We start from the raw sequence: 57,671 nt of genomic DNA, 5'->3' as shown, positions 1-57,671 counted from the left end.
TCGTTTGGTAAATAATAAATTTCAAATACATCTTTTTTCAAATACGACCTTATTTTCCATCCATCATTTGTAATTAATGTTGGCCCCGTATAAGAAGAATAAACAACAAAATCGTGTTGTTTTGTTGCTTGATTTCCTAAAAGTTCGTTGTAAAATGAAATTCCATCTGTATTAACAGGCTTATCAAAACCTGTAATATCTGCAATGGTAGAAAGAATATCATAATTAGCCACCAATCGATTGCTAATAGAACCTGGTTTAATTTTATTAGGCCAATTAAAAATTAAAGGAATATTAATACCTCCTTGTAAATTACTTCTTTTTAAACCTGCTCTACCCCCATTACCATCAAAAACATCGCCACCTAGGTCGCTATAATATTTATCGTTTAAATCATCAAATCGTTTTCCCGTTTTCATATTGGTATACGGTTTTTGAACTCTTCCTTTTTGTCCGTAATAAATTTCGTGACCATTATCAGACATAAATATTACAATGGTATTGTCTGCAATATTTTCTTCTTTTAATTTGTGCATAATCTCTCCAACATTATCATCTAACATTTTTACCATTGATGCATATTCTTTTTCAATTGGAGTTAACCTCTCATCATTTACAAAATCTGGATGCACTTTTGGTATAGAAACGGGTCCATGAGGTAATTGTGTTGGGAAATATAGAAAAAACGGATTGCCTTTATTTTCAGTTATAAAGTTTAGCGTTTTCTCCATAAATAAGTTTTGAGAATACACTTTTTTACCAGTCATATCATGTCTTTCTCTATAACTTTCTGCTGTTTCAGGTTCGTGAGATTTCCCTGAATTTGCTAGTGTATTTCCCGGAATATCAACTTTTTGTCCGTTTTCAAATAAAAATGAAGGATAAAAACCATGCGCTCTCGCATGGTCTAAATAACCATAATAATAATCCCAACCATGACGTTTCATTTGCGCATCTGTTGCAGAAAAACCCCATTCTAACTTACCAACTTGTGCTGTTTTATATCCAGCTTCCTTAGCAACTGTTCCTAAAAAAACAGCATTCTCATCAACAGGTTTTAGTACTTTATTAATTCCTTTTTCAATTTCACTTAACGTAGCTTTTCCGGTACTTAATTTCTTATAAACTGCACCAGAAGTTATGTCAAACTTATTTTCATGACAATCATGCAACCCAGAAATTAAAGAGGCTCTTGACGGCGCACACAACATATTAGAATATGCATTATTAAAACGAATACCTTCGTTTGCTAATTTATCAATGTTAGGAGTCTTTATTATTTTTTGTCCATTTTGACCTAATAACCCAATCCCTAAATCATCGGCAAAAATTAAAATAATATTAGGTTTTTTATGTATAGATTTTTCTACAGCTGACGATACTTGAGCAACTTCCGTTAGTTTTTTAGACTTACAAGCTCCAACCACAAAAACAAGTAACAGTATTATTGATATTTTTTTCATTTGTTTATTTTTAATATTTGTTGGCTAAATATTTGATTCTATTTTTTACATCTTGATTATTGGTAACCTTCTTAGAAAGAAGCTGGAAATTGTAATTTTCACTATAACCAAAATCATTATCCGTTAATAAAACCATGGTATTTAAGATTAATAAAGCCTCACCAACATTATCCGATTTATAAAGAACTTGTGCTATTTTACCCAATGTATTTTCTTTGTTAAACAAGCCCAAATACTCTAAAGCCCTTACTTTATTAATTGCTTCTGCATCATTTTTAGCTATTTCTTTAATTTTTAAGGTAAATTCATTGGCTTCTTCTCCAAAACTACTACAAACAATCACAGCCCAATAGCGTTCCCAAGCATCATTTGAGTTTAAGGCTTCTTCGATTTTCTGTTTTACATCATTAAAATTCGACAAACTTAAATTAGCAATTTTTATATATCTTGAAATAGCTTCTTGATGTTCTTGACCAAATTTAACAGGATTTTTAAAAGCGTTCTTAATTAAAAAATGCTCAGGATAAAAGGATAAATCTGGCATTTTTAAAAGGCGGTTGTTTAAGTTATTTCTCAACTCAAGTACAACTTGTTGAAAGTCTTTATTTTCTGCCAAATTATTAGTTTCAAAAGGGTCTTTTTCCACATCAAAAAGCATCTCTACTTTTTTCGATTTAAAAAACTGCGATTGTACTGCATTCAGTTTTCCTTCCTTAAACAAAGCCGCCCATTCTTTATACGCCAATTGTTTATAACGATAAGCATTCATTAAACCATCATAATTAAAAGGTTGGTAATTTCTTATGTATTTGTATTTCCCTTTTCTAACAGCCCGAACCATATCATATTTTTCATCAAACCGATCAGCATAACTAAATGTTTCATTTCTTTTATTAATTTCTTCTGCCGTAACATTTTCTCCTAAAAATGGTTTTCCATCAAACTCCTTAGGAATTTCAATTCCTGCAAGGTTTAATACCGTTGGCGCTAAATCTACAAAACTAACAAACCCTTCTACTTTTTCTCCTAATTTATTATTTACAAGATGTTTATACTTTTCAGGCACATGAACTACCATTGGAACATGCAAACCCGTTTCATACAAATATCCCTTGCTTCCTGGCAATACACCACCATGATCTCCGTAATAAAAAATAAAAGTACTGCTATACAAACCATCTTCTTTTAGTTGATGAATTACTTCTCCCATACGAGTATCCATTTTAATCATTTTATCTCTATACAAGGCATTTGTATATTTAAATAATTTTGTATTTGGATGGTTTGGCTGTACTTTAAAGGATTCTAAACTTGTCTTTGTTTTTTTATTTTCAAAAGTTTTCTGATTAAAATGAACAGCTCCTTCATGAGTGATTCCACTATTGTATACATGGAAAAAAGGTTGTCCATCCTCTCTATTTCTCCAACTTGCTTTTTTTGAAGAATCGTCCCAAACATCATTCGTTTTTATAATATTGTAATCTTCTTTACTATTATTTGAAGTATAATACCCCGCTTCTTTTAAATAAGCAGGAAACATTTTTGCTCCTAAAGGCATCGTTACCTTTTCTACCTTTCTATGATAGTGAGCTCCTAAACGCGGGCCATAAGCTCCGGAGATTATAGTAGATCGTGCTGCACTACAAACTGCAGCATTTGAAAAAGCATGTGTATACACCAAACCTTGATTGGCCAAACTTTCAATATTTGGAGTTTTAACACCATTTTTATTAAACATTTTAAGATAATGCATCGAATTATCTTCTGAAACTAACCAAACAATATTAGGTGGTGGTAATTTTACTACTTCTGCTTTACAAGAAAAAAATAGTATCACCATTGGAGATACTATTAAATAATTTACACATTGTTCTATTTGACTTCTTATTTTCATTTGAATACTATAAGTAAAGTTCCATTATTTAATAAATAACGAATTTACTATAGATAGGAGGAAATATATTACCAAATATACCCTCTAGATGTTGCAAGAGCAGCCAGTAACAATAAAATAAGAAAACGCAACATTATTAGCCATTATAATAGATTTTTAGAATCAATAACAACTTTAAAAACTGGTTAAACCGGCTAATAATGTATGCGCTTTATTTTTAATTTACCGTTTCAAGCTCTTCTATTTTTTTTTCAGTCATCAATCTAAATTGATAAATATCTTCAATGGTAACAACTGTCATATCATGCTTGCTCGCAAAAGCACAAATTTCAGGTAGTCGAGACATTGTACCATCTACATTTGTTAATTCACACAAAACAGCAGCATCTCTTAAACCTGATAACCTCATTAAATCGATACTTCCTTCTGTATGACCTCGTCTTGTAAAAACACCTTCTTTTTGCGCCAATAAAGGAAATACGTGTCCGGGATGTGATAAATCTTCTGGTTTGGCATTTACCGAAATAGCCGTTTTTATTGTTTGCAATCTATCTTTTGCAGACACACCTGTAGTAACGCCTTCTTTTGCTTCTATTGATACCGTAAATGCTGTCTTATTTTTACTTGTATTATCAATAACCATTGGTCTTAACTCAAGACTTTCACACCTTTCTTCTGTTAAACAAAGACAGACAATCCCGCTACATTCACGGATCATTAAAGCCATATCTTTTTCCGTCATTTTCTCTGCTGAAAAAATGATATCACCTTCATTTTCTCTGCTCTCATCATCTACCAATAAAATTCCGAAACCTTTTTGTAATTTTTCAACAGCATTATTAACTCTTTCTACGCTGTCTTTTCCAAATGCATTTAAACTATTCATCTTTGCTACTTTTAAGTATTTATATTAATTCTTCTGAGCAAAGTGTACAACAATACAATACACAACTGATGCAAATCAACTGTATAGTTAAGTAATAAACCTTTCTTCTCTCATCCAGACTTTAACTGTCGGTATTGGAGTTCCACCAAATCAGTCCTTTTGCAAGGAGTCGCGGACTATCACCGCCGGTAGAGAATTACACTCTGCCCTGAAGAAATTGACTACAAATTTAACTAATATTTTTTTTTATTTTGATGAACTTCTTAAATATTTAAGACTATTTTTTCTCTCAGTATTCAATACAAGACAGATGTAATTACATAAACTTTCTTAATACAAATTTTATGTTCTTATATAACTTATACTCCACTCTAAATTACTATCTCAAAAAATACGAACCCCCTATTTCAGTCTAATAAAAAAATTAAAGAGTTTAAAATGTACTTTTAAAATATAGAACTCAACAAAGCTCCAAATGTTTTTAATATTTTAAGCAACTTTATAAAGTTTTCTTTGCAGATCCTTCATAATAGCCAAAAAACGCAAAAATAAGCGCTTGTTTAAAGTCCATTACTTTACTACCTATTATCGTAAATTTACGACAACAATAAAACTCTATCCTTACATTTTAAAACAAAAAACACAAAGAAAATAAGGTTTACCTTTAAAAACCATTCCTATTCATAAAAATTAATTGTAAACTCTTTTCTTAAACCAAAATTAAAGAAAATATAAGAGTCACCTCAACAAAGACACCAAAGATAGAATCCACTTAAAACAAAGGCCAAAAGTACAAACTGCATGTAAAGTAAACGTAGATTTTTCTTACCTAAACATAATAGATGTAAAAACCAAACAACTTTTAGACTTAACCTCTTAAAAGTTAATATTTTTACCTACAAAATAAAAAAGAGTCTTATCAATTAAGATAAGACTCTTTTTGCTCCCCCTCTAGGACTCGAACCTAGGACCCTCTGATTAACAGTCAGATGCTCTAACCAACTGAGCTAAGGAGGAGTTTGCTTCGCTCTATTTGCGATTAGCGAGTGCAAATATACATCTTTTTTAAACTTTTGCAACAATTTTGAAAAAAAATATTTTTATTTTACGCTACAAAAAAAATACAAAGAACACTCCTTACAAAAGTTAAAAATAAAAATTAACTACCCTGAGCTAACTTATACTTTTATTTATACTCTACACTTCTTTAAATTGACAGCCACATACATTGTTGCAATAAAACTAAAACAAAAAAAGCACTTCATAAATGAAGTGCTTTTCGCGGTCTGGACGGGACTCGAACCTTACTCTTTCAGCCCATATAGAATCAGACACTTGCTAATTTTCACTAAGCATGTTGACGATTTGTGAACTTATATATGATTTTAATTTTGTCAAAATAACTTTCAGCAAGCAAATATATAATTAATGAATTTACTGACCAACACATATATCAATTAATTTAAACTGGAGTATAAAAGTAAATTGAGTTATAAATTAAAGCGGATAATTGTTATTAATGGGTCGCTCAACTCAGTATAAACAATCCTAATTTTAATGTTCCATAAGGTCTTTTGTGGATAAAGCAATACTTCGCACAAAATTTAAGTAAGGTCTAATATTACTGACCGTATTTCTGGTCTCTTTTTTTGTTCAGGTTATCTACAAAGCCAGAAAATGGACTAACCTGCTTTTGTTGGTTTATTTTAAACCCGTTTTGAACAAAATTTTTAGCAATCTCTTGCCAGTTTTTGATATTTTGACTTTCATTTATTTCCCAATGTTTTGACCTGTAATATGCATAAAACTTTTTTCCTTCTATCTCCGGCCAATTATTAGTTTTAAAAAAAAGAAGAACTTCTAATTCATTAAAAATTTTATTATGCTGTTTATTAAAGTTTTCTTTTGTTTTATGTTTATAAAAAGGTACCAAATTTTGGCGTGGTTCTGGGTCGCTGACGGCCAAGTTTTGAACCTCCAGTGTACCAGTACTTGTACTAAATTTGATCATGTTAATCTTTGAACCTATAGCTGGATGGTAAGAAGGATAATACCTCAAATATTCCCAATTATGTAAATCCCTGAGATAATTGTGATAGGTTGTTTTGGATTTTATTTTTGCTCTTTCCATAATGAGCTCCCTATTGATGGTTAAGGTCTTTTGGAAAAACTTTCGATTCCATTTATGAAAGAATGCCAAGTAGAGCGTTATGTGCCCCTGTTTAATCCTTTGGTCATTATGAAACCGTTCAAAAACGTTATTGAGCTGTGTAATATAATTTACATTTTCCATAATTCATCTTTTTTAATTTCATCTATGTTATTTTCACAACTGCGAACTGTATTTTGCTGACTTGGATTATCTTTTTCTAGTATCAATTTCTATTTATTTCGTTCAACCGATTCTAAAAGAGCTTGCAACATCGCTACGGTTGATTTGGTTTGTTGATACCCACTAATGCTTGTCCAAGGCGTCCTACTGCTTGTCTCAATTTTGTTACGACACAGGTACACTGCTTGTATTTATTTTGGTCATGTTCGTTTAATTTCCATTTTTCTATTTTGAACCCTTTTGACATGTTAAACATTGTTGCTTTTTCTAAAATTATCGAAATCGATTTTGTCCAGATTTAGTTTCAAGTAGTCTTTTCCAAAACTTCGTTTTTCAACATTAACCTGGTCCAATAATTTTGTCATTTTATTTTTGAAACCCATATTTTCTTCTTGTATTAGTTTATATTGTTTTTTATAGAATGCCAACTCCTCATTTTCTGTAATCAACACTGGAGACCCAAAATCAAAATCTTCCTCTTTTTCAATGTTGGCCGTTTCGTACAAAAGGCTCTGCAATATTTCGGCGGTGGGCTTGGTCTGGTGCTTTTCTATATTCTTTAAAATGGCGATCACGGCATTGATGCGCTTGTTGGTCCGGTTGTTATGGATCCCCAAATCGTCATCTGGTGCCAGATCGTTCCGTTCAAAAAAATGGAGCATGGCTTCCAGGGCCTGTGTGTGGGATACAGAGATCTGTCTTGAGAATTTTCTAAATTTTATGGCAACCTCTTTCTTTACATTGATCCCAGAAAAGCTATATTTTGAATATTCTGCCATTTTTTTGCTGCAAATAAATGCCTGTTTTCAGGGGCTTTACAGCGTTTTGCTGCAAAGCCTTTATTTTAATTATTTTTTGCCCTTTTTAACAAATTGATTATCAATTGTTTAAATAATAATATCAACTGTAACACCGGCTTGCCGTGTTACCCTCTTGCTTCTCCATATTTTGTCCCATAGGGACCAAAATTTTCAAACAACCTGATTTAAAAATCAGTTGCTTTTCTTTGCATGACGGCTCTTTTAAAGTTATGGGATTAGGTTGTAAAATGGAAACTTGGAATGTTCCCAATTGGTTCGTTTTGAAAGCAAATTTTATGATTAGTGGTGAAATCAAGTTTTTGGACGTCAGATATCATACAAGGGACGAATAATTAGGTCTCTGAAATTATAGATTTATATGTGCCTATCTGAACCCTTCAGAAAGGCTTTAAAATTGATTTACTTATTATATCCAGAGCGTTTTCCTTTTTTTTATTTTCCTGCCTGCCAAAAGGAAGGTTTAACTTTTGTTCCGCTTCCTTTTTATTGATTTTGTAAGATTTTATAAAATTCGTTTGAGATTTACTTCCTATAGTGCCGACGCTGTTACCTTCTTTTTGTTGCTTGGTGCTGTTCAATATTCAGCTTTGTTAAGACATATAAAAAGTGCGAGCGAGTTTATCCTGAGCGTAGACGAAGGGAGCCTGGTTATGCTGTCGTTCAAATCTGAATGTTGTTATTTTGCTGTCAAAAAAAGGTATAGCGGTGTTGGCTCGGGATGTGGGTCTAAATTCTTTGTGAAATGCAAAAGCATAGTAAGTGGAACAAAATGCAAATACATTTTCCTATTAAGCGGACGCTATTTCAAAGTTTTATATTGGGAACGGAGCGTTCCAGCCTCCTTCGGCAGGAAAAGCAAAGTGAAAATCTAAAACTTTGGAATTGTGTCCAAGATTTTTTAAGGAAGCTCTTTTCCCGAAATGTAGCTTTTCGCGAAATGCAGGGGAATGTGCTGAATATTTAAAAGAAATTTTAGACTATTAAGAAACTATTTTTCCATATAATCCTGCCACTGAATTAAAATGTATTTTTCAATAGTATTCTCCGTTCTTTTTATAAATCCATATTCATAAACAAATAAATAAACATCTCCTTTAGTGTTTTTCCAATAATGCGTAAAATAATTGGGATTAAACCCTTCTGAATTGAGTTGGTCTGTTCTGATCGTAGCTTTTCCTGCCTTATTAAAATTCTTCAATAATCTTCTATTCAGCTTCAATTGGTTGTCTACCCTATTATAAAATCGCTCTGGTTGCTCCTGTGCTTGCTGGTATTGGAACGCGCTTTTACAGTGCAGATTGCAGTATTTTTTATCTGTCCTACCATGGAGTTCTTTGTTACAATGCTTACAATATTGTTGTATTCTCATTTCAAAAAATATTAAGTGAATGTCTATGCGAACATTATTCGAATAAGGTACGACTAAATCATTTATATACTTTAATTTAGTCAATAAAAAAATTATGGAACTACAGAAAAGCATCACCTTGAAGCATTTACTTATTGAGCAAAAAAAATGTATTGGACTTCAATTCACCACAAACAAGGTTATACAAGCGCTTGTTGATACACTTCCAAATATTTCTTGGAGTCAAGAATTCGGGATGTTCTATGTTCCCAATAATAAAAGTAATTTAGAACTAATATTTAAAACGTTTCATGGGGTAGCTTGGGTAAATGGTAACTATTTCTTTACCGAAAAAGTAATAAATGAAGATAATCCTATTCTTAATTTAGAACGTTATAGAAACAGAAAAACAAAAGATGGCTTTAAACCTTGCCCTGAAGAATACTTACTTAAACTAGAACTAAAAAGATATTCGGACAATACCGTTCGTAGCTATGTAGCATGCTTCGAATCATTTATCAACCATTATTACGCCATTGACCCGATAAATTTAAATGAAATTGATGTTAGAAAATATTTGCAAAAACTTATTCAAGAAGGAAAGTCAAATTCTTATGTTAATTTGACTGTTAACAGTATTAAATTCTTTTATGAAATTGTTCACGGCATGCCAAATAGGTTTTATTCTATAGAAAGGCCAAGAAAAGAAAAACAATTACCTGAAGTTATATCCAAAGAAGAAATTGTTCAGATTATAAACAACACCAATAACATAAAGCATAAATGCATAGTGGGACTACTTTATTCATCTGGTCTTCGAAGAAGTGAGTTATTGAATCTAAATGTTACCGATATAGACAGTAAAAGAATGGTTGTAATAATTAAAAATGCAAAAGGAAATAAAGACCGCATATCTGTTTTAAGTCCAAGTATTTTAAAAGACCTCCAAGAATACTACAAAGAATACCGGCCAAAAAAGTATCTTTTTGAAGGTCAAAAGGGCGACAAATATAGTGTTACAAGTGTTTTAAACATTATTTCGACAGCAGCAAAAAAAGCTGGAATACATAAAAAAGTTACACCTCACATGTTGAGACATAGTTTTGCTACTCACTTACTGGAAAACGGAACCGATATTAGACATATTCAACTATTACTTGGACATAGTTCTACCAAAACGACAGAAATTTACACACATGTTGCAAATAGATCGTTTATGGAAATAAAAGATTTACTATCTTAGAGCTATATAGTGTGGATAAAGACAATTGTCTATATCCCATTGTTACCTGCAAGCTGAAAAACTATGACGCAAACTGAATTTAGAAAAATATTATCGGAAACAAAAAACACAAAATGGTTCAATTCAGTTGAAATCAACTTGAGGTATACTCATCTTAATTTGAGTTTTGATTTTAAAGGTTTCGGACATATACACCGATTTGTAAGTCAACAAATCAAAGGTTGGGAAAAATTATCTGAAAACTTACCAAATGAATTACTTGCATCAAAAAAGCATTTTGAATTTATAGAAAACCAACTAATAAGTTTTATAAATTCTTACGGAAGTCAAGAAAATGAGTCGAATTTAGACAGTCATTTTAGAAATCCAAAAAATCAAATTCAAAGCCATACAGGAATTCACTTCACTTATGATTGCCCAGAGACAGAATTTTTAATTGACGTCTATAAGAATCATACCCAATCATTTATTGGAGCATATACATATCTTACTGGAAATCTAAACCAAAACATAGCTGTTAAAGATAATTTTAATGGTTATTTATTAGCGTATGAGTTTACATTAAAAGACTCAACGTTAATTACTGAAAGAAGAAACAAAGAAAAATCATCTCTGTCTAAATTAAGAAATGATTTTCAAAATAGTCTACCAAAATTAGATAGTGAACTTGTCGAACACCTAAAAAACAGTACAGAGAAGTATGAGGAATTTGGTACTTCTTTAGATGAATTTAAAGAAGATAAAGAAAAAACATACTCTGATTGGTTTATAAATACGAAAGGAGAATTTGAAGAATTTAGCAACAAATCTGATGAACGATTAAAAGAACTCGAAGATACTTATAAAGAAAAGCTAAAGCTTGAAGAACCTGCTTTATACTGGTCAAAAAGAGGCGAAAAATTAAAGAAACAAGGTTGGATTGCTTTAGGAGTTTTAGTTGGACTTGTTCTAATTGTTGTTTTCTCTTTAGGCAAGTTGCTTTGGACAACACCAGAGCAAATTTATGAATCGTTCTTTAATGGAGATAAAAGTGCAGCAATTAGATGGTCAATAATCTATATCACCTTTATATCGTTTATGGCATTTGCAATAAGAGCGGTTACAAAAGTTATGTTCAGTTCTTTTCATTTGGCTCGTGATTGTGAGGAAAGACATACTTTGACTTATTTCTACCTATCGCTGTTAAAAGATTCTAAAGTAGAAAAAGAGGAAAAACAACTGATTATGCAAGCATTATTTAGTCGAGCCGAAACTGGGCTTTTAAAAGATGATTCGTCACCAACTATGCCGAATGATATTATTGGGAAATTTATGAGCAAATAAAAAGCCAGCAGGTAACACCGTGTATAATTCATTGCTTGGTTCTCGCCTACTTACGAAAATCCTCGCAGATTTTCTATTCGGTTTGTATTTGCTAAATTAGTTGCTGAAACGCGCAACGAAATCATACACAAGACCGTTGGCAACAAGCTGAATGACTGTACTTTCCTGAAATAGGTTGACAAAAAAATTTATCAAAAAACTATGATTAAAGAATACTTATCTTCTCTTAATATATTTAAAAATTCAGAAATAGATGAAGTAATCCAATTTGGGAGTTATCATAAATATAAAAAAGGAGATTTTTTTATTAAGGAAGGACAAATAAGTAAGAATATGGCGTTTATAAATTCAGGGATTTTGCGTTCATATTACTATTCTAATTCAGGAAACGAAATAACTTATTGTTTATCATTTCCTGAATCATTCATTACAGCATTCTCTTCATATATTTCACAAGAAAAATCAAGTATCAATATACAAGCATTAAGTGATACGGAGCTATTTGTAATACAAAAAAATCAAATGGATAAGCTAATTAAAGAAAACACAAATTGGCTTCTATTTCAAAAACAAACAGCAGAAAAATATTTCATGACACTTGAAAAAAGAGTATTTGAACATCAAAAAGAAAAAGCAGAAAATAGATATACCAATTTGATTGAAAGACACCCCGAATATATTAAACAAATTCCTCTTCAGTATATAGCTTCCTATCTTGGCATTACACAAAGACATCTTAGCCGAATAAGAGCCAAAACTAATTTTTAGACAATTGTCTAATAGCTAATGTAGCTTCAGAATTAAATTTGTATATAAATAAATACATAAAATTTAATTTTCATGAATACATTGACTTCAAAAACAGTAACTATTAATAGAACAGTAAAAGAAGTATATAAATTTACAACTAACATGGAAAACTTCAAATCGTGGTTTCCAAAAGTTATAAAAATAGAATCTAATAATTCATTGAATCATGCAATTGTTGGAAAAAAATACATTGAAACCGTTATAGTACCTTTTAAAGGAGAGAGTGAAATTTCTTTAAATGTAGTAAAAGCAGAAGAAAATAAAATCTTCATTACTGAAGGTGATTTTTCACCATTATTCCATAAGATGACTATAAAATTTCATGAAAATTCTTCTAATACCACAACTTTAACTTGGTGTATGCAAAGCAGAAATACTAATTTGATATTTACATCTCTATTGTTGCCAATATTTAAAAAAATCATGAATAAAAGAGCTAAAATTGGTGTGCAAAATTTAAAGACTATATTAGAAAAATAAAAATTGATGTAAAAATTCAGCTAACACAGGCTAAAATTAATACTGCTTTTGGTGCTTGCTCAAAGTTTAGTGCATATTTACTAAGTCGCCAAATCTTGTTGATTTGGCTTTGTGATAACCAAAGAAACAAAACCAAACAAAAAGCTTCGGCTTAGTTGCGTGTTCGAAAATCTTGTCGATTTTCTGTCCACACAAAGCCTAGCCAAAACCGTTGGCAACAAGCAGAAAATCGAACTACAAACAAAATTTAATCAATGAATTCAACCGAAGTTATTTTATTAAACTTTTCCGAAATTAGAAGACGGAGTATAAAGTTATGGAGCGGAATTCCTAATGAATACCTGAATTGGAAACCTGACGAAAATGCGTTCACAATTATCGAAATGATAAGACACATTTTAGAGGGTGAACATCTTTTCCATAAAATTATAGAAAATCGTGGGAATTTAGGAAATTACAAATCACCTTGGAAAGAACTAAAATATTCAGACTTGAAAAACGAACTGGATTTTGCCGAAAATTATCGAGCGGATTTTTTGAGTATGATAAATAGACTGAACGAATTGGATTTAGAGAATGTAAAGATTGAGAGAAAGGAAGTGGGACAAAGCAAAAAACTTGGAGATTATCTGAATCGAATTGCATATCACGAATCTGTTCACACAGGACAAATGTTGAGTTATTTAAGAACAATTGGAATTGACCGACCTCAAATATGGGATTAACTGAAATGAAAAGCCAGTTGCCAACAAAGAACTGAGCTAAAAAACAACTCTTTTCTTCATTAAATTTACGCACTATTATTTTAGGCTCATAATGCTATGAATTCGTATTTTGAGCTTTTATTTTTTATGTAAATACTACTTATTTTGATAAAACAGAAACGTACGTTTCGTCATATGGTAAACCTGATTTTGCAATAGCAAAACTCTGTTTTATCAGTTTATTTGAAACCGCTATTAAAGCCAATTTCTTACTCTTACCCTTGTTAACAATTCGCTCATAAATCTCGCGACATCCTTTATTATGCTTGCAAGCTGTAAAAGCACAGAGAAACAAGAGGTTGCGTAACTTCCTATTTCCAACCTTACTTATTCTACTTCTTCCACGTACACTACTCCCAGATACTCTTATCGTTGGAGTAATTCCTACATAACTACATAATTGTGAAGCTGTTTCAAATTTCTTAAATCCATCAGTAATTACAATTAAAAACAATGCCGTTTTCAATCCTATTCCTGGAATACTAGTTAGCAATGTTAACTGTGCTTGTTGGTCTTGTTTTACTAATGATAGTACTTTTGTTTCGATTCCTAAAATCTCTTTGTCTAAATGTTTTTTAGTCCGTTTTAATGAACCATAAACCCACTTAGAGGGAATCCCTAAAACTTCTTCTCCGTGGATTTTATTCTTAACCGCTGTGCGTTTTTTAATATCACTATCTAATAACCTAAACAACTGTAAACACTCACTCTGAACATTAGTAAGAGCCGTATACAATGGAACTTCATTGATACTTCCATATTCACAGATAGCCTTTGCATCACTTTTATCCGTCTTTACTTTAGATAATTTCATTTGGATAAAACGCTTTACAGACAAAGGATTTACCACCGATACAAAAATGCTTTGTTTGTATAAAAACTGAGCTAATCTGTAATGGTAATAACCTGTTGCTTCCATAATAACTAATGAGTTTTTAGGTAAACTTTTTAAAAAGGTTTTAAACCCTAATTCATCATTTTTAAATTGATCATGACCATTTGTACTTCCATAAACATCAAAAACGTCTTTACTGATGTCAACTCCAAAAATTTCCTTATATTTATTCATAAGAACTGATTTATGAAAGAATAACCTACTTTTACTCACAACAACTTGAAATCGAGATCTAGGTCTCACAGAACTGAACGTGATTGTTAGTAGAAAAGAGAGAGGATTATCAATGTTGTCGAAGTCTTGGCTTCACCGTGTATATTAACCTTAATTCTCTCTTTTATTCTTTCTGATTTATATACTTAAATTTAGTCTTTTATTATAAAATGCTAACTTAAGCCGTATATAATCCATTGCTAGTGAGAGCCTACTTACGAAAATCCTCGCGGATTTTCTATTCGGTTTTTATTTGCTAAATTACGTGCTAAACCACGCAACGTATCATATACAAAACCGTTGTGAAGCAATATGACCCGTCCTGAAATAAGGCTACATAATTTTAAACATTATGTATAGAAATGACAAAGTAATCAGACGGTATTCAGAACCTTTCAAACTGAAAATTTTAGACGAAATTACAACGGGTAAACTAAACAAAAACCAATTAGGTAAACTCTATGGTATTGCACCCACTACCATTAATGAATGGATTAGAAAGTACAACCGTAAAGACCTAATGAACACCAGAGTAAAAGTGGAAACAAAAGACGAGATAACACGAATTAAAGAACTACAAAAAGAGATTGAACAGCTTAAAAAGCTACTCTTAAAAAAGGATTTGGATGCCATGGTATTGGATTCATACCTGGAAGTAGCTGCAGAAGATCTAGGCTATAAATCTGTTGCCGAACTAAAAAAAAAGTTAAGTATAAAGCCCTGATTAAAGCCAAGGAAAAAGCTAAGGGATTTGCTTCTTTAACGACCATAACCCATTGTTTCGGACATAAACGCAATGCTTATTATAAGTATAAAAACAGAGCTGATAAGCGTTTAAAAATAGAACAGCAGATTATTGAGATAATAAAGAAAAGACGCAAATCCCTACCTAGAGAAGGCGTGCGTAAACTTGTAAAATCATTAGATAATGAGTTTACCAAGGCCTACCTTAAAGTCGGTAGAGACACACTGTTTAACGTCCTTAGGAAACATCAAATGCTTACACTCAGAAAGAAATATAGTTCCAGAACTACAAACTCTTTGCACAGGTTCTACAAGTATAAAAACATCATTAAAGATGTTCAAGTTACAAGGCCTAACCAAGTTTGGGTATCTGACATAACATATATCCGAACGGTAAAAGGCTTTTGTTACCTAGCACTCATTACGGACATGCATTCCAGAAAGATTGTTGGTTATGACCTGAGTGATAGCTTAGAACTAAACGGATGCGTGAGAGCGCTTAATAAAGCTATTTATCAAGCTAAAAGCATTAATGGACTCATACATCATTCCGATAGGGGTATACAATATTGTAGCAATGTATACACGCAAATCCTGAAAAGAAATAAGATAGATATTAGTATGACAGAAGAAAATCATTGCTATGAAAACGCAATGGCAGAAAGGGTTAACGGGATTCTTAAAGATGAATTTTATCTCGATCAAACCTTTACAAATATAGCGCACGCGAAAAGAGCCACAAAAAATGCAATTAATTTATACAACGAAATAAGATTACATTTATCTTTAGACTTTAAAACACCAAATATGGTATACAAATTAACAGCGTAAATTCAATTTTAACCTGTAGCCATATTTCAGGACAAGACAGGCTGGGAGACCGACTATCATAGTAATTACCTGAATATAAATTTTGAAAAAACGAATAGAAATTATTAGCTCATTGATTGAAGTTTGGTTCAAAGAAAAAATAGTTTTTGCCTGCGCGCTTCTGCCCTTCGGGACAGTTGGAGAAGCCACACACACATTGCACACATTTGCAAATCGCACAAGCTTACGCACAGACCAAAATTTGCAAAAGAGTGCATTTTTCACCAAGCGTTTTCATCATTCTTTTGAACAAAAAAATGGCAAAATATATGAAAATTGATTTATATAACTTTTGATGCAAATATTTGAGTTTATACACTTTCAGATTCTATCTAACTCCGGCAATTAATGCTGCGAGAGTTCTTATGAACGCAAATGACAATCCTAGTAATAAAAAAGCGAAACAAACCTGCAAGAAAAAAACTAGCAATAAGTACGGATACATCTCATTCAGTATGGTTCCAAAATTCCTGAAAAACACTTGCACACAACTATCATTTTACTTTAAAACCCTTTTTCTATATGCCAAAGGAGTAATTCCATACTCTTCCTTAAAGTTTACACGAAATTGAGTTAAGCTATTAAAACCTGAGCGAAGGCAAACCTCTGCAATATCTAACCGGTCATCGTAAAGTAACCCTGTAGCTTTTCTTAACCTAAATTTACGCAAATAATTCGAGGTACTCTGACCTGTTAGCCCCGTAAACTTGCGATAGAAAGTTGACTTGCTCATGTTTAATAATCGGCCTAACTCATCAACATTGAATTCTACATTCGAATAGTTGTCTTCAAGTATCTGATTTAAATTTTCCCAGAACTCTTTATCTCTTTTTGAGTAGGAACTTTGCGCTGTGATTTCAATTATTGGAGCCTCAATAATTTGTGATTTCAACTGTTCTCTTCTGGTAAGAATAGCATTTATTCTTGCAAGTAAAATATCGGGGTTAAATGGTTTTTCAATGTAGTCGTCAATACCTTTTCTAAAACCCTCAATTTGAGTTTCTGAATCAGTTTTAGCAGTCAAAAGAATAATAGGAATATGCGAGGTTAATATTTTAGATTTCAATTTTTCGCAGAATTCCATACCATTCATTACTGGCATCATAACATCGGAAATAATCAGATCGGGTATGTATTCTTCTAGAATATCTAATGCCATTTTTCCATTTGTTGCGGTTTTAATTGCAAAATGTGGTTTTAACAAATTAGTAATATATTCAGTAAGCTCAATATTATCTTCAACCAATAGAAGCTTCTGTCCAACTTCGAAATTCGCTTCATTAGTATTTGATACCTTTGGATATATAGGCAGTTGTTGGGCAATTTCATTTTCTCCAAAATCCTCTTCTGAAAACTGCTCTTTTCCCAAGCCAAAATTAAGAATAAACGATGTTAATTCTTTGCCGTCACTTTGAGCCGTAATTTCGCCCTTTTGCAATTCAACTAATCCCTTTACTAGGGCAAGGCCAATACCGTCTCCGATTGCCTTGTGATTCTTTAATCTATAAAATCTGTCAAATATCTTATCTAGTTGATCTGTTGGTATTCCAACGCCGTAGTTTTCAACTTTAATTACTAATTTTTTTTCCTCGGTTTTAATCTCAATAATTATATTTTGCCCATTTGGAGTATATTTAATGGCATTGGAGATAAGGTTGTATAATATTTGTTCTGTTTTGTTTTTGTCTAGCCACACCTTCTGCTTTTTAAGTGAAGTGTAAAAGTCAAGATTAAGCTCTTTTTGTTGAGCTAAAACATTAAAGTTGGCTGTTATGTCTTTTGTAAACTCAACAATATCAAATAGGCTTACGTTTAATTTTAATTTCCCTTGATCCATTTTCCGAACCTCAATAAGTTGATTTACCATCTTTAGAAGTTTATTAACATTGTTTTTAATGATTGCCACTTCTTTACTATTAGAGAGCTTTGCAACATTATCAAGATGCCCAAGAATAAGCGTAATTGGAGTGCGGAACTCATGCGATATATTTGTAAAAAACTGGAGCTTTGCTTGATCTGATTCGTGTAGCTTTTTAGAGATTTCTACTATTTGGACATTCTGTTCTTTAAGTTCTTTTGTTTGATACTTTACCCTTTTCTCTAAAATTAATTTGCTCCGTTTTATTCGAGCTAAACGCACTCGAAAAAACACCGCGAATAATAATAGAATAGTCAATACAAATAGTACCTTAAACCAAATGGTTTGCCAAAATGGAGGTTTAATTACAATTTTTACTTGAGCGGCATCACTCCATTCGTTTTCAATAGATGATACTTGAATTTGAAAGATATATTGCCCAGGACTAATGGTTGTATAGTAGGCAGTTCTGATTCCGACTTTAGGATAAATCCAGTCATTCTCTATTCCTACTAAGCGATATCTAAACTTATTGTTATTGGGTATTTCAAAAGGGTAGGCATTAAAAGAGAAGGAAAATGTATTCTGTTTATAATTTAAAGAAATGTAATCAATAGATTCAAAATTATCTTTTAGTATAACTTCACTATTAATAGTATCTCCAACATTAATGGTTTGGTTAAAGAGTGAGAAATTGTCAATTGCAGGTTTTGTGTGAATATCATATTCGCTGATCTCTTTTGGGTTAAACCATGTTATCCCTGAATATTCACTATAATATATTGTATTATCATGATTGTAAAAATAAGCATCGTCGGAGTAAAACTCATTATGAAGATATGAAGTAATTTTATCAGTTTTAGTATTAAGCCTACAAACACCTTTTTTGGTACTCATCCATATATTGTCTGTTTCATCAAGATGAACTGTGTAAACAACATTACTGCTTAATCCATCTTTTTGAGAATAGCTTTTGAAAACTGAATCGGTTTTAATATTAAGCAGATCAACACCTGCAACGGTAGCTAACCATAAAGAGTCTCCTTGAGTTTCCATTGAAAAAACTTTATTATCACTTAACCCTCCATTCGATTTCAAAATACGCTTAAAGCACAAAGGGTTGTGTGAAATTTTCACCAACCCATAATTATTTTGAGCAACCCATAAATTATTGTACTTGTCACGTTTAATATCTCTAATTGCTGACCAAAGTGTAATCCCATTATGATTGTTTGGCAAAAAAATCAATTTACCAGTATTTAAATTACAAGTTGCAATCTTATTGTCTCCGGTAATAGTTACTTCTCCGTCATTAAACTCCTTAATAACATAGCACTGATACGGCCAGTCCCAAACATATTTATAATTCAATGTTTCTATCCTGTCTAAGTTCTTATTATAGCGACAGACATTATTTAAAGTCCCCAACCAAATATTATTTTGGGAATCTTCAAAAATACAACGTACCGATTTTAATGTTTGAGACCTTCCATTTTTGTCCGTATAATGAGTATAAAATTTGGTACTACCATCTTGCTTTAAAACCGTTAAGCCATTTTCATCTTTACTAATCCATAAATCTCCTGAACGGGTTTTGCACAAAGAGAAGATTGCGCCTTTGTCATAATCTCCTATAGTCTCTTTCTCAAAATCAATCCTATTGAAAAGGTTTTTCTGCTTGTTGTAAACGGCAATTCCTTTTTTTGCAGTTCCTATCCACAGATTTCCAGCTTTATCAAATTTTAGCCTCGATATATAATCATCATTTATAAAGTGCTTATTTTCCAAGGTATTCTGCTTCATTAAGGCCTCATCTTGAATCTCTTTTAGAGGAAACTTATATAAACCAACGGTTGTTCCTATCCATATATTGGTTTTAGAAATAGCCACAGCCCTTATTTGATTTGCATCAAAATATTTTTCAATTTGTTTAAAGGGAAATATTGTATCTACAACTTGAAAAGATGAATCAAGTTGTATAATCCCCTCTTTTAGCACTACGTAATAAAACCCATCTATGTTTTCCATCCAAAATACAGGTTCAGATATCATCCGTTTCAAAACATGCACATTGGCATCTGAATACATAAGTTCCTCTACTCCTTGATCGCCATAGCTTAAAACCCCATTCTGTTTATAAGGACACAAACCTCGCAAAACAGATTTTGGCTGATAGTTGCAAAAGGTATTTGCTGTTTTATTATATACTCCTATTTTATCATAACTCTGAACCCAGACATAGTTGTTACCTGTTACAGTAATATTATTATAACCTTCGGTTGAATAATTAATTACTGAAGAATCGTAAAAATGATGAAATGTCTTACGTTTTGAATCAAACTTATTGAGCCCCCCATTACTGGTAGAAATCCAAATATCACCGTTGGCATCGGTATGCAAGGCGGTTACAATATTCCCCATAATACTAGCCGAAGTATTAGCTGAAGGGTAAAATATTTTAAAGTCATACCCGTCAAACCGATTCAGTCCATCTAAAGTGCCAGCCCATATATTTCCTTGTTTGTCAATATCTAAACTGAATACATAATTTTGTGATAAGCCATTAGAGATATCGAAATAATCTAACCTTGGTGTTTGAGCATATAATGCCATTACAAACATTAAAAAATGTGATATGAGAAGAAGTTGTTTCAGATTAGGATGCTTTAAATTAACCACAACAAATTAATAAAAATTTGGGTTCTTTTACTAATTATTCTCTACTCAATAAAATTTAATTTTATATTCTGTTTTTACCAATAAGTATTTATCTACTTAATCTAGTGTGAATTAGTGGGTTATTTGTTGGTGTTGCAAAAGTCATTTTGGTCTATATCCATTTTTAAATGAATCATATCCATCTTCGATAAAAAGCGAATTGCTGTAATTTTGAATTATGAGTTTAAATAAGGGAAATAAATTATTAAAAACAATAGGAACATGATAATACTAAGAAGTAAAGTAGGAAGAGTTTTGAACCAGTTAATTATTGCATTTCTATTCTGCAATAATTTACAAGCTCAAAAAAATATAAATGAAGAAAAAACAGTCTATTTTGAACCAACTTGGGAGTCTCTCTCTCAATATGAGTCTCCTGAGTGGTTTCGGGATGCCAAATTCGGAATATGGGCACATTGGGGTGCGCAATGTGAGCCAGAAGCAGACGATTGGTATGCCCGTAATATGTATATAGAGAAAACAGCGGGTTACCGTTTTTCTGATAGTACAGGGAGCGTTGGTACCGAAACAAATAGACAATATCGTTATCACTTAGACCACTATGGGCATCCTTCTGAATTTGGTTTTAAAGATGTAATCAATGAGTGGAAAGCAGAAAAATTTAATGCCGATTCACTACTAACTCTCTATAAGGACTGTGGTGCTCGCTATTTTATGGCGATGGCTAATCATCATGATAATTTCGATAACTACAACTCGAAATATCAGCCTTGGAACTCTGTAAATATGGGACCAAAGAAAGACCTTATTGGCGAATGGTCCAAAGCTGCCCGTAAACTCGATTTGCGTTTTGGTGTAAGTGTACATTCGGCGCATGCATGGGCGTGGTACGAAACAGCCCAGGGTGCTGATACAGAAGGTCCGTATAAAGGTATTCCTTACGATGGGAAATTAACAAAAGCCGATGGGAAAGGAAAATGGTGGGAAGGTTACGATCCGCAAGATTTGTACGCACAAAACCACAAACCGAATCCGAGTAACATTGTAGAATGGAGCTGGGATCCTAATTTAGGCGTTGCTACGCCCGATTCAGCCTATATCGCAAAATACATAAACAGAGTGAAACAACTATGGGATGATTATAAACCTGACCAAATTTACTTCGATGACTTTATTCTTCCTTTTTACGAAATAGACCAAACCATAGGTCTAGAACTAGCTTCCCACTTTTACAATACAAATACACACTGGAATGGAAAAAACGAAGCTGTAATGAATACCAAAATGTTGAATGAAGAACAACGTGATGCCATTATGCTCGATATTGAAAAAAGCAATGCACCCGATATATTACCTGATGCATGGCAAACGGACGAATGTATTGGCACATGGCATTATAACAGACAAATGTATTATCATCATAGGTACAAGCAGGCGTCAGAAATAATTCCAATGCTTGCCGATATTGTAAGTAAAAACGGGAATCTTATGCTTAACCTTCCTCTTAGAGGTGATGGTACTTTAGACTCCGATGAACTGAAAATTATTAAAGAAATTGGTGCTTGGTTAAAAATTAATGGGGAAGCAATTTATGCAACCCGCCCTTGGAAAATAAGTGGTGAAGGTCCTTCTACAAAAAAAGCACCACGTCATCAAACTTTTGGTAGTAGCAAAACTGAATACAGTAGTCAAGATATGCGTTTTACACGTTCAAAAAATAACAAAACACTATATGCCATAGTATTTGTCTGGCCTGAAGATAAAAAAGTGACAATTAAATCACTTGGAATAAAAGCTTCTACAGCAGAGATGATAACAGCCGTTTCTCTTATCGGGTACAAAGGTAAAGTTGAATGGAAAATTGATAACGAAGGCTTACAAGTTGAATTGCCTGAACAAGCTCCATCTGATCATGGATTTGCCCTAAAAATAAGTAAAAAGTAGTTGTGGATTAAATACAGCTTAGTTATGAAGAATCCTTCTATTTTTAATCTATTTGCAACAACAAATCGCATTATATAACCAATAAAACACAGTAATAAATAAAAAATGAAAACTATAAAACTTCTTATTGTATTGAGTCTGGCTTGTATTCATCCATTAATAAAGTTAAGCCCCCAAAAACCCAACCATTTCCACGCGACCAAAATAGATGGATTGTGATTGGAGAGAATACGTAGTTACTAAAACTAAAAAACTTAAAACTGTGATTTTAAAAATATTCATTTGCAATTATGGATTTCATTAATATGAATCAAAAATAGCCACATTAAGCTAATCTTTTTTTAATGTTTGGTTTAAACTCTATATCATATGTTTTTTATTGCATTTTTAATCACAACTATGTTTTTTTTTATTTAGATATCTTTTATATTTATAAAGTTAATAATTATAAGCACAAAAATGACAAAACAATCATTCCTTTTAGTATTCGCATTTGTAGTATTTTTCATCAATCACAACACCCTATCTGCTCAAGAATTTAAGCCAGATTGGGAAAACTTAAAGCAACACAAAGCTGCCCCAGAATGGTTTGCGGATGCTAAATTAGGTATCTATTTTCATTGGGGAGTATACTCTGTTCCTGCCGAAGGAGGTGAATGGTATCCTCGTTGGATGTATGTGCCTAATAGAGTTGGTTGGGGAAGTGAAATTTATAAAAACCATAAAGCAAATTATGGTAAAAATTTTAATTACCACGATTTTATTCCCTTGTGGAAAGCTCCTCAATTCAGTGCAAAAGAATGGGTTGATATGTTTGAAGGTATGGGAGCAAAATTTATTGGTTCAATTGCTGAACATCACGATGGGTTTTCATTATGGGACAGTAAAGTAAATGAATGGAATTCGGTTGATATGGGACCAGGAATTAATATAGTAAAAGCTATTAATGATGAAACTAAAAAAAGAGGTTTAAAATTTATGGCTACTTTTCATCATGGGTTTAACAATGTGTTTTATCCAAAACAAGAAAATACTTTTTTAAGACCAGTTAGTAAGTATAATATAGTACAGGATTCTGTTGAAGTTCCTCAAGATGAGAAATACAGAAAATTGTATAGTAATATGGATTATGATGAGGCCAATGATTTATGGTTGGCTAAATTAGATGAAGTTATTAACGAATTTTGTCCAGATTATATTTGGATGGATTTTGGGCAACGTTTTATAAAAGAATCGCACCGAAAACAGTTTTTAGCAAATTATTTTAACAAAGCAAAGGAACTTAATAAAGAGGTTGTTGTAAATACAAAAGGAACTTTTTTTCCTACTGAATTATCTGTAGTAAATGTTGAAAGAGCCACAATGGAAGATATTACTCCAGACGTATGGATAACCGATTTTATATTAGGAAGTGCATGGTGTTTCGATAAAAATAAACGTACTGCAATTGACCCCAAAATAGCCATTAGAATGTTAGCTGAAGTTGTAAGTAAAAATGGGGTCATGTTACTTTCAGCAGGGCCTATGGCAGATGGAACAATGCCTATGGAACAAATTGAAGCTATGAAAGGAATTGGTGCTTGGATGAAATTATATGGTGAATCCATTTATAACACAAGACCATTTGTTGCTTATGGTGAAGGTACCACGGTTTTAAAGCGTGACCCTAAGGACGTATGGAACGAATACGGTGCTATTAAAGAAGGATTAGGTGATTTAAATGCTGAAGATGTAAGATATACACAAAATGGAAATATTGTATATGCCATACAACTTGGTTGGAATGATAAAAAATCACAACTCACATTAACAACGTTCTCAAATAAAGCAAAACATTTAAAAATTAAAAAGGTTGAAGTTTTAGGAAGTATTGAAAAAATTAATTGGAAAAATACCAAAGTAGGTTTAGTTGTAAATCAACCAAAAGACAAGCCAGCAGAAGCAGATGCAGCAATTGTTTATAAAATTACACTAAAATAATTGAATAAAAGTAACTTCAAATTCATCAAAAAAGTATTTCTTGAATTTGAAGGCGTGTATCAGGTAACAAATCTCTGCGGGTCAATGGAAAAACTTATTGGAAACTTGATAAAAAAACTTGGATTTTGAACTTACTTGACAAGGCATCAAGCGAACATGGTTTTACATTAAAATTATCAAAGAATTAAAATAATAATTAAAAGAATTTACATGAAAGCATTAAGTCTATATTTTTTATTTATAATACTAATTTCGACAACTTTAAACTCCCAAAATGAGAATAAAATTGGAGAAACCGATTCAACAAACAGTAACTGTCCTCCCTTAAATCTTGCGCCAATTGCCGATGGACCTTTCAAAGCAAATTGGGAGTCATTAAAGAATTATGAAACGCCTGAATGGTTTCGAGATGCCAAATTTGGTATTTGGGCACATTGGGGGCCACAAAGTGAACCTGAAGTTGCTGATTGGTACGCCCGGGGAATGTATGAACCCAATCAAACTTATGCCCCCGATAATATTTCAATGTATTATCCTCATATTGAGAAATATGGTCATCCTTCTGTTTTTGGTTTTAAGGATGTCATTAATTTATGGAAAGCAAAAAACTTTGATCCAGATAAACTATTGGCTTTTTATAAAGACAACGGAGCAAAATATTTTATGGCATTGGCAAACCATCATGATAACTTTGACAACTACAACTCGAAATACCAACCATGGAATTCGGTAAATATGGGGCCAAAGAAAGATTTGATAGGTATGTGGAGCGCTGCGGCACACAAACATGATTTGCATTTTGGAGTGAGTGTGCATGCCTCTCATGCATGGACATGGTATGAACCCGCGCAAGGTGCCGACAGTACAGGTCCATATGCTGGTGTGCCATACGATGGAAATATGACAAAGGAAGATGGCAAAGGTCTCTGGTGGGAAGGTTATGATCCGCAGGATCTGTATGCGCAAAGGCATGAGAGAAGCATTGTGAAGAAGAAAATATACGAGATATGGGAATGGGAAGTGCCAAATTGCAATATTCCTGACGCTGCATATTTGGAGAAGTTTTATAACCGAACCAAACAACTTTGGGACGACTATAATCCTGATCTGATTTATTTTGATGATCACGTTTTACCTTTTCATGGTCTTACAGATGAGATCGGGTTAAATCTTGCTGCACACTTTTATAATTCCAGCATAAAACTAAATGGCAGTAACGAAGCTGTAATGAATACAAAAAAGTTAAATGAGGAGCAACGCAAGGCGTTGGTTTATGATATTGAACGAGGTAAAGCCTCTTCTATTTTACCTTTTGAATGGCAAACAGATACTGATTTGGGAAATTGGCATTATTCTCCGAGTCATTTTATCAATAAAACATATAAATCTTCTGACCAAGTGATACACATGCTTGCAGATATAGTAAGCAAAAACGGAAATTTAATGCTTGGTGTACCATTACAAAGAGATGGCACCCCTGATTCTGAAGAAATAAGAATCATGAACGAAATTGGTGCGTGGTTAAAAGTTAATGGAGAAGCTATCTATGCAACTCGGCCCTGGAAAGTTTTTGGAGAAGGCCCAGCCCCCGTAAAGAAGAAAATTGGAAATTCATTTAATGATCGGGAAAAAACTTTTTTCACAGCAGAAAACATCCGTTTTACACAATCTAAAGACGGGCAAATTCTTTATGCAATTTGTTTAGGAACTCCTAAAGATAAAACCAGTATTAAATCACTTGGATCAAATGCGAAAATTACCCAGAGAACTATAAAGTCTGTTCAATTAATTGGGAGTTCCGAAAAAATTAGTTGGAAGCAACAAGATGATGCTTTGGTAATCAATCTACCTAAGAAAATAGCAGAGAATCAGGCTACTAGTTTTAAAATAATCTTTAACAAATAAACGAAGAAGATTTAGTTTTCGAAAGTTAAGAAATGAAATCTTGTAAAATTTAAAATTGTGTATATGAAAACTATATATCTTTTAGCTCTTCCTTTTTTCCTTAATTTAGGAATGATTTGTACAGCTCAACCTCCAGCTCCAACCGAACATGGATTTGCCTTGAGAATAAGTAAAAAATAGTTATGGATCAAGGTATTGTGTTAATTATAATTTTGAATTGAAGATAGTTTAATTATGAAAAATAGTTTAAAAATTTATTTATTGGGAATTTTGTCTATCTGTTTTGTAGCAAAAGGGATAGCACAAATTCAAGTTGACGTTAATTTAAGAATGGCTCATGACGTTGGCGGAGTTGACAGTTTTGAACGCTCTAAATACATTACGCTCCATTCATCACAAAGCGAAAATGATTTCTTGGATCATTTGGAATTAATGGATTTCGTAATAAATGGTTTGGATGTATACATGGGACGTGAAGTAGGTGCTCAATCAAACAACCTCAATCAAACAAATCAGGATCCTTTGCGACCGGGCTTTGCTGATATTGCACAAATGAAATCTTTAGGAACCAGCTATAAAAGTGCTTATGCAGCGAAGACATATATACATCAATATGAAAATAAAAATATGCTGAATATTTCTACACATGGTGTGAATTTCCCTTTTTATCCTAGTGGAATAAACAATGAAAACGGATGGGCTTTTGCGAATTCTTCAGCAACAGCTGAATGGCTAGCATATTACATCAAATATTTTTATGGTGAAGGTGGACAACCTACTCCAAAATACTTTTCAATAATAAACGAACCAGAATTTATAAATATTACTCCTTTCAGTAATCTTGCCGATTACCACAATGTGATAGCAAATAAGGTTCGTTCATTAAATCCTGATATTAAACTAGGTGGGTTTACTTCTGCTGGTCCACAATTCGAAGGTAAACCACAAGCACAAGACCCCGAAACTATTAGTAATCCAGGTTTCTCCGATTGGGACAAATATTGGAAACCATTTATAGATATTGCAGGTGCAAATATGGATTATTTTGATGTGCATTGGTATGACTCACCCTTCACAGGTTATCAGTACCTGAGGGAAGGAGCTAATTTAGAAGCGAGTTTTGATATGCTAGAGCAATATAGTAAACTTAAATTGGGGGTAGTAAAGCCCTTTTTAGTCTCTGAATACGGATCTTTTATTGAAAATTATGAGGATGAGCCTTATACTAAAAAAAGAGACTGGACGAATCTCAAAGCATTTTCTGCCATGCTCATGAATTATCTGGATCGCCCAAACCTGATTATCAAATCGGTTCCATTTATGGTTGTTAAGGGGGCATGGGGAACAAATCCCGTTACTGGTTACCCGCATCCTTACCGATTGTTACGTCAAGAAAATGGGAAATGGGTATTTACCGAGTTTGTGAAATTTTTTCAGTTATGGTCTGATGTCAAGGGGACTCGTGTAGTAAGTAAACCTTCTGATTTGGATATTCAAACGGAAACTTATGTTGACGGAAATAAGGCATATGTAATTTTAAATAATTTAAATTTTTCGACAAAGACAATCAATATTAACTTAACAAACCAGAACAACAATCCGGTACAAAATGTTAAAATCAAACATTTATATCTTGGTATAGATACGCCGGTATTGGAAGAAACAAACTCTTCTACTATGGTCAGTTCTGTAGATATTCATAGTGAAAGTACTATGGTGCTTGAATACACCTTTACTAAGGCTATAGAAATCGATCAAAAATTATATGAAACTAAATATTATGCGGATAGTTATCTTAAGCCAATTTTAGCAAATCAGGTGGTTTCCTTTGATATAAACCAAGTAATTACTAATGATGCTTATGGAGAGGCTGTTTTACGAGTAAGTTTTGGCCGTGATCATGATAAATCAGTAAAACCAAAAGTGAAATTTAATGGCACGGATCTTTTTGTTCCAACAAATTACAGAGGATACAATATGAAACCGAGATTTAGATGGTTTGGCACATTGGAAATACCTATTGATTATAGTTTGCTTCAAAATAACAATACTATTACTATAGAGTTCCCTGATAATGGTGGGCATATAAGCACTGTAACGATGCAGGTCTATGAGTCGAGTAATGAAATTCTTAATTCTATAGAAGCAATTAGTATTGAGACTAAAAAAATAAATATTTTCCCAAACCCAGCCAAAAAAACTGTAAATATTAACGGAGCTTCTGAGAACAATTCAGTGTTTATATATAATATTAACGGGGAAATTGTTTTGAAAGGAAAAGTTACAAATTCAGGCATCAATATTAGTAAACTAAACAATGGTGTTTATATGTTAAGTGTAGTTGGTGAGAATTATATTGAAACACAAAAACTAATTATTGCACACTAATTCAATTAGTATTCTTTATGTTTTTGTGACAGAGACCGATTTTCTTACAAAGACGAACTAACTTCTAATTTAACAATGAACAAAAATAATATAGTAATGAGAGGAAAAATTTGGGGTGCATTAATTTACATTTGCTTGTTGATTTTTTTAATTTCTTGTGAAGAAGAGAAAAAATCCCCCAATATTTTATTTATATCCATTGACGACCTCCGCACTGAACTTGGTTGCTACGGAAATAAAATATTGAAAACGCCCAACATTGATAAGGTAGCATTGGAAGGTGTTCTTTTTGCAAATCATTATGTGCAAGTCCCTACTTGTGGGGCTTCGCGCCAATGCCTACTCACTGGTATGCGACCAAGAAGCATCAATCAACTTAAAAACAATGTAACTGAAGAAGAAACTTCGAATAAGCCCGAAGGTACTCTTCCTGAATCATTCATCCATCATTTGAAGCGCAATGGATATTACACCGTTGGCATTGGTAAAATTAGTCATTCGGCCGATGGCCTTATTTATGCTTATGATGAAAAACCATCGAACAAACGAGAACTCCCTTTTAGTTGGGACGAATTGGTTTTTGACAGTGGCAAATGGGGTACCGGGTGGAATGCTTTTTTTGCTTATGCAAATGGCGAAAACAGACAAAGCTTGAATAAACAAGTAAAGCCCTATGAAGCGGGTGATGTAGAAGACAATGGCTACGTCGATGGACTTACTACGAAATTGGCCATAAAAAAACTGCGGGAGCTGAAAGCTAATACCAAACCATTTTTTTTAGGCGTTGGCTATTTTAAACCGCATCTGCCATTTAATTGTCCTCAAAAATATTGGGATTTATACAATAGAGACTCCATTTCTATATCCCCAAATCCTTATTTACCAACAAATGTAAATAATGCAAGTCTGCATCAAAGTGCAGAACTGAATAATTATCTACTGAGCGATGAGCTAGCAAGTCTGAATCAAGCAGTTTCTGAAGATTATGCAAAAAAACTCCGACAGGCCTACTATGCATGTGTCAGTTACATCGACCAACAAGTAGGGCTACTCATCAAGGAACTTCAAGCACTTGATCTGGATGAAAACACCATTATTGTAATTTGGGGCGATAATGGCTGGCACTTAGGCGATCAACAAGTTTGGGGTAAACACACGCTTTTCGACAATGCACTGAATACGACCCTGATAATTAAAGTTCCAGGAGTACATGCATCCGGAAAAATTGAAAAATCGCTAATTGAAACTGTCGACATCTATCCAAGCCTATTAGAACTTTGTGGTGTGACTAATCCCAATTCGCTTGATGGTGAAAGTTTTGCGGGATTATTATATGATATAGAAAGTAATAGGCATAATGTAGCATATAGTTATTTTAATAGAGGTATTACTATAAGAACTAATAGATATCGACTCTCCAAATATTTCAGAATGGAAGAACCTATAATTGAATTATACGATCACGTTGAAGACCCTTATGAAGCCAATAATATTGCATCCATGAAACCTGAAATAGTTGATAGTCTAATGCCTTTATTAGAAAAAGGTAATACTGGGCTATATGAACAACAACAGGTAAATGACAATAAATAAAGCATTTAGTTTTAATACTCAATTAATAAAAAATGAAGATATCAAGGTATTACATTAATTCTTTTAAAATCGCGTTAATAACTATCTCACTGCTAATAGGTGTGGACAAAACCTATGCGAAGGATTACACATTATTCAATGCCGGCTGGCAATTTGCTTTAGGCCCAACCACTGTGTCTGGACAAAAGGCAGACTATCCTGATTCAGAAAAAATCACAAAAGAATATACTACTGTAACCTTACCACATAACTGGACCGACAAGCCTGTGGAGCGTATGGATAAGGACGATCGTATCAATAAAGAATACTATAAGGCAGTGGATTATCAGTCCAGAACCGACTATAGCTACGAAAAATAATCTTTTCTTCACACAAATCTTCACACAAACAAATTATTCAAATGAACATACGACATTTAGTTAGCTCCATCATTTTAATGAGTACGATGGTTCTTCAAGCACAACTTCAGTTTGTAAAAGAACGAGAACATATAAACCTCACCGATTGGGTATTTAACAAAGGCATTGTTTACAATGCTCAAAAAGCCGATTTTAATACCTCTGCCTGGGGAAAAGTAAAAGTTCCGCATACTTACTCAATGGATGCCATTGAGGAAGTCGGTTATTTTCGTGGTCAAGCTTGTTATAGAACTATAGTTCATGTACCCGAATCGATGAAAGATGAGCGTGTTTTTATTCGTTTCGAAGGCGTAGGGCAAGAAGCACAAGTTTTTGTAAACGAAAAGGAAGTTGGGAATCATATGGGTGGTTATTCAGCTTTTTGTTACGAGATAACTGATGTAATAAAAATAAATGAAGAAAACTTAATAGTTGTTATGGTTAGCAATGCCCCAAACTTTAAACGTATCCCGGTAGACGATGCTTTGTTCAATCATTATGGTGGAATTTACCGTCCTGTTCAAATTTTTTCGACACCTAAAAGCAATATTTCTCCAACGTTTCATGCTTCGTCAGGTGTATTTGTGGAGTTAAAAGAAATTAATAAAGATGTTGCCAAAATTGAAGTACGTACCCACATTTCAAGCACTGTTGATGTTAAGACAGCCCAATTGATGTATAAGATTATCGATGCAAACAAGAATACTGTAGCTGAACTTGTAAAGCCTCTAAACGATTTGAATGGCAATTTAATAATAACTGAAACTTTTGAGATTAACAATCCTGTTTTGTGGAATGGTCGTAAAAACCCTCATTTATATAGTATTGAGATTCTATTTTCTGTTGGTGATACTACTGATAAAGTGGTACAAAAATTTGGCTTAAAAACCTATGAAGTAGATGCTGCTAAAGGCTTTTTTTTAAATAAAGAACCTTATAGACTTAATGGTGTATGCATGCATCAGGAATGGAAACAATCTGGACCGGCATTATTGCTTGAGCAACACCAAAAAGATATGGATATGGTAGATGAAATTGGTGCTACCTCCCTACGTTTATCGCATTATCAGCATTCATCTATTACTTACCAATTGGCCGATGAAATAGGCTTATTGGTTTGGGCAGAAATTCCATTTGTACACGATTATAGTGGGAGAGAAGGTGCTAATGCAAAGCAGCAGCTTACCGAGCTAATTATACAAAATTATAACCACCCTAGTATATTTGTGTGGGGCTTATGGAACGAAGTAAGAGCCTACGATAGTACTGATGAACCTTGTGTAACACTTACTAAAGAATTAAATAAATTAGCCCATGAATTAGATGCAACTCGTTTAACAACCTCCGCGAGTGACCGTGGTATGGAATCGAACATGGGTAATATAAGCGACCTGCAAGCATGGAATAAATATTATGGCTGGTACTATGGCGAATACCAAGATATGGGAACCTGGTTAGACGATGCAAGGAAAGATTATCCGCATATTGCTTTAGGAATTAGTGAATACGGTATTGGTGGTAATATTTATCAGCAAGATGTTACAAAGTTGGAGAAGCCTAGTGGAAACTATTTTCCAGAGCCAGAACAGAATACTTACCACGAGATTAGCTGGAAAATCATACAGGATCGACCTTTTATATGGAGTACATTCATCTGGAACATGTTTGACTTTTCGGTTGCCGGTTGGAACCGAGGTGGAATACCAAATATGAATCACAAAGGATTGGTAACCTTCGATCGAGAAGTAAAAAAGGATGTATTTTATTTTTATAAAGCGCAATGGAATCAAAATGAACCAACGCTATACATAACAAGCCGTAGACATGTTAACCGAACCTATAAATTAACTCCAATAAAGGTATATTCCAACTGTGAGGAAGTTACGCTTACAGTAAATGGTAAAAAAGTGAGTAAAATACAAAAGCCCGAATATCATATTTTTAGTTGGGAGGATATTGAGCTGCAACCCGGCAAAAATACGATTATGGTATCAGGACAATGGAGAGGCAAGAAACAGTCGGACACTTGCGAATGGATATTGGAATAACTGAACAATATAATTTAATAAAAATAAACAAATGAAAAAAGGAAAAAATATTTGTATTTACACCTTCTTACTAGCTTTACTAATTTCATGTACTGAGCAAGAAAAGAAAATGAGTGCATCTTATAAACGATTCAGAGAGAGCAAAATTCGTTTTGACAAATACAATGAGTTTAACACTAATTTTGTATTTAAAGAAGTAACCGGAATAGGATACGAAGAAGGTGTCACTCGTCGTGACCCATCGAGTGTAATTATGGTCGATAGCGTATATTATGTATGGTATAGCAGACCTCAAGTCAATACTCCGCTTGTTGGACCTAATGATGCAACAGATAGTACTCGTGCTTTTCACTGGGATCTCTGCGATATCTGGTATGCAACTTCAACTGATGGTTATGATTGGGAAGAACAAGGAATAGCGGTTCATCGAGGTCCAAAAGGACGATATGACCATCGAAGTGTATTCACAACGGATATTTTGGTTGCCGATGGTAAATACTATCTGGCATATCAAGCTGCCGAAAACTTAAAACAAGCCAGATGGTCGGAGTGGACAAAAACATCAGGTGATTTCAATAAAAATGTTATTGGAATGTCTTGGGCTAATAATCCGAAAGGTCCTTGGCATGCACTAGAGGAGCCAATATTAAAAGTTGGCCCTGAAACCGATTGGGATGGTGAGGTTGTTCACGATCCAACATTTATTGTTCGTAATGGAAAATATTTTATGTATTATAAGAGTGCTGGTCGTGTACCTTGGAAACCAAATATCTCAAATGGTGATTTCACGAAAGAATTTGCTGATATGCCCAATGCTATTATTGGTGTAGCTGTATCCGAAAAACCAACGGGACCTTATATTAAATCTGAATACAATCCGGTATTAATTGGAGGGCATGAATGTATTGTTTGGCCATACCGAAAAGGCGTTTGTGCCTTTTTAACTGAAGGCCCAGAGGCAAATAGCATTCAGTTCTCTGAAGATGGAATTAATTTCTACCCAGTTAAACACGGATTAGAAAAACCTGAAGCTGGAGGCGTTTATAGAGTAGGGAATTTTGCTGATACTGACGAAGCTCCGGGACAAGGGGTTACCTGGGGATTAAGTCATGTATTGGGTGAATGGAATTTCTTACGTCGTTTTGAATGTGATCTATCATTAGAAAAAGGGAACAGGATTTTAGCTGATTATGATAAAATAGTAGAATATCAAAAACGTGAAAATTATCAGTATGATAAATCTGCGAGTACAAGTCCGAAATAAACATGATATTGATGAAAAATGGGAATTCAGCCCAGGTGGTTGTTCAAATATTCTAACACGCATCAAATTTGGTGTAACTGGCTAGGAAAGAAGCCCGCTTACCCCCCCAACTATTTCATACCGCAATACATTGCGTACAATGCGGCACTATGTTGATTGAGAATGATTATATTTAAACTTAGATTATGAATACAAAAACATGTTTGATTATTGGAATCTGTGCTTTAATAACTCTAAACTCCTGTTTTAAAAAACAAAAAACAGATAATGCTGTGAACTTAGAAAGTTCAATAGTTTTTGACCTTTCAAATTTCAAAGAAGAATCAACTAGAGTCATCCCTGGAATGTCTAGTGTTTCTCCATCGGGTGATGAGCTAAAAGTTAATAATAAATTCATCACATTTAATGGTGAACCATGGATTGCCTCTTTCGGAGAATTTGAATACCAACGATACCCATCTGAACATTGGGAAGACGCTCTCTTAAAATTGAAATCACAGGGTTTTACAGGAGTTTCCTCCTATATGTTTTGGATAAATCATGAGGAAGAGGAAGGTGTTTGGGATTTTTCAGGAAGAAATGATTTACGTCGTTTTATACAGCTTTGTAAAAAGCACAACCTGTTGTTTGCTGCGAGAATTGGCCCTTGGGTAAATGCTGAATATCGAAACGGAGGCCATCCTGATTGGCTGGTAAAGCGTTTGGGAGATCCTAAAAACCCGTTTGGACATTCAGGAAGTGGAGGGCGATTACGTTCAATGGATCCTGACTATTTAGCTTATGTAGATAAGTATTATCAAAAAATAGGAGAGCAAATGAAAGGCTTGTACTGGAAAGATGGAGGTCCTATTGTTTCGGTGCAATTAGATAATGAGTACACTCCTGCGCATTCGGGTGTAGGTGGAACTGATTTAATTGAATGGGAAAAAGCGACAGCTATAAAATATGGTATGGATGTTCCTATATATACAACTACTGGATGGAATGGTGCTGAGTTTATTCAAGATCATACAATTCAAACTCATGGGTCATATGCCGAATATTTTTGGGGTACAGCAGACAAAATATTTAGAACACCTGCATTTAGTTTTAGTACACTTAGAGCTGTGGACGGTATCGATACAGAAGTAAATTATTTCGATGCTAACCAAAGTACCGATATTCAAAAATACATTGACAATCCTTACCTAACCTGCGAAACGGGTATTGGAATGAACATGGCGTACCACCGTCGTCCTAATGTTAATTATTTGGATAACGGAGCTGTATCATTAGTTGAATTAGGAAGTGGCTGCAATGGAATGGGGTATTTTATGGCTATTGGTGGCAGTAACCCTAAAGGAAAGCATAGCTATATGAATAGAGAAATGGCTCATGGTGCCAATGATAATTCAGTATTTAGCAACGATTTTCAGTCAGCTATAGGGGAGTTTGGACAAATTAGAAGAAGTTTCCATGAGTACCCAGTACAACTCCATTTCATGACTGATTTTGGAAAACATTTGGCACCCTGCCAAACAATTATTCCAAAAGAAATTGATGAGCTACACGGTCAAGACCTACTGAACTCTAAAGAGCTTCAAAGAGCTGTACGAACCGATGGCAAAAAAGGATTTGTGTTTGTCAATAATCGCGTTAAAAACGATACAACCTATCAATTTAATAATACACAGTTTGAAATTAATTTAGCATCCGAAACACTAAAATTTCCTAAAAAACCATTTAATATTCCTATTGATTCTTATTTCTATTGGCCTTTTAACTTGCAGTTATCGGGTGTCCTCATTAAGTACGCTACAGCACAACCCATTTTACACTTAGAGGAGAGTAATACTTTTGTGTTTTTTCAAAACGAAGGGCTTCCTGCAGAATTTGCTATAGATAATACTAATATCTCTGACATTAAAACTAATAATGCCCAAGTAGTAAAAAAGGATTCCTCAACGAATATTGCAATCACAAAAGCAGGTTTAAACTGTTTTATTGATGTGAAATTAATAGATGATAAAACGGTTCGTTTTTTAGTATTGGATCAAAAGCACGCGAAGCAGTTGTATAGAAATAACAACACTTTGTACCTTTCAGACGCTGAGATTTTACTATTTAAGGGTGATAGTTTGCAAGTGATTAGCGAACAGATAAAAAATACAATTTGGGCATATCCTAAGGTTCCCTCTAAAAATTCACCATCAATCAAGGATGGATTGTTTGAAAAATTTGAAGTAAATTTTGAATACGTTAACGTGCCCTTAGCTTATACTGAAATTCAGAATGGTAAAAATATTAAATTCCAAAACAGAACAAACAATAAGTCCCAGAATTTGATTACTGGTGTTCCACATGATTCTATTTTTGATAAGGGCACAATTCTTTCCTTAACTTTTCCTAAAGGCATCCCTGATAGCCTATATGATGTGCGAGTAAAAATTGATTACGAGGCAAGCGCGCTCCGTTTATATAAAAATGGTGAATTTATTTATGATAATTACTACAATGGAGAGACATGGGTATTAGGTGCAAAACAGTTGTTACCAGATTATATAAATGGAATGAATTTAGAACTCAAATTCATTCCATTGCAACCTGATGACAAAATCTATATAGATGGTGAATATTGGCCAAATTTGAATAAAATTAAGAATGTTTTGGAAGTAAAAAGTATAAAGGCCATACCTGTTTACAAAATAGGTTTTAAACTTAACTAACTATTTAATAAATTGTAAACTTAGAATGTGTCATAGGTAATGGTACTAATGATTTTGAATTTTCATCTTTTCCGGCTGGATCCCGAACAGGACTTGGCGATTATGGATTTTTAGGAAAGTATACTTTTATTGGTCATTTTGTGGGACTCAACTATTTTTAAAAATGTATTTTTGAAACGGCTTCACTTCCTTATAAAAGTGTTTTTCATCAATAGTTATATTATCAGTCTTAGACCATGATGTGGGATATTTAATACTAAATAAACTCTCACCTGTTGACATATACCCATCATCTTCTCTAAGAAATCCAATATTCATCTGATATTGATTAAAAACATAAGTGCCAAACTGAGAGTTAAGTATTACAAATAATCCACCAAGAGCAGATATTATATTTTCAATAGAAGCGAAATGGAACATATCGCTTCTATTATGTTTAACATTATTATATGCCTGATACCAGTTTAAAGGAGCAAAACTATTCGATCCCCAATCCTTAAATGGTCTAAATTCTTTGGGTTTAGGAAACCATGTATTAATACTTACTTCATATTCATGTAGTTTAGAAGCAGAACTTATTTTAAAATAATCTTTAATATTCCAATTCCCTTTTTTTGAATAACCATTATCTTTAAGAATTCCTGAGCAATTATTTTCAAATTCCGTACAAATTCTAAGTAATAACTCATACGTTCTATGTGAAAAAGTATCCTTGTTCTTATCATGCAGTTCAATATATTCCATTATTTTCTTAAAATCATTCTGTATAATATGATAAGCATGAATCCAAGTCCGAAATAAACAAGATATTGATTAAAAATGGTAATTCAGCCCACACAGCCAAGCACATTTTCAATTCGCCCTAGCCGACACGCAAACAAAAATTACAAAAGAGCTTGCCTGTCTGCCAACGCTTTTTTGCCGACCCAAAAACTAATTTTTTCGGGTACAGCAGTGCTTCGAATAAGGGGAGTTTAGATTGTGCTAAATTGATAACTGATTGACAATGAGTGAAGACCAGCATACAACACGCGGTAAAAATCATTTCGCAGAAAGTGCTATATTTGGCCATTACAACATTTAATCAACGGCTTAGTGGGCTGATAGTTTTGTGTTTCGAAGTGCGCAACGCTTCTTACCGCCATCCGTTGTAAACCATTATGACCCGTCCTGAATAAAGGCTACATAATTTTAAACATTATGTACAAAAATGACAAAGTAATTAGACGGTATTCAGAACCTTTTAAACTGAAAATTTTAGACGAACTTACAACCGGAAAACTAAACAAATATCAACTAGGTAAAGCATACGGTATTGCACCTACAACCATTAACGAATGGATTAGAAAGTACAACCGTAAAGACCTGATGAACACTAGAATTAAAGTGGAAACTAAAGATGAAATAACACGTATTAAAGCGCTTCAAAAAGAAATCAAACAACTAAAACAACTCTTACTCAAAAAGGATTTAGATGCTTTGGTACTGGACTCTTATCTGGAAGTGGCAGCAGAACAGTTAGGTTATAAATCTGTAATCGAACTAAAAAAAAAGCTAAATATCTAGCCTTAGATAAAGCTAAAGAAAAGTCTAAGGGATTTGCTTCTTTAACCACTATAACTCATTGTTTTGGTTTAAAACGTGATGCGTATTACAAATACAAATCTAGAGCTGATAAACGTTTAAAAACAGAACAGCAGATTATTCAAATAGTACAAAAAAGACGCAGATCCCTTCCCAGAGAAGGCGTACGTAAACTTATAAAATCATTAGATGATGAGTTTGTTAAAGTCAATCTTAAAGTCGGTAGAGACACCCTATTTAACGTCCTTAGAAAACACAATATGCTTACACTTAGAAAGAAATATAGTTCTAGAACAACCAATTCATTGCACAGGTTCTACAAGTACAAAAACATCATTAAAGATGTAGAAGTCACAAAACCTAACCAAGTTTGGGTAAGCGATATAACATACATCAGAACCATTAAAGGCTTCTGCTATCTTGCGCTCATTACAGATATGTATTCTAGAAAGATTGTTGGTTATGACCTCAGTAATAGTCTGGAACTAAAAGGATGCGTGAGAGCTTTAAACAAGGCTCTGTACAAAGCAAAGAATGTTAAAGGTCTTATCCATCATTCAGACAGAGGAATACAGTATTGCAGTAATGTGTATACACAAATACTTAAAAGAAATAAGATAGATATTAGTATGACAGAAGAAAATCATTGTTACGAAAATGCTATGGCTGAGCGCGTAAACGGCATCTTAAAAGACGAATTCTATCTCGACCAGACCTTTACTGATGTGGCTCACGCCAAAAGAGCAACAAAAAATGCAATTAATCTATACAACGAAATAAGATTACATTTATCTTTAGACTTCAAAACACCGAATATGGTATATTTAAAAACAGCATAAATCAATTATTAACCCGTAGCCATATTTAAGGACTAGACATTTAAGAACAACCGTTTCTACACCAATTATTCCGACTGAATTTCAAAATTTCTGAAAAAAAATTGAAAAAATATTTGCGTAGTCAAATGGCTTCGTATATATTTGTAGTCAAATAACTTCATAATGAAATTAAGAAGAGACATATTTCAAGCAATTTCAGACCCGACAAGACGAGCGATTTTGGTTTTATTAACCTCACAAGCTATGACAGCAGGAGCAATTGCCGAAAACTTTGATGCAGCAAGACCTACAATTTCCAAACACATTCAGATTTTGAACGAATGCGAACTCGTAGAAGCAAACCAACAAGGTCGAGAAATCTACTACGAACTGAAAATCGAAAAAATGAAAGAAATCGATAAATGGGTAGAACAATTTAGAAAAATTTGGGAAAACCGTTTTGACCAACTTGACAATTTATTATCAACACTTAAAAACAAGAAAAATGAAAAATAATCTATTATTCGACTTTACTGTCGACAAAAAAACGAGTACCGTTTTTGTAAACCGAGAATTTGATGCAAACCAACCAATGGTTTGGGATGCTTTTACAAAAAAGGAAATCCTTGACCAATGGTGGGCACCACAACCTTGGAAATCAAGAACAAAGTATATGAACTTTGAAGAAGGTGGACGAAGATTTTACGCAATGGTCGGTCCCGAAGGCGAAGAACATTGGTCCATTCAAGACTTTACTTCAATTTCACCCAAGGACAATTTCCAATTCAAGGACGCTTTTGCAGACAAGGAAGAAAATATTAACGAACAAATGCCTTCTGCCAATTGGAACTTGGACTTTAGCGAAACTGATGGTATTACAACTGTAAAGATTTCTATCAAACACGCAAAACTTGAAGACCTTGAGATGCACATACAGATGGGCTTCAAAGAAGGGTTTACAGCGACATTAAACCATTTAGCAAAACTTTTAAAACCATAAAGACAATGAAAAAAGCTAAAATCATTTTTTGGACGGCTACAATTATTATAGCACTTTGGGAAGCCATTATGCCAATGAGTACTTGGATTTTTGCACCAGAGTATATGACAATCGGAACAAAAGCTTTAGGCTATCCCGATTATTTCGCATACTCATTAGCTATTGCAAAAGTCCTTGGGGTTATCGCAATCATTTACCCAAAAACACCTGATAAGCTAAAAGAATGGGCATATTCAGGACTTTCATTTACACTTATTTTTGCGTTCATAAGTCACGCTTGTGTAGATAAAAACATCGGTTATATGATTATGCCTTTGACTTTCTTGGGCATACTTGCACTTTCTTACCATTACAAAAACAAAATTCAAACAATAAACTAAAAATCGAAAAAATGGCAAAACAAATCTTTATCAATTTAGCTGTTAAAAACGTCAAAAAATCAATGGACTTTTATACAGCATTGGGATTTACGAACAATCCTCAATTTTCAGACGACACCACAAAATGTATGGTGTGGAGCGATACAATTTTCGTAATGCTAATGGCACACGAAAAGTTTTCAACCTTTGCCACCAAGCCAATTGCAGACACGAAAGTAAATATTGCCGGACTTTATTCTTTGTCTGCCGATAGCGTGGATGAAATGAATGAAATCTTGGAAAACGGATTAAGGGCAGGCGGAAATGAACCAAACGAATTAAGGGATTACGGTTTTATGCAACAACGAACAATCGAAGATTTAGATGGACACACTTGGGAAATGTTCTATATGGATATGTCAAAAATGCCAACGGAATAAACTGCCCACAACAAAGAACTGAGCTAAAAAACAACTCTTTTCTTCATTAAATTTACGCACTATTATTTTAGGCTCATAATGCTATGAATTCGTATTTTGAGCTTTTATTTTTTATGTAAATACTACTTATTTTGATAAAACAGAAACGTACGTTTCGTCATATGGTAAACCTGATTTTGCAATAGCAAAACTCTGTTTTATCAGTTTATTTGAAACCGCTATTAAAGCCAATTTCTTACTCTTACCCTTGTTAACAATTCGCTCATAAATCTCGCGACATCCTTTATTATGCTTGCAAGCTGTAAAAGCACAGAGAAACAAGAGGTTGCGTAACTTCCTATTTCCAACCTTACTTATTCTACTTCTTCCACGTACACTACTCCCAGATACTCTTATCGTTGGAGTAATTCCTACATAACTACATAATTGTGAAGCTGTTTCAAATTTCTTAAATCCATCAGTAATTACAATTAAAAACAATGCCGTTTTCAATCCTATTCCTGGAATACTAGTTAGCAATGTTAACTGTGCTTGTTGGTCTTGTTTTACTAATGATAGTACTTTTGTTTCGATTCCTAAAATCTCTTTGTCTAAATGTTTTTTAGTCCGTTTTAATGAACCATAAACCCACTTAGAGGGAATCCCTAAAACTTCTTCTCCGTGGATTTTATTCTTAACCGCTGTGCGTTTTTTAATATCACTATCTAATAACCTAAACAACTGTAAACACTCACTCTGAACATTAGTAAGAGCCGTATACAATGGAACTTCATTGATACTTCCATATTCACAGATAGCCTTTGCATCACTTTTATCCGTCTTTACTTTAGATAATTTCATTTGGATAAAACGCTTTACAGACAAAGGATTTACCACCGATACAAAAATGCTTTGTTTGTATAAAAACTGAGCTAATCTGTAATGGTAATAACCTGTTGCTTCCATAATAACTAATGAGTTTTTAGGTAAACTTTTTAAAAAGGTTTTAAACCCTAATTCATCATTTTTAAATTGATCATGACCATTTGTACTTCCATAAACATCAAAAACGTCTTTACTGATGTCAACTCCAAAAATTTCCTTATATTTATTCATAAGAACTGATTTATGAAAGAATAACCTACTTTTACTCACAACAACTTGAAATCGAGATCTAGGTCTCACAGAACTGAACGTGATTGTTAGTAGAAAAGAGAGAGGATTATCAATGTTGTCGAAGTCTTGGCTTCACCGTGTATATTAACCTTAATTCTCTCTTTTATTCTTTCTGATTTATATACTTAAATTTAGTCTTTTATTATAAAATGCTAACTTAAGCCGTGTAAAAAACATTGCTTATTTTAGTTAAGCCGTTTGGTCGTTGCTTTGTTTGCTAGCTTCTGATTTTCCTTCGGAAAATCCTCGCACACAAACACGCAACTTTCCATATACATTAACGTTGGCAACAAGCTGAAAATACGAACAAGAATGACCACAACTATATTCAAAAAAATATGTTTAAAAGCTTAGCCCTACTTTTACTTGTATTATCTTTTCAATGTGTAAATGCCCAAATTAAATTAACACACAATATTGGAACTACACCTATAGAAACGGGTATGGTTTCTTGCGAGGAGGATGAGTCTTGGTCCAGAGTTTTCAATTTGTCAGATTTTGGGATAACAACTAATGAGCAATTTATTATTCGCTCCGCAGAAGTTGGTATAAGTAAATCTTATAACGGGGCTTATTTAGGGTTTAATATTTTTAGTGTTGATACAAATTTTCCCAATTCAATACCTGTTTTATTAGGAAGTGGTGGTTATATGTTATTGCCTCAAATAGATACTCCACAAATTGTTCAATTTGATTTTAGCAAACCCTTTGTTGTTCCTGCTGGTGTAGAAAGAATACTAGTTACCGTTGGAAAAAGTGTAGATTTTTACAATCCTAATTCTGCAGAAGTAATTATAGCCGGTACAGCAGAAGATACAGGAGATTCTTGGTATAAAGGGTGTAGAAAATATTATTCGTATACGTCAACTACAGATTTAGATTCGCCTGTTCCTAATGCAAATTTTTATATAAATGTTACTGGTGAAAAATATAGTGCTTCAAATTATGGGGCTAATACCACATTAACACATAATTTTTGTGATGAAGTTATTAAAACAATGAATCATTCTTGTTCATCATCATATACTTATTTTGCAAGAGATTATTATTTAGAAGATTTTGGAATTTCAACCAATGAAGCTTTTGTAATCAACTCTGGACAAGTAGGTATTAGTTATGGTACTTGGGGAGCAACAATTCAATTTAATATTTACAAAATAGATGATAATTTTCCAGATTCTTTCTCTGAAACTGATTTAATAGGAAGCAGTCAGGAATATCAATTTCCTTATGAAAGCGATCTGGTCAGAATTTTAAACCTAGATTTTGATACAGCAGTTGTAATTCCATCTGATGTTACTCGAATACTTGTTGAGGTTAAAAAAGGAGTTGCCTATGGTTCTGCTTTAGCCCATTTTGCTGGGACAGTTCAAGATGATGGAGCTCCTTCATGGTATAAAGGTTGTGTTGCCGGACCAACTTATGTAAATACTGATGTTATAAATCAAGATTATGGTTTACCTGGCAAAGACTATAATGTATATATTAATGTTAAAGGAAAAACCATACACACTTCAAATAATTTTGAAATGAACATTTCAAATATTTGTTCAGAGTTTTTAAAAGAGTTTAGTGTTGAAAAAAAGGAAGAAATTGCATCTATAGTTTGGAATTTTGGAGATCCAGTATCAGATATTGAGAATACATCAACAGATCTATCTCCTTATCACGATTTTTCGGCAGATGGCACTTATACAGTTACTGCCACAGTTACCGCTTTTGATGGAAGCGCAGAGGTGTTATCTGAAACTATTAATGTAAAAGAACCACCAAATGCCTACGGTATTAATAATTTAGAAGCTTGTGAAGATACTTTTGGCACAGGAATTTCTACGTCTTTTGATACTTCAAATATTCAATCTCAAGTTTTAGGAGGCCAAACAGGTATAGTTTAGCCCCTTAATAGTTCGGAGTGATATTTTAAATTTCAAAACTAATATATTTGAGATATGAAATACAAGAAATGGACATTAGAACAGAAGTTAGAAATTCTATCAGTTTCAGAAGAAATAGGTATTGTAGAAGCCTGCCGAAAATACAGTGTAAGCACTGGAACATTTTACAGTTGGCGAAAGAAGTTTGAGCACAAAGGAGAAGCAGGTTTGAAGGTAACTTATGATACCAAGAGTAAAGAACTTAAAGAGGCAGAAGAAGAGAATCGAGTTTTAAGAAAATTATTAAGTGATAGAGAAATTGAGCTTGAAGTACAACGAGAACTTTTAAAAAAAAAGTTTGGAACGTCCGATCCAAGAAAGATTTAGTCAATGCAATTTATAAAAAATATAAGTGTAGCAAAACAAAAATCCTAAAAATGGTAGGTATTGTAGAGAGTAGTTACTACAGAGAACCTAGTGGTGGTAAAAAAGGAAATAAGCCAACTAAAGAAACTTTTCATAAGACCAAAGGCTTTGTATTACAAAACGATGTAGTTGCAGCTATAAAAGAAATTTTACAGCATGAGTTTATAGATTGTGGTTATCGATTAATGACCAGCTATTTAAAAAGAGAGGGGTACACTATAAATCATAAAAAACTATATAGAATTATGAAAGAAGAAGGCTTACTCAAACTAGATAATAGGATAGATAGAAGTGGTTCAGGACGCAAGTTTGTAAAGTTCAGAAAAGTTCACACTTCTAAGCCCTTAGAATGCCTGGAAATGGATATAAAAATGGTTTGGATACCAAGTGTAGGAAAGAATGCTTATTTACTCTCGGTCATAGACGTTCATACTCGTAGAATACTAAAAGACTATTTTTCTTTTACCATTAAACAGCATCACGTTATTACATTACTATCTGAGTTGTTTCAAGATTATGATTACCCCAATAATGTAGTTATTAGAAGTGATAATGGAAGCCAATTTATAGCTAAAAGAGTACGTGAATACTTAGGTTTAATCGGAGTACAACAAGAATTTACACACATTGCAACACCTGAGGAAAATGCACATATAGAAGCGTATCACGGAATATTAAAAAAAGAAGTTTTTAAAAGGTTCGACTATCAATATTTTGGTGAAATAGAGCAAATATTAAAACGATACGTGAAATTTTATAACAATAGAAGACTTCACGGATTGTTGGGACGTATAACCCCAATGGAAAAATGGAATACAGATAAACATCTAATTATGATGAAAAATTTAACAGCTTAATTAATAATCGAAATTTAAAAGATTACTCTTGTTTTATAGGGGTCAAAACAAGGTAAGTTTGTTACTTATATTGATGGAAAAGGAAATGAATACGATTTGCTACCAAATCCTTTTACAAATTCGGTAAAAGATAAAGAAACTATTACAGTAAGAGTTGCTAGAAATGAAGAACAATGCTGTTACTCTGAAATTACGTTTGATTTAATTATAAATTCATTACCAGATGTATCAAAAGTTGAAGATATTTTTGAATGCAATGGTGATAGTGACGGATTTGCAACTTTTAATTTATCCCAAATTCAATCAGATTTAACGGCAAATAATATACAACTAGATTTTTATTTTCAAGATGGTCAACAAATTTCTAGTGCTCAATTAAATGCAGTGGATAATAAAGTTAAAAACCAAGAATCTATAACAGTAAGAGTCACTAATAAGCAAACTAATTGCTATAATGAAACTACATTTAATATTGTAGTATCTTCCTTGCCAATTGCAAATACGTTGGCAGATATTGCTGGTTGCGATGATAATAATGATGGGATTTCAGAATATTTTGATACATCAACTATTGAAACATTAGTTTTAGGAAATCAAACAGGAATGGTCATTTCATATTTTAATTCTAATGGAAACCAATTATCAAGTCCATTACCAAATCCTTATACAAATATCATTGCAAACCAAGAAATTTTAACCGTAAGAGTTACTAACCCAATAACAAAATGTTATGCTGAAACGTTTTTAAATTTAATAACATCCACACAACCTCAAATTAATCAGCCTCTCAATTTGTACGCTTGTGATGAAGGTAACGGAATTGGCTATTTCGATACATCTACAATTGAAAATCAATTGATAGGTAATCAAATAGGGTTACTTATATTTTATTCAGATAAAAATGGAAATGAATTGTCAAATCCTTTGCCGATAAATTATCAAAATACAGTTGCATGGTCACAAACTATTAATGTTAGAGTTGAAAATGAATTAAATTCATTGTGTTATTCAGAAACCAGTTTTGAAATGATTGTAAACGAGTTACCAAAAATTAATTTAGAAAATAATTATTTTTTATGTGATTTGGAGCCATCGTTATATATTACATCCAATTCAACTTTTGATTATTGGAAATGGACTTTTGAAGATGGGTCAGTAATTTCAAATTCCTTTGAAGCAAATTTAATAGATGCAGGTATTTATACACTTCGTGTTTCTAAAATAAATAATGGAACATCCTGCGAAAATTCATTTTCATTAAATTTAATTCGCTCAAATCTACCTAAAATTGACGAAGTCAAAATTCAAGATATTTCAGATAATAATTATGTTGAAATAATTACTTCTGGTGACGGTGATTTTGAATATTCTATTGATGGTTTTAATTTTCAAGATGATAACAGATTTTATAACCTATTAGGAGGTATTTATAATATTCAAGTTAGAGATAAAAAAGGTTGTGGATTGGATGAACAAGAAGTTGTATTAGTAGATTATCCTAAGTTTTTCACCCCAAATAACGATGGGTTTAATGACAATTGGCAAATTAGAGGAATTGAAAAATTTCCAAATTCAGTAATTTATATTTTTGATAGATTCGGTAAGTTATTAAAGCAACTTACATTTAATGATTTAGGTTGGGATGGAACTTACAATGGAAAACATTTGTTTGCATCAGATTATTGGTTTACTGCTTATTTAGGAGATAGTAGGAGTTTTAAAGGACATTTTTCATTAATACGCTGAAAAATTACAATCCTATGAAATGTAAAAAGCCAATTGCCAACACCATATATAAAAAATTGCTATTTTTAGCTTAACCAAAGTTAGTTGCTCGTTTACTTGCATCCGATTTTCCTTCGGAAAATCCTCGCACTCAAACACGCAACTTTCCATACACATAACCGTTACCAACAATAAAACCCAACTGTCTGAAGTTTAGTGTTTGGGGTTGAAATATTTTGTAAATACTTTTTTTTGGTGTAAATTTACATCAAAAACGAATCACATGGCACGACAAAGCATTTCATTGACACAACCAAATGACGAATGGTTAAAAACCCAAGTGGAAACTAACGAGTATTCCAGTAAAAGTGAACTCGTAAACGACCTAATAAGACAGGCTAGAAATCAACAACGCCAAATAGATTGGATAAGCTCGAAATTAGAAAGAGCTGAAAATAGTGGTTTTACTAATGATAGTAAAGAGCAAATTTTAGCAAAATCAAAGTCTTTATTAAATGACTAAATACAAATTAAGTAACGTAGCTAAAGATGACTTAATTAGAATTCATCATTACGGCGTAAAGAAATTTGGAATAACACAAGCTGATAAATATTTCAACTCATTTTTTGAGTATTTTGACATTATTGCTCAACGACCTTTCTCATTTGAATCGGTTGACTTTATAAAACAAGATTATAGACGCTGTGTCTGTGGATCTGACAGCATTTATTTTAAAGTTAATAATGACAATAAGATTATAGAGATTATGGCTATCATTGGAAGGCAAGATTTAAATAATATATTATAAAATTACAGTTGGTAACACCGTGTAAAAATAATTGCTTGGTTCTTGCCTACTTGGAAAATCCTACGGATTTTCCTCTGGTTCGTTCCATTTTTTGTAAGTTAGTTGCTTAATCCCGCAACTTTCCATTTACAAACACGTTAAAAAACATGGCTTAATTTTCGCGATTTTTTTTTTTGAATTTTAAGTTACCAATTTCGAAAAAACTGTGCTAGAAATTTTCAAAATTCACGGTGGTTTTATGCAAAACGATTCTATACTTGCATTCTTAAATATGCAGAACCGCTAAAGTTGTAAAAAAAGCGCGATTTAAACGTTTTTTTATTACATTTTATTTTACAACTATTTTGTGGGTTATTATAAAATTTCACTTTTAGAGCTATAAAAAGTGATCTATTCTGTAAGTTCAAAATCAAAAAAATATAATAACTTAAAACGATTGAATAATATCTAAAAACTAGTTTTCTGAACAGAAAAGCGGTCTTTTAGCCTTTGCATGTCCTCACTTATCTTTCTTTCTATCACTCTAGCATAAATTTGAGTCGTGACAATTTTGGTATGACCCAATAATTTAGATACCGTTTCTATTGGAACTCCATTGCTTAAAGTTACTGTTGTTGCAAAAGTATGTCGAGCCATATGGAATGTAAGGTTCTTATTGATACCACACATGTCAGCTATTTCTTTTAGATAGCTATTCAACTTTTGGTTAGACAAGTAAGGCATCAATCCACCTGAAAACATGGTCCTTGGATGATCTTCATATTTCTCTATCAATGATTCCACTACAGGCAACAACGGTATTTTTACTGGGGTCTTTGTTTTTAATCTTTCTGTCATTATCCAACTATTGCCATCAATTCCTGACAAAATATTATCTCTTTTGAGCTTCATAATATCGACATAGCACATTCCTGTGTAACAACCGAAAATAAACAGATCCTTAACTGTCATGAGCCTGTCGATAGGACAAGATACACGCTCAATCTTTTGAAGCTCGGTTTCTGTAAGGAATTCACGTTCTTTCTTCTCCAACTTTGGCTTGAATTGAACAAAAGGGTCTCTATCAATCCACTCCATATTAAAAGCTAGAGTAATTATTTTTCTAAGTCTTTGAATATGTTTCATTGCTACATTGTTACTGATCGTTCCCTGCGATGGCCTCGATTGATAGCCCCTTAGGAAACTCTCAAAGCCAATGATAAATTCATAATCCAAGTTCTGAAGGTGTATATCTAAAGTTTTATGCTTTTTTTTCAAGTATGCAAAAACATGCTTTTCAGTTGTTTTGTAATGCCCTATAGTGTTAGCCTTCAGCTTGTGTACCATGGCTTTATCATGGTATTCAAAAATGTCCCTAAGGGAATAATGAATTTTATCCTCACCCAAATACCTTGCCTTGATGAGTTCAGCTGTCAGAATTCGATTTTCCATTTTTAGTTCCCTATAACATTGAACAATTCCTGATTTGACTTCATCAAGATATAAATTCATTACTTTAACGGTTGGGCTATTTCCTTTTAATTTTTGGGATTTTGGATTCCAAGTTTTAACATCAACTTTATGTTTAAGGCTGATATTGACCTTTTTACCATTTACGGTAATCCGGGCATAAATATTTATCTGGTTGTTTTGGGCTCGTTTGGTATAAATCCAAAAAAGCACAGAAAATGTTAAAGAAGTACGCATAGTTATCGTCTTTAGATTGTTAAACATTCATTGAGACGAAAGTCAAATCAACTATACTAAGGGTTATTTCAAAATTTAGGTCTAATTTTCAACTATGTTGACGATTAAAAATAAACTGTTGACGATTTGTGGACATTTAAAGGGTCAAGTCAAAAAGTTGTGGAGTAAATTAAAAAGCATGAACTTTGCTTTCTAATAAACCTCTATTTTGGATACTTCAATTGAACTAACAAAACTATTATTACCAGAAATTCTTGTTGACTATTTTAAATTAACGAAACACGAAGTTAAAAATGGAGAACTTCATTTCTATTTTACAGAATTAAATACAATTCCAGAAGAATTTAAACCCCTTAAATTAAGCTCTAAAGGCTTTTTCCCAGAGGCTACGGTGCAAGATTTTCCAATACGTGGTAAAAACGTTTTTCTACATGTTATTAGACGACGTTGGGTTGAAGAAAATTCTAAAAAAGTAGTTACAAGAAATTGGCAATTAGTAGCAAAAGGCACTAGAATAACTAGTGAATTTGCTGCTTTTTTAAAAGATATCAGTCAGTAATAACGCTACTAGCGCTAGTACTGTAGCTAATTTCTACGGGGTAAATCCCAGAAGTTTACAAAGACAGTATAAGGATTATTTAAGTGATTTTAAAGCTTGGGATCAACAGAAGCACGCAACAGATTGGTTATTGTTTGCAAAGAATTTAGGGACTCACTTATCACTTGATGAAACTGCCTTTTCTAACGGTGATTTATATACCATAATAACAAATAAATTAGCTAAAGGAAAGAAAGGCGCAATAGTAGCCATGATCAAAGGAACTAAAGCTGAAGTTGTCATAAAAATACTTCATAAAATTCCTTTAAAACACAGGAAGAAAGTTATGGAAGTAACCTTGGATATGGCGGGAAATATGGGGCTTATAGTCAAGAAATCCTTTCCAAACGCTGCCTTAGTAATAGACCGTTTTCATGTGCAAAAATTAGCCTTAGATGCACTGCAAGAAATAAGAATTAAACATCGATGGGAAGCGATTGATACTGAGAATGATGCCATTGAAAACGCCAGAAGTAAATCTTTAAAATACAACCCAAAACTATTACCTAATGGAGATACACTCAAACAACTATTAGCTAGAAGCAGATATCTATTATATAAATCAAGTCGTAAATGGACTAAAAATCAATCTATAAGAGCAGAAATACTGTTTGAAAAATATCCGGATTTAGAGAAAGCATACAAGTTATGCCAAAATCTATCTTGGATATTCAATAACACTAAAGATAAAACATCAGCACTTATAAGACTTGCTAAATGGGATGAAAAAGTAAGGCAAGCAGCGTTTAAAAGCTTCAATACTATAGCTAGAACAATGTCCATACATTACAAAAACATCTTAAACTATTTTGATAATCGAAGTACTAATGCTTCTGCAGAATCATTCAACGCTAAAATTAAAGCCTTTAGAGCACAGTTTAGAGGCGTCAGAAATGTGGATTTTTTCTTATTTAGACTTAGCACTATTTTTGCGTAATCCTTAAATCCCACAACTTTTTGACTTGATCCCATTTAAAGTTAAATAATATATTTTAAAATATAACCCTAAAAACGAAAAAACCCCGCCAATCATATGATTAGCGAGGTTTTGATTCTAAATGATAACTTTAAAAGCGGTCTGGACGGGACTCGAACCCGCGACCCCCTGCGTGACAGGCAGGTATTCTAACCAGCTGAACTACCAGACCGTTGCTTTTAGCGGCTGCAAATATAACATCTTTTTTGTATAAAAAAAACTTTCTTATCTTTTTCTGTTATTTTTTTTACCTATAATTACTAGACAACAAAAAATTAACACTTTTTTTAAAAAAAGAATGTCTTTTAAAGCACAACCTTTTCTAAATATTTATAAATAAAAAAAGCTTCACAAAAAATGTGAAGCTTTTTAAGTGACCGGGCTGGGGCTCGAACCCAGGACCCTCTCCTTAAAAGGGAGATGCTCTACCAACTGAGCTACCAGGTCTTTAGTTTTTTATCTTAACACCTGAAAAGATATTTATTTAACTTAAGATAACAACTTTTAAATAGAGATTATCTTATAAAAAAACTTCATGTTTGTCAGATGAAGCTCTTAATTTCTTGTGACCGGGCTGGGGCTCGAACCCAGGACCCTCTCCTTAAAAGGGAGATGCTCTACCAACTGAGCTACCAGGTCAATTTATTTCCTTTTTAGCGGCTGCAAAGATATGCTTTATTTTAAATAAACCAAATCTATTTATATCTTTTTTCATTTAAATACGCTTCTCTAACTTTCTTAAATAAATTAGACGAATACACAAAACTTACAACAGCCTCATTATCAGTTTTAAATATATCTTCACTAGTTCCTTCCCAAGCTTTTTTACCATCCTTTAAAAAAATTATTTTTTCTCCAATTTCCATCACAGAATTCATATCATGGGTATTAATTACAGTTGTAATTTTATATTCGTCTGTAATTTCTTGAATCAATTTATCTATTACAATGGCAGTACGAGGATCTAAGCCCGAGTTAGGTTCATCACAAAACAAGTATTTAGGATTCATAACAATGGCTCTTGCAATGGCAACTCTTTTTTGCATTCCACCAGATAATTCTGCAGGTAATTTTTTATTTGAATTTTCTAAGTTGACTCTTTTTAAAACAAAGTTTACACGCTCTAGCATTTCCTCGAAAGGTTTATTTGTAAACATTTTTAATGGAAACATCACATTTTCTTCTACGGTTTGAGAATCAAACAATGCACTTCCCTGAAAAACCATCCCAATTTCTTGCCTCCATTGTTGTTTTTCGTTTTCTGTAAATTGTGTATTAATTCTTCCATCAAAAGCAATAGTTCCTTCTTCTGGCATGTGTAAACCAATTAGTGACTTTATAAATACTGTTTTACCAGAACCACTTTCACCAATGATTAAACTTGTTTCTCCTGGAAGAAAAGTAGCTGTAATACCTTTTAATACTTTTACGTCTCCAAAACCTTTATGTAAATTATTTACTTCTATCATTTTTTAGGTTAAAAGCATTTGAGTTAAAAAATAATTTGCAATTACAATTAAAATAGTTGTCCAAACCACCGCTTGTGTACTTGCTTTACCAACAGCTATAGAACCTCCTTTTACATAATAACCATGATAAGATGGCACAGTAGCTATTAAAAACGCAAAAATTAAAGTTTTAATAATAGCATATGTTAATAAAAATGGATCAAAATCGGTTTGTATACCTTCTATATAGTCTGCTCCAGAAAAAAGACCAGATAAAACACCTGTAACCCAGCCTCCTAAAATACCTAAAAACATACCTAATGATATTAAGAAAGGATAAAAGAAAACGGTTGCTAAAACTTTAGGTAACACTAAATGACTTAGTGCATTTATACCCATAACTTCTAACGCATCAATTTGTTCTGTAACACGCATTGTACCAATACTAGATGTTATATAAGACCCTACTTTACCCGCTAAAATAATAGAACAAAAAGTAGGTGCAAACTCTAAAATAATAGAACGTTTTGCAGCAAAACCTATTAAAGATTTCGGAATAAATGGATTGTCTAAATTTAAAGCCGTTTGCAATGCAATTACACCTCCTATAAAAAAGGAAATAAACATTATTATACCTAAAGACTTTAAGCCTAAATCATCAATTTCTTTTAGTAAAGCCTCATAAAAAACCTTTCCTTTTTGCGGTTTTTTAAAAACTCTACCTAACATCATAAAATATTTACCAATATGTTCTAGGTAATTCATTCATTTTAATTTTGTGCTAAAGTATTAAAATATCATTAATAGAAAGTTAAATTGACCATATCAAAACAAAAAATAATTACTTTTGATCAATAATTTAATTATACCCTTATGAAATTCAAATTTATTTTTAGTTTAATCTGTTTATTTATTTTTTCAGGAAACACAAAACTAACATCACAAAATAAAAAACCAAAATTGGTAGTTGGTATTGTTATCGACCAAATGAGATATGATTATTTAACTAGGTTTGCTGATAGATATGGGAAAGACGGATTTAATAGAATTTTAAAAGATGGATTTTCATTAGAAAATGCACATTACAACTATATACCAACATATACAGCTGTTGGTCACACCTCTATTTATACAGGAACCACACCAAGTGAACATGGTATTATTTCTAACAATTGGTATGATAAATACCTTAAAAAATCTATTTATTGTGTAGATGATGCTACTTTTAAAACCGTTGGTAATGATGGTAATTATGGTCAAAAATCTCCAAAGAGACTTTTTACATCAACCATAACAGACCAATTACATTTAGCGCAAAACATGCATGGAAAAACAATTGGGGTTTCTATAAAAGATCGTTCTGCTATTTTGCCTGCAGGTCATACTGCAAATGGAGCTTTTTGGTACGATGGGCGTAATTTTAATACTTGGGTTACCAGTACTTTTTACATGAATGAACTGCCACAATGGGTAAAAGATTTTAACACTAATAATAAAGCCGATGATTATTTAAATACTCCTTGGAAAACACTTTACAACATTGACACCTACACAAACAGTAGAGCGGACAATAATATTTTTGAAGGAAAATTAAAAGGGCAAAAAACACCTACTTTTCCTAAAGACTTAAAAGATTTACGTACAAAAAACGGAAATTTCGACTTAATAAAAACGGTTCCTTCTGGGAACACTTTTACTGCCGATTTTGCAAAAGCTGCAATTATAGGTGAAAATCTTGGTAAAGGGGAATATACAGATTTTTTAGCTGTTAGTTTTTCTCCAACAGATTACGTGGGTCATAAATATGGTGTTTCTGCTGTAGAAACAGAAGATACTTATTTACGTTTAGACAAAGATTTAGCAGACTTTTTTAAATTTCTAGACCAACAAGTTGGAAAAGGTAACTACACTTTATTTTTAACAGCAGATCACGCAGCAGTGCACGTACCTGCCTATTTACAATCTTTAAAAATTCCTGCTCATTATTTAAACATAAAAAAGTTTAACGAATTTGTTATAGAAACTACTAAAAAGTATTTTAATTCTGATGAACTGATAGAAAACGTTTCTAACTATCAAATATTTTTAAATAAAGAAAAAATAGCGTCTTTAAATTTAGATGCAAACACAGTGGCTCAAAAATTAGCTGATGAAATTATTAATTTTGATGGCATTTATAAAGTAGTAACAGCAAGAACTTTACAAACCACACATTTTTCTTCTGGCATATTAAATTCGCTTCAAAACGGATACAATCAAAAATTATCTGGAGACGTCTTTATGATTCCAAATCCAGCCACTTTAATTAGCGGAAGAACAGGTACAAGCCATGGTTCTGGTTATTCTTATGATACACATGTACCAATTATTTTCTATGGAAATGGTATTAAACAAGGTTCGTCATCAAAAAGATACAATATTACAGATATTGCACCAACAATTTCCAACCTATTAAATATTGAATCTCCTAACGGTACAAATGGAGTTGTAATTGATGAAGTTTTAGAAAAATAAAAATGTAGAATTCTATTAATAATTCTTAATAGTTAAGTTTTAATCCTCATATAAATCTGTATTTTCTTAAACTAGAATTTTATAATTCTTTAGATAAGAAAATACAGATTTCTTTATTTAACCCTCAAAAGAAATTGATATTTCTGATTTTAACGAAGAAATATTTATCATAAAAATTCAGTGTGATAATAAAAAGGTAATTGTAAAGAAAATTTATCAAACTTTAAAAACCGAACTATTTTGATGTTTTTTTATCGCCTTTCTAGAAAGGATAATTCCAATTGCTAAAGAAACAAATGCTCCAATAGAAATTCCTGGAATAAAATTAATAAAAAGGAAAAAGTCATAGGCGCCATGAAACAACGTTGCAAAGAACAAGCCTGTTAAATTTAAAACAATTCTATTTTTAGAAAACTTAGCTCTCCCCATAAAGTACCCCATTAAAATAGCAAAAGTTGCATGCGCAGGTACTGCTGTAAAAGCTCTAATTATTCCGGTAGAAACCCCATGCTGAAAAACATACAATACGTTTTCTAAGGTAGCAAACCCCATAGAAACCATAACAGCATAAACGATTCCATCAAAAGACTCGTTATATTCTTTATTTCTTTGCGCATAATACCTAACAATTACATATTTAGAAAACTCCTCTACCAACGCAACTACTACAAATGCTTTCAAAAACTGTTGTAAAATACTCGTTCCTTCTGATAATGGAATTAATTTACTAGCAAAACCACCAATAATTACAGTCAAGATAACACTTACTGTTGCCCCTAAAAGAAAGTTTTTAAACAAAAAACCAATAGGTTCTTTTTCAAATTTATCTTTAAAATAAATATAGAGTATAATTATTGTTGCTGGAGCAATCGCGAGTAAAAGTAAATGCATTTACCTATTTATTCGGCAAAAACACTTCTGCCATCATACAACGTGCACTTCCTCCTCCACAATACTCAATGGTATCTAAAGAACTAGAAATAATTTTACAATGATTGTTTATTTGTGCTTTTTGAGATTGTGTTAAACAGTTAAATGCTGCTTGACTCATTATTAAAAATCGTTCATCATCTTTACCACGAACTTGTAACATATTACCAGCAAAATTATTTACCTGTTCTTCTGTAATATCTATTACTTTTTTACCATCTTCTTTTAAATGCTTCAACACATTTTTACGTTCTGCTTTATCATCTATTGATGCCAGACAAATTATAGCCAACGTTTCTGCAACACACATCATAACATTCGTGTGATAAATAGCTTCTCTTTTACCGTTTACGGTTTGATTTGCCGTAAAAACAACCGGAGTGTATTCTAGATCTTCACAAAACTCAACAAACAATTCTTCATCAGCTCTTGGAGAAAGTGCGCAATATGCCTTATTATTCTCTCTATCTAAACAAATACTCCCTGTTCCTTCCAAAAAAACATGATCTTCTTCTGCTGAAGTATAATCTATAATGTTTTCTATTAAAAAACCTTCCTTTTCTAATTGCTCTAAAATATCCTCACGCCTTTCTAAACGTCTATTTTCAGCAAACATTGGATACAAAGCAACCGTACCATCTTCATGAAAAGAAATCCAATTATTAGGAAAAATAGAATCTGGCGTATCAGACTCTTTTGTATCAGAAACTACAATTACATGAATCCCAAAACTGCGTAATTTTTCTACAAAAGTATCAAACTCAACTTGTGCTTTTGAGTTTATGCTTGCAGGAAGTGCATCTTCTATTGTTTTTTGATAATAGTTATTCACAGCAGTTTGCTCATTCATCCTAAACCCGACAGGACGAATCATTAAAATTGTATTTGTAGTTTGATTCATATGATTCATTTATTTATAACAAAATTAGCATTTTTTTTAATCTCTACAGGTTTCTATCAATTTATTTTTTTGATATAAAACCATCCATAAAGTTTACCTATTATCTTTTTGCTTATTTTTACTTTATGAAAAAAACAATTCTCTTTTTTATATTCTTTATTTCTCTTTTTTCCTTCGGACAAGAATTGCCTGACGGATTTGTATATTTATCTGACTTAGATAAAACGATACAATCTGAATTACGCTATTTAGGCAACAACAATTTTATAGGAAAACCAATTGATGGATATCACAAAAACTGTATTATAGTTACCAAAGAAACAGCAGCTGCTTTACAAAAAGTACAACATTTTTTACAAAAAAAAGACCTAAGCCTTAAAATATTTGACGCCTACAGACCACAACAATCGGTAAATCATTTTGTTCGTTGGGCAAAGGTTTTAGAAGACACTTTAATGAAAAAGCAGTTTTACCCAACTGTACCAAAATCTCAGTTATTTAAACGAGGTTATATCGCTTCTAAATCAGGGCACTCAAGAGGTAGCACTTTAGATTTAACAATTGTAAACACAAAAACAGGAAAAGAATTAGATATGGGAAGTCCTTTCGATTTTTTTGGAATAACATCTCATGCATTATCTAAAAAAATTACTGCTAAGCAACAAAATAACAGAATGTTGTTACGCACTGCAATGATGCAAAATAATTTTAGACCTTATAAAA

At 32.7% G+C, this 57,671-nt stretch carries 49 protein-coding genes, 4 tRNA genes and 1 riboswitch (2 of these 54 running past the window's edge); of the genes, 33 read left to right on the top strand and 20 right to left on the bottom strand.

Features of this window, described 5'->3' with window-relative positions; all coding sequences use genetic code 11:
• The 8 genes from WHD07_RS15585 to WHD07_RS15550 all read right to left on the bottom strand — a co-directional run.
• Window positions 1-1,463, bottom strand: partial view of an arylsulfatase gene (locus WHD07_RS15585; RefSeq protein ID WP_343329124.1) — the 5' portion only. Its footprint begins 145 nt before the window's first position; the window shows 1,463 of its 1,608 coding nt (coding positions 1-1,463); its start codon is at window positions 1,461-1,463; its stop codon lies off the left edge, out of view.
• A 10-nt stretch (window positions 1,464-1,473) separates the two neighbouring features.
• Complete coding sequence (locus WHD07_RS15580; protein WP_343329123.1) at window positions 1,474-3,357, bottom strand: sulfatase; 1,884 nt, start codon at window positions 3,355-3,357, stop codon at window positions 1,474-1,476.
• Window positions 3,358-3,574: 217 nt separating this feature from the next.
• On the bottom strand, window positions 3,575-4,243 hold the full coding sequence (gene ribB, locus WHD07_RS15575; protein WP_343329122.1) for a 3,4-dihydroxy-2-butanone-4-phosphate synthase: 669 nt from the start codon (window positions 4,241-4,243) through the stop codon (window positions 3,575-3,577).
• A gap of 98 nt (window positions 4,244-4,341) precedes the next feature.
• A riboswitch (FMN riboswitch) is annotated at window positions 4,342-4,463 on the bottom strand.
• 723 nt (window positions 4,464-5,186) lie between these two features.
• A tRNA-Asn gene (locus tag WHD07_RS15570) sits at window positions 5,187-5,260 on the bottom strand.
• A 604-nt stretch (window positions 5,261-5,864) separates the two neighbouring features.
• The gene (locus WHD07_RS15565) at window positions 5,865-6,536 is read right to left on the bottom strand and encodes a hypothetical protein (RefSeq protein WP_343329121.1); all 672 of its coding nucleotides are present in this window, start codon (window positions 6,534-6,536) and stop codon (window positions 5,865-5,867) included.
• A gap of 287 nt (window positions 6,537-6,823) precedes the next feature.
• Window positions 6,824-7,354, bottom strand: coding sequence for a BfmA/BtgA family mobilization protein (locus tag WHD07_RS15560; protein WP_343329120.1), 531 nt, complete (start codon window positions 7,352-7,354; stop codon window positions 6,824-6,826).
• Between the two features lie 419 nt (window positions 7,355-7,773).
• Window positions 7,774-7,974 carry a hypothetical protein gene (locus tag WHD07_RS15555; protein WP_343329119.1) on the bottom strand — a complete coding sequence of 67 codons (201 nt, stop codon included), beginning with the start codon at window positions 7,972-7,974 and terminating at the stop codon, window positions 7,774-7,776.
• 410 nt (window positions 7,975-8,384) lie between these two features.
• Window positions 8,385-8,594 (bottom strand): hypothetical protein, encoded by a 210-nt coding sequence (locus tag WHD07_RS15550; RefSeq protein ID WP_343329118.1) that lies wholly within the window; start codon window positions 8,592-8,594, stop codon window positions 8,385-8,387.
• A 265-nt stretch (window positions 8,595-8,859) separates the two neighbouring features.
• Between WHD07_RS15550 and xerA the strand changes: the two genes are divergently transcribed.
• The 5 genes from xerA (at window position 8,860) to WHD07_RS15525 (ending at window position 13,325) form a co-directional block, all read left to right on the top strand.
• Window positions 8,860-9,987: a site-specific tyrosine recombinase/integron integrase gene (gene xerA / locus WHD07_RS15545; RefSeq protein ID WP_343329117.1), complete on the top strand. Its 1,128-nt coding sequence runs from the start codon at window positions 8,860-8,862 to the stop codon at window positions 9,985-9,987.
• Between the two features lie 63 nt (window positions 9,988-10,050).
• Window positions 10,051-11,310: a DUF6161 domain-containing protein gene (locus WHD07_RS15540; RefSeq protein ID WP_092134986.1), complete on the top strand. Its 1,260-nt coding sequence runs from the start codon at window positions 10,051-10,053 to the stop codon at window positions 11,308-11,310.
• A gap of 201 nt (window positions 11,311-11,511) precedes the next feature.
• Window positions 11,512-12,078 (top strand): cyclic nucleotide-binding domain-containing protein, encoded by a 567-nt coding sequence (locus WHD07_RS15535; RefSeq protein ID WP_155597336.1) that lies wholly within the window; start codon window positions 11,512-11,514, stop codon window positions 12,076-12,078.
• A gap of 72 nt (window positions 12,079-12,150) precedes the next feature.
• Window positions 12,151-12,600 carry an SRPBCC family protein gene (locus tag WHD07_RS15530; RefSeq protein WP_343329116.1) on the top strand — a complete coding sequence of 150 codons (450 nt, stop codon included), beginning with the start codon at window positions 12,151-12,153 and terminating at the stop codon, window positions 12,598-12,600.
• A 254-nt stretch (window positions 12,601-12,854) separates the two neighbouring features.
• Window positions 12,855-13,325 carry a DinB family protein gene (locus tag WHD07_RS15525; protein ID WP_093145577.1) on the top strand — a complete coding sequence of 157 codons (471 nt, stop codon included), beginning with the start codon at window positions 12,855-12,857 and terminating at the stop codon, window positions 13,323-13,325.
• Window positions 13,326-13,464: 139 nt separating this feature from the next.
• Here WHD07_RS15525 and WHD07_RS15520 read toward each other — a convergent pair whose 3' ends face one another.
• On the bottom strand, window positions 13,465-14,433 hold the full coding sequence (locus WHD07_RS15520) for an IS110 family transposase (protein WP_343328560.1): 969 nt from the start codon (window positions 14,431-14,433) through the stop codon (window positions 13,465-13,467).
• Between the two features lie 391 nt (window positions 14,434-14,824).
• Between WHD07_RS15520 and WHD07_RS15515 the strand changes: the two genes are divergently transcribed.
• The 3 genes from WHD07_RS15515 to WHD07_RS15505 all read left to right on the top strand — a co-directional run bounded on the left by WHD07_RS15515 (window position 14,825) and on the right by WHD07_RS15505 (window position 16,366).
• Complete coding sequence (locus WHD07_RS15515) at window positions 14,825-15,196, top strand: transposase (RefSeq protein ID WP_343329115.1); 372 nt, start codon at window positions 14,825-14,827, stop codon at window positions 15,194-15,196.
• On the top strand, window positions 15,154-16,047 hold the full coding sequence (locus tag WHD07_RS15510; protein WP_343331019.1) for an IS3 family transposase: 894 nt from the start codon (window positions 15,154-15,156) through the stop codon (window positions 16,045-16,047). The genes WHD07_RS15515 and WHD07_RS15510 overlap by 43 nt, the downstream gene beginning before the upstream one ends.
• 82 nt (window positions 16,048-16,129) lie before the next feature.
• Window positions 16,130-16,366, top strand: coding sequence for a hypothetical protein (locus tag WHD07_RS15505; RefSeq protein ID WP_343329114.1), 237 nt, complete (start codon window positions 16,130-16,132; stop codon window positions 16,364-16,366).
• Between the two features lie 219 nt (window positions 16,367-16,585).
• On the opposite strand, the gene WHD07_RS15500 is transcribed toward WHD07_RS15505, so the two are convergent.
• The gene (locus tag WHD07_RS15500; protein WP_343329113.1) at window positions 16,586-20,557 is read right to left on the bottom strand and encodes a hybrid sensor histidine kinase/response regulator transcription factor; all 3,972 of its coding nucleotides are present in this window, start codon (window positions 20,555-20,557) and stop codon (window positions 16,586-16,588) included.
• 327 nt (window positions 20,558-20,884) lie between these two features.
• On the opposite strand from WHD07_RS15500, the gene WHD07_RS15495 reads away from it, so the two are divergent.
• The 9 genes from WHD07_RS15495 (at window position 20,885) to WHD07_RS15455 (ending at window position 36,848) form a co-directional block, all read left to right on the top strand.
• A complete protein-coding gene (locus WHD07_RS15495; protein ID WP_343329112.1) occupies window positions 20,885-22,567 on the top strand; it encodes an alpha-L-fucosidase in 1,683 nt (560 codons plus the stop codon).
• A gap of 459 nt (window positions 22,568-23,026) precedes the next feature.
• Window positions 23,027-24,547, top strand: coding sequence for an alpha-L-fucosidase (locus WHD07_RS15490; RefSeq protein WP_343329111.1), 1,521 nt, complete (start codon window positions 23,027-23,029; stop codon window positions 24,545-24,547).
• 210 nt (window positions 24,548-24,757) lie between these two features.
• Window positions 24,758-26,452 carry an alpha-L-fucosidase gene (locus tag WHD07_RS15485; RefSeq protein WP_343329110.1) on the top strand — a complete coding sequence of 565 codons (1,695 nt, stop codon included), beginning with the start codon at window positions 24,758-24,760 and terminating at the stop codon, window positions 26,450-26,452.
• A 234-nt stretch (window positions 26,453-26,686) separates the two neighbouring features.
• Window positions 26,687-28,840, top strand: coding sequence for a T9SS type A sorting domain-containing protein (locus tag WHD07_RS15480; protein ID WP_343329109.1), 2,154 nt, complete (start codon window positions 26,687-26,689; stop codon window positions 28,838-28,840).
• Between the two features lie 96 nt (window positions 28,841-28,936).
• A complete protein-coding gene (locus tag WHD07_RS15475; protein WP_343329108.1) occupies window positions 28,937-30,433 on the top strand; it encodes a sulfatase in 1,497 nt (498 codons plus the stop codon).
• A gap of 32 nt (window positions 30,434-30,465) precedes the next feature.
• The gene (locus WHD07_RS15470) at window positions 30,466-30,792 is read left to right on the top strand and encodes a hypothetical protein (protein WP_343329107.1); all 327 of its coding nucleotides are present in this window, start codon (window positions 30,466-30,468) and stop codon (window positions 30,790-30,792) included.
• Between the two features lie 41 nt (window positions 30,793-30,833).
• Window positions 30,834-32,879: a glycoside hydrolase family 2 protein gene (locus WHD07_RS15465; protein ID WP_343329106.1), complete on the top strand. Its 2,046-nt coding sequence runs from the start codon at window positions 30,834-30,836 to the stop codon at window positions 32,877-32,879.
• A gap of 31 nt (window positions 32,880-32,910) precedes the next feature.
• Window positions 32,911-34,143, top strand: a complete 1,233-nt coding sequence (locus WHD07_RS15460) for a glycosyl hydrolase (protein ID WP_343329105.1) — start codon at window positions 32,911-32,913, stop codon at window positions 34,141-34,143.
• A gap of 185 nt (window positions 34,144-34,328) precedes the next feature.
• Window positions 34,329-36,848, top strand: coding sequence for a beta-galactosidase (locus WHD07_RS15455; RefSeq protein ID WP_343329104.1), 2,520 nt, complete (start codon window positions 34,329-34,331; stop codon window positions 36,846-36,848).
• Between the two features lie 147 nt (window positions 36,849-36,995).
• On the opposite strand, the gene WHD07_RS15450 is transcribed toward WHD07_RS15455, so the two are convergent.
• Entirely contained in the window at window positions 36,996-37,592 is a 597-nt protein-coding gene (locus tag WHD07_RS15450; RefSeq protein ID WP_343329103.1) for a hypothetical protein, read from the bottom strand.
• 456 nt (window positions 37,593-38,048) lie between these two features.
• Here WHD07_RS15450 and WHD07_RS15445 point away from each other — a divergent pair, with 456 nt between their 5' ends.
• From WHD07_RS15445 to WHD07_RS15420, 6 genes are all read left to right on the top strand, one after another.
• A complete protein-coding gene (locus WHD07_RS15445; RefSeq protein WP_298500494.1) occupies window positions 38,049-38,414 on the top strand; it encodes a transposase in 366 nt (121 codons plus the stop codon).
• Window positions 38,378-39,271: an IS3 family transposase gene (locus tag WHD07_RS15440; protein WP_343331018.1), complete on the top strand. Its 894-nt coding sequence runs from the start codon at window positions 38,378-38,380 to the stop codon at window positions 39,269-39,271. The genes WHD07_RS15445 and WHD07_RS15440 overlap by 37 nt, the downstream gene beginning before the upstream one ends.
• Window positions 39,272-39,433: 162 nt before the next feature.
• A complete protein-coding gene (locus tag WHD07_RS15435; protein ID WP_343329102.1) occupies window positions 39,434-39,766 on the top strand; it encodes a metalloregulator ArsR/SmtB family transcription factor in 333 nt (110 codons plus the stop codon).
• Window positions 39,756-40,250: an SRPBCC domain-containing protein gene (locus tag WHD07_RS15430; RefSeq protein WP_343329101.1), complete on the top strand. Its 495-nt coding sequence runs from the start codon at window positions 39,756-39,758 to the stop codon at window positions 40,248-40,250. The genes WHD07_RS15435 and WHD07_RS15430 overlap by 11 nt, the downstream gene beginning before the upstream one ends.
• Window positions 40,251-40,255: 5 nt before the next feature.
• Window positions 40,256-40,630, top strand: a complete 375-nt coding sequence (locus tag WHD07_RS15425) for a DoxX family protein (protein ID WP_343329100.1) — start codon at window positions 40,256-40,258, stop codon at window positions 40,628-40,630.
• Window positions 40,631-40,641: 11 nt separating this feature from the next.
• Complete coding sequence (locus WHD07_RS15420) at window positions 40,642-41,049, top strand: VOC family protein (RefSeq protein WP_343329099.1); 408 nt, start codon at window positions 40,642-40,644, stop codon at window positions 41,047-41,049.
• 126 nt (window positions 41,050-41,175) lie between these two features.
• Here the strand turns inward: WHD07_RS15420 and WHD07_RS15415 are convergent, their stop codons facing one another.
• On the bottom strand, window positions 41,176-42,144 hold the full coding sequence (locus tag WHD07_RS15415; protein ID WP_343328560.1) for an IS110 family transposase: 969 nt from the start codon (window positions 42,142-42,144) through the stop codon (window positions 41,176-41,178).
• 398 nt (window positions 42,145-42,542) lie between these two features.
• Between WHD07_RS15415 and WHD07_RS15410 the strand changes: the two genes are divergently transcribed.
• The 6 genes from WHD07_RS15410 (at window position 42,543) to WHD07_RS15385 (ending at window position 47,895) form a co-directional block, all read left to right on the top strand.
• Window positions 42,543-44,099, top strand: coding sequence for a PKD domain-containing protein (locus tag WHD07_RS15410; RefSeq protein WP_343329098.1), 1,557 nt, complete (start codon window positions 42,543-42,545; stop codon window positions 44,097-44,099).
• A 54-nt stretch (window positions 44,100-44,153) separates the two neighbouring features.
• Complete coding sequence (locus tag WHD07_RS15405; RefSeq protein WP_343328339.1) at window positions 44,154-44,465, top strand: transposase; 312 nt, start codon at window positions 44,154-44,156, stop codon at window positions 44,463-44,465.
• An 8-nt stretch (window positions 44,466-44,473) separates the two neighbouring features.
• Window positions 44,474-45,361 carry an IS3 family transposase gene (locus WHD07_RS15400; protein WP_343330977.1) on the top strand — a complete coding sequence of 296 codons (888 nt, stop codon included), beginning with the start codon at window positions 44,474-44,476 and terminating at the stop codon, window positions 45,359-45,361.
• Between the two features lie 96 nt (window positions 45,362-45,457).
• Window positions 45,458-47,107 (top strand): T9SS type B sorting domain-containing protein, encoded by a 1,650-nt coding sequence (locus WHD07_RS15395; protein WP_343329097.1) that lies wholly within the window; start codon window positions 45,458-45,460, stop codon window positions 47,105-47,107.
• A 262-nt stretch (window positions 47,108-47,369) separates the two neighbouring features.
• On the top strand, window positions 47,370-47,609 hold the full coding sequence (locus WHD07_RS15390) for a CopG family transcriptional regulator (RefSeq protein ID WP_343329096.1): 240 nt from the start codon (window positions 47,370-47,372) through the stop codon (window positions 47,607-47,609).
• Complete coding sequence (locus WHD07_RS15385; RefSeq protein WP_343329095.1) at window positions 47,602-47,895, top strand: type II toxin-antitoxin system RelE/ParE family toxin; 294 nt, start codon at window positions 47,602-47,604, stop codon at window positions 47,893-47,895. Before WHD07_RS15390 ends, WHD07_RS15385 begins: the two co-directional genes overlap by 8 nt.
• 447 nt (window positions 47,896-48,342) lie before the next feature.
• Here the strand turns inward: WHD07_RS15385 and WHD07_RS15380 are convergent, their stop codons facing one another.
• Entirely contained in the window at window positions 48,343-49,581 is a 1,239-nt protein-coding gene (locus tag WHD07_RS15380; RefSeq protein WP_343329094.1) for a site-specific integrase, read from the bottom strand.
• Window positions 49,582-49,789: 208 nt separating this feature from the next.
• Here WHD07_RS15380 and WHD07_RS15375 point away from each other — a divergent pair, with 208 nt between their 5' ends.
• Together WHD07_RS15375 and WHD07_RS15370 are read left to right on the top strand one after the other, a co-directional pair.
• Window positions 49,790-50,140 (top strand): ISAon1 family transposase N-terminal region protein, encoded by a 351-nt coding sequence (locus tag WHD07_RS15375; RefSeq protein ID WP_343329009.1) that lies wholly within the window; start codon window positions 49,790-49,792, stop codon window positions 50,138-50,140.
• Window positions 50,127-51,116 (top strand): ISAon1 family transposase, encoded by a 990-nt coding sequence (locus WHD07_RS15370; protein WP_422897657.1) that lies wholly within the window; start codon window positions 50,127-50,129, stop codon window positions 51,114-51,116. The genes WHD07_RS15375 and WHD07_RS15370 overlap by 14 nt, the downstream gene beginning before the upstream one ends.
• Window positions 51,117-51,253: 137 nt before the next feature.
• Here WHD07_RS15370 and WHD07_RS15365 read toward each other — a convergent pair.
• The 5 genes from WHD07_RS15365 to WHD07_RS15345 all read right to left on the bottom strand — a co-directional run bounded on the left by WHD07_RS15365 (window position 51,254) and on the right by WHD07_RS15345 (window position 53,368).
• Window positions 51,254-51,327 (bottom strand) — tRNA-Asp (locus WHD07_RS15365).
• A 202-nt stretch (window positions 51,328-51,529) separates the two neighbouring features.
• Window positions 51,530-51,602, bottom strand: a tRNA-Lys gene (locus WHD07_RS15360).
• Window positions 51,603-51,721: 119 nt separating this feature from the next.
• A tRNA-Lys gene (locus WHD07_RS15355) sits at window positions 51,722-51,794 on the bottom strand.
• Window positions 51,795-51,850: 56 nt separating this feature from the next.
• Entirely contained in the window at window positions 51,851-52,624 is a 774-nt protein-coding gene (locus WHD07_RS15350; protein WP_105047634.1) for an ABC transporter ATP-binding protein, read from the bottom strand.
• A gap of 3 nt (window positions 52,625-52,627) precedes the next feature.
• Window positions 52,628-53,368, bottom strand: coding sequence for an MlaE family ABC transporter permease (locus tag WHD07_RS15345; RefSeq protein ID WP_105047633.1), 741 nt, complete (start codon window positions 53,366-53,368; stop codon window positions 52,628-52,630).
• A 108-nt stretch (window positions 53,369-53,476) separates the two neighbouring features.
• Between WHD07_RS15345 and pafA the strand changes: the two genes are divergently transcribed.
• Window positions 53,477-55,117, top strand: a complete 1,641-nt coding sequence (gene pafA / locus WHD07_RS15340) for an alkaline phosphatase PafA (protein WP_343329093.1) — start codon at window positions 53,477-53,479, stop codon at window positions 55,115-55,117.
• Between the two features lie 216 nt (window positions 55,118-55,333).
• Here the strand turns inward: pafA and WHD07_RS15335 are convergent, their stop codons facing one another.
• Together WHD07_RS15335 and ctlX are read right to left on the bottom strand one after the other, a co-directional pair.
• Window positions 55,334-56,008 carry a PrsW family intramembrane metalloprotease gene (locus WHD07_RS15335; RefSeq protein WP_343329092.1) on the bottom strand — a complete coding sequence of 225 codons (675 nt, stop codon included), beginning with the start codon at window positions 56,006-56,008 and terminating at the stop codon, window positions 55,334-55,336.
• A gap of 4 nt (window positions 56,009-56,012) precedes the next feature.
• Entirely contained in the window at window positions 56,013-56,948 is a 936-nt protein-coding gene (ctlX, locus tag WHD07_RS15330) for a citrulline utilization hydrolase CtlX (protein WP_343329091.1), read from the bottom strand.
• Window positions 56,949-57,073: 125 nt separating this feature from the next.
• On the opposite strand from ctlX, the gene WHD07_RS15325 reads away from it, so the two are divergent.
• Window positions 57,074-57,671: the 5' portion of a M15 family metallopeptidase gene (locus WHD07_RS15325; RefSeq protein ID WP_343329090.1), read on the top strand. The gene runs 71 nt beyond the window's last position; 598 of the gene's 669 nt are visible here — the first part of the coding sequence; its start codon is at window positions 57,074-57,076; its stop codon lies off the right edge, out of view.

This window comes from Polaribacter staleyi (genome assembly GCF_038024045.1).
Classification (GTDB): Bacteria; Bacteroidota; Bacteroidia; order Flavobacteriales; family Flavobacteriaceae; genus Polaribacter; species Polaribacter butkevichii.
The sequence above is the reverse complement of the archived record's forward strand: the minus strand, read 5'-3'. Positions and strand labels throughout refer to the sequence as shown.

Excerpts from the sequence above, each read along its gene's own strand:
- WHD07_RS15470 (WP_343329107.1), top strand. The coding sequence starts at position 30,466 with ATGAAGATATCAAGGTATTACATTAATTCTTTTAAAATCGCGTTAATA.
- WHD07_RS15410 (WP_343329098.1), top strand. The coding sequence starts at position 42,543 with ATGTTTAAAAGCTTAGCCCTACTTTTACTTGTATTATCTTTTCAATGT.
- WHD07_RS15390 (WP_343329096.1), top strand. The coding sequence starts at position 47,370 with ATGGCACGACAAAGCATTTCATTGACACAACCAAATGACGAATGGTTA.
- WHD07_RS15415 (WP_343328560.1), bottom strand. The coding sequence starts at position 42,144 with ATGAATAAATATAAGGAAATTTTTGGAGTTGACATCAGTAAAGACGTT.
- WHD07_RS15460 (WP_343329105.1), top strand. The coding sequence starts at position 32,911 with ATGAAAAAAGGAAAAAATATTTGTATTTACACCTTCTTACTAGCTTTA.
- ribB (WP_343329122.1), bottom strand. The coding sequence starts at position 4,243 with ATGAATAGTTTAAATGCATTTGGAAAAGACAGCGTAGAAAGAGTTAAT.
- WHD07_RS15455 (WP_343329104.1), top strand. The coding sequence starts at position 34,329 with ATGAATACAAAAACATGTTTGATTATTGGAATCTGTGCTTTAATAACT.
- WHD07_RS15335 (WP_343329092.1), bottom strand. The coding sequence starts at position 56,008 with ATGCATTTACTTTTACTCGCGATTGCTCCAGCAACAATAATTATACTC.
- WHD07_RS15385 (WP_343329095.1), top strand. The coding sequence starts at position 47,602 with ATGACTAAATACAAATTAAGTAACGTAGCTAAAGATGACTTAATTAGA.
- WHD07_RS15485 (WP_343329110.1), top strand. The coding sequence starts at position 24,758 with ATGAAAGCATTAAGTCTATATTTTTTATTTATAATACTAATTTCGACA.
- WHD07_RS15405 (WP_343328339.1), top strand. The coding sequence starts at position 44,154 with ATGAAATACAAGAAATGGACATTAGAACAGAAGTTAGAAATTCTATCA.
- WHD07_RS15500 (WP_343329113.1), bottom strand. The coding sequence starts at position 20,557 with ATGGCATTATATGCTCAAACACCAAGGTTAGATTATTTCGATATCTCT.
- WHD07_RS15420 (WP_343329099.1), top strand. The coding sequence starts at position 40,642 with ATGGCAAAACAAATCTTTATCAATTTAGCTGTTAAAAACGTCAAAAAA.
- xerA (WP_343329117.1), top strand. The coding sequence starts at position 8,860 with ATGGAACTACAGAAAAGCATCACCTTGAAGCATTTACTTATTGAGCAA.
- WHD07_RS15565 (WP_343329121.1), bottom strand. The coding sequence starts at position 6,536 with ATGGAAAATGTAAATTATATTACACAGCTCAATAACGTTTTTGAACGG.
- WHD07_RS15480 (WP_343329109.1), top strand. The coding sequence starts at position 26,687 with ATGAAAAATAGTTTAAAAATTTATTTATTGGGAATTTTGTCTATCTGT.
- WHD07_RS15560 (WP_343329120.1), bottom strand. The coding sequence starts at position 7,354 with ATGGCAGAATATTCAAAATATAGCTTTTCTGGGATCAATGTAAAGAAA.
- WHD07_RS15490 (WP_343329111.1), top strand. The coding sequence starts at position 23,027 with ATGACAAAACAATCATTCCTTTTAGTATTCGCATTTGTAGTATTTTTC.
- WHD07_RS15540 (WP_092134986.1), top strand. The coding sequence starts at position 10,051 with ATGACGCAAACTGAATTTAGAAAAATATTATCGGAAACAAAAAACACA.
- WHD07_RS15450 (WP_343329103.1), bottom strand. The coding sequence starts at position 37,592 with ATGGAATATATTGAACTGCATGATAAGAACAAGGATACTTTTTCACAT.
- WHD07_RS15520 (WP_343328560.1), bottom strand. The coding sequence starts at position 14,433 with ATGAATAAATATAAGGAAATTTTTGGAGTTGACATCAGTAAAGACGTT.
- WHD07_RS15380 (WP_343329094.1), bottom strand. The coding sequence starts at position 49,581 with ATGCGTACTTCTTTAACATTTTCTGTGCTTTTTTGGATTTATACCAAA.
- WHD07_RS15525 (WP_093145577.1), top strand. The coding sequence starts at position 12,855 with ATGAATTCAACCGAAGTTATTTTATTAAACTTTTCCGAAATTAGAAGA.
- WHD07_RS15530 (WP_343329116.1), top strand. The coding sequence starts at position 12,151 with ATGAATACATTGACTTCAAAAACAGTAACTATTAATAGAACAGTAAAA.
- WHD07_RS15445 (WP_298500494.1), top strand. The coding sequence starts at position 38,049 with ATGTACAAAAATGACAAAGTAATTAGACGGTATTCAGAACCTTTTAAA.
- WHD07_RS15350 (WP_105047634.1), bottom strand. The coding sequence starts at position 52,624 with ATGATAGAAGTAAATAATTTACATAAAGGTTTTGGAGACGTAAAAGTA.
- ctlX (WP_343329091.1), bottom strand. The coding sequence starts at position 56,948 with ATGAATCAAACTACAAATACAATTTTAATGATTCGTCCTGTCGGGTTT.
- WHD07_RS15475 (WP_343329108.1), top strand. The coding sequence starts at position 28,937 with ATGAGAGGAAAAATTTGGGGTGCATTAATTTACATTTGCTTGTTGATT.
- WHD07_RS15345 (WP_105047633.1), bottom strand. The coding sequence starts at position 53,368 with ATGAATTACCTAGAACATATTGGTAAATATTTTATGATGTTAGGTAGA.
- WHD07_RS15425 (WP_343329100.1), top strand. The coding sequence starts at position 40,256 with ATGAAAAAAGCTAAAATCATTTTTTGGACGGCTACAATTATTATAGCA.
- WHD07_RS15435 (WP_343329102.1), top strand. The coding sequence starts at position 39,434 with ATGAAATTAAGAAGAGACATATTTCAAGCAATTTCAGACCCGACAAGA.
- WHD07_RS15465 (WP_343329106.1), top strand. The coding sequence starts at position 30,834 with ATGAACATACGACATTTAGTTAGCTCCATCATTTTAATGAGTACGATG.
- WHD07_RS15495 (WP_343329112.1), top strand. The coding sequence starts at position 20,885 with ATGATAATACTAAGAAGTAAAGTAGGAAGAGTTTTGAACCAGTTAATT.
- WHD07_RS15535 (WP_155597336.1), top strand. The coding sequence starts at position 11,512 with ATGATTAAAGAATACTTATCTTCTCTTAATATATTTAAAAATTCAGAA.
- pafA (WP_343329093.1), top strand. The coding sequence starts at position 53,477 with ATGAAATTCAAATTTATTTTTAGTTTAATCTGTTTATTTATTTTTTCA.
- WHD07_RS15580 (WP_343329123.1), bottom strand. The coding sequence starts at position 3,357 with ATGAAAATAAGAAGTCAAATAGAACAATGTGTAAATTATTTAATAGTA.
- WHD07_RS15515 (WP_343329115.1), top strand. The coding sequence starts at position 14,825 with ATGTATAGAAATGACAAAGTAATCAGACGGTATTCAGAACCTTTCAAA.
- WHD07_RS15430 (WP_343329101.1), top strand. The coding sequence starts at position 39,756 with ATGAAAAATAATCTATTATTCGACTTTACTGTCGACAAAAAAACGAGT.